Raw genomic sequence first — 57,671 nt, forward strand, 5'->3', positions numbered from 1 at the left:
CGTTCAATCTGAGCCATGATCAAACTCTTCAATTAAAGTTTTTTGAATCTTGCGATTCGGCTCAATGAATTCTGATTGCTTTATCAACCGAAGTTAACAAAGTCTTTTTGTACATATTTCTATGAACATTCATCGTTGCATTGAGTTTAAATTTTTTGATTGCTCTTCCTAAGAAGAAGCAATTTCGAATAACTCAATACCTGTGAATGTCCACACAGATTTCTTGTTTAAGTTGTTAAAGAGCGTTGATGTTAATTTTTCAAACATCGCCGTTGGACGCTAGGTCGTTGGCTTGGGCTGCGTATTCTACAGACCCTGTTGTCAGCGTCAAGTGTTTTTTCAAACTTTCTTTTCGCTGTTGATTTGATGATGAAACCGAAGTTTTTATCCTTTCAAATCAACCTAACTCGCTACTTTGCTTTCGCGCTGTGCCGTGTCAGTGGATGCGCATTATAGGGAGATTCTGAGGCAGTGCAAGGGCTTTTAATAATTTTTTTATCAAAACGGCATTGACGGGGTGTTTTTTGGACGAAACGCGCAAAAAAGTGACTATTACATCTCATTTTGCATCAATAAAGTTCGATAAAGCAATGTTAGCGGCGAGCGAATACGCCTCTAAAAATGAAAATACCTTCTTATATATGATTAAGAAGGTATAGTTTACTCTGAATAATGTGTTTTTTTAGTTTGTACTAAGTGATTTTGTCACTAGTTGGTTTATTTGCAGTAGATACTTTAGTTACGGGTTATTAACCCAGCTGGAATAAAAGGATTAGCAGTGAGTAAATCCCCTTATCTTTTGCGTCTTAATCTAATGCACTCTTATACACTCACCATAAATAGTAAATATAAGTTGGTTTTTACTTTTAGATAACATATTTTTGTTCTATCAAAGATACTTTTATATTTCAGCTTTAACCTTTGGATGCTTACATGAAACAATTACTTTTATTAGTTACCTGCCTGCTTATGTTCTCATCAAGTATTGCCGCGACTATTTATACCTGGACAGATAGTAGTGGTGTTGTCCATTACAGTCAGCAAGCACCAAAGGGAGTTGAGGCTCAGCGCATTACTAGTGATGATCTAGAACCTCAGAAAATTGGTACGGCAACTCCAAAACGAAAGGCCGTTGAAGTAGAGCCTGAGTCTGATTTAGCTCAATCGGCAAAATTAATTAAAGAGAAAGACGCTAAGCAAGCCGAATCAATCTGTGAGAGTGCTAAACACAGCATGGATTTACTTGGCTCATATAATCGGCTCACTAAAAAAGATCCTAAAACCGGTGAAGTTGTTGCTATGACAGAAGAGGATAAGCAAGCGGCTAGAACTGAGAATGAACAAAGAGTGAAGCTTTTTTGCAATTAACAACTCACTGCAGTGAAATTTAATCTAAATTTAAAAAAGGGAGCTAAATGCTCCCTTTCTTTATGTGCCTAGTAAAAGATGAAGTTACTGCACAAACACCAACTTGCCCTGCTCAACATTAGCTTGAATGACTTTACCCGGAATTAAATCCCCACGGAGTAGCTTTTGCGCTAAAGGGTTTTCCACTTCTTGCTGTAAAGCTCGCTTTAATGGCCTTGCACCATAAACTGGATCGAAACCTACTTCAGCAATTAACGATAGCGCTTCATCAGATACTTGCAGATCAAACTCTTTTTCAGCTAAACGTTTGCGTAGCAGTTCAAGCTGAATGCTGGCAATGTGTTTAATATTGCTAGCATCAAGTGGATGAAACACTACCGATTCATCTACCCGATTTAAAAACTCAGGTCTGAAATTCTGTATCACTACATCCATAACGCTTTGTTTCATTTCCTCATAAGTCACACGACCGAAACTTTCTTGAATACGATCTGATCCTAGATTCGAGGTCATAATAATCACAGTATTTTTAAAATCAACTGTACGACCTTGCCCATCGGTTAAGCGACCGTCATCTAACACTTGCAGTAAAATGTTAAATACGTCTGGATGGGCTTTCTCAACTTCATCTAATAAAATGACCGAATAAGGTTTGCGACGCACAGCTTCAGTTAAGTAGCCACCTTCTTCATAGCCTACATATCCTGGAGGGGCACCAACTAAGCGAGAAACCGTGTGCTTTTCCATAAACTCTGACATATCTATGCGCACTAAAGCCGACTCGGTATCAAATAAAAACTTAGCTAACGATTTACACAACTCTGTTTTACCAACACCTGTCGGGCCTAGAAACAAGAATGATCCTATGGGACGTTGGGGATCGGCAAGTCCTGCTCGGCTTCGACGAATAGCATTGGACACAGCATCAACGGCTTCATTCTGCCCAATCACTCGCTCATGCAGTGCATCTTCCATATGCAATAACTTCTCGCGCTCCCCTTCAAGCATTTTTGACACAGGAATACCGGTTGATTTTGATAACACTTCAGCAATTTCAACATCGGTGACTTTATTCCTAAGCAATGTCATGTCTTGCATCTCTGCTTGAGAGGCTAAATCTAATTGCTTCTCTAGCTCTGGGATACGACCATATTGTAGCTCAGACATACGGGTTAAATCCCCAGCCCTTCGAGCAACATCCATATCCATTCTGGCCTGTTCTAAATCGGCTTTGATATGCTGAGTACCGGCCAATGCGGCTTTTTCGGTATGCCAAATCTCATTAAGCTCTGATGCTCTCAATTCAACATCTTTTAGTTCAACCTGCAAATGATCTAAGCGTTTTCGACTTGCATCATCGGTTTCTTTGGCTAACGCTTGCTCTTCTAGCTTTAACTGGATAGCTCGGCGCTCTAATCTATCTAAAGATTCGGGTTTAGAATCAATCTGCATGCGAATGCTTGAAGCAGCTTCATCAATTAAATCGATGGCTTTATCAGGTAATTTACGATCCGAAATATATCGATGAGACATAGTTGCAGCGGCAACAATGGCTGGGTCGGTAATTTCAACATGGTGGTGAAGTTCATAGCGCTCTTTCAAACCACGTAAAATGGCAATTGTGTCTTCTACGCTAGGCTCGTCCACCAGCACTTTTTGAAAACGACGCTCAAGTGCGGCATCTTTCTCTATGTATTGGCGATACTCATCTAAGGTTGTGGCACCCACACAATGTAAATCACCACGGGCTAATGCGGGCTTTAACATGTTGCCAGCATCCATTGCGCCTTCACCTTTACCCGCGCCGACCATAGTATGTAATTCATCTATAAACAGAATCACTTGGCCTTCTTCTTGGGATAACTCATTCAGAACTGCTTTTAAGCGCTCTTCAAATTCGCCTCGATATTTAGCCCCTGCAATTAACGACCCCATGTCTAAAGACAATACCCGTTTGTTTTTAATACCTTCTGGGACTTCACCATTAACAATTCGTTGAGCAAGCCCTTCAACGATGGCAGTTTTACCGACACCAGGCTCACCAATTAATACTGGGTTATTTTTACTACGGCGCTGTAATACCTGAATCGTGCGGCGAATTTCATCGTCACGACCAATAACAGGGTCTAACTTGCCTTGTTCTGCCCGCTCGGTTAAGTCGACGGTGTACTTTTTCAACGCTTGGCGTTGATCTTCTGCATTAGGATCATCCACTTTTTGACCGCCGCGAATTTGTTGGATGGTATTTTCCATTAACTCTTTGGTGGCGCCAGCATCTTTAAGCGCTTTAGCTAACGCGTCATTACCTTCAAGTGCTGCAAGAATGAATAATTCAGATGAGATATATTTGTCTTTGCGTTTCTGAGCCAGCTTGTCACACAAATTAAGCAGGCGAATAAGGCCTTGCGACAACTGTACATCACCGCCAGTTCCATCAACTTGTGGTAAGCGCTCTAATTCTTGGCTTAAGGTTGAACGTAATGCACTGACACGCATGCCCGCTTGAGTCAGTAATGGATGAATTGAGCCAGAATCTTGATTAAGTAGAGCCATCATTAAATGGATAGGTTCAATAAATTGATGATCCCGTCCTAATGCTAATGATTGCGCATCAGAAATAGCAATTTGAAACTTATTCGTCATACGGTCGAGTCTCATATAACCTCCTACATCTAATACAAAAAGTAGATATCCGCTGGGATATGCTGTTATCTAAAATATGGGGGCATAGTAGTGAGATTTCAAGCTAACAAAGTATGATGAGGTATAAAAAGGTGGATTATTTTTTATACAAAATAACAAAAAGCGGTGAGATTAAGATTTTAGCCAAATCAATGAGGCCATACGGCCAGTGTCCTTATCTCGACGATAAGAAAAGTAGTCGTTGTTTAATACGGTACATTCATCAGCACTATAGACGGTTTCGATACCTAGCTGAAGTAAACGCACTTTTGCTAAACCAACCATATCAGCCAAATATTTATCAGTTGTATTCACTCTAGGGATGAAACAGTCTGCAATGGCCTTTTCAAGTTCAACATCAGTAGTATCAATAGCTGCGCTAGCCATAAATGCGCTGCGCACTTCTGCTCCTACTTCAAACTGACTGGGTCCAATACAGGGGCCTAGACAGGCAATTAACTCACATGCAGGTACTGAAAAATGCTTTACAGCCTGCTCAATAACCCCAGCACATAAACCGCGCCAGCCAGCATGCACAGCTGCAACCTGTCGACCTTGTTTATCGCACAGTAATACGGGTAAACAATCTGCCGTCATTACCGCACAAACTTGGCCATACCGGTCACTATAACTGCCATCGGCTAACGGAACACTAATGCTATTAATTAATTGAGATATAGACACCACCTCAACACCATGCACTTGCTCTAACCACAAAGGTTCGCAAGGTAACGCAAGTGAAGATAAAAGTAGACGCCGATTAGCCAATACCGTTTGAGGATTATCTCCTACATGTAATCCTAGGTTTAGACTGTCATAGGGGCCACAACTACTCCCACCATGACGGTCAGTAAACGCAATAGCGACATTTTTAGGTAAAGGCCAATTGGGTCTCAGCATTTATATATACACAATTATAAATACACTATTGGATTTAATTCGGTATCAATGCGCATTGCTTGAGTCAAAAGCAACATATCTTCAGGTATTGGCGCTTTCCAACTCATGATTTCACAGGTGATAGGGTGCGCAAGCTCTAAACGAATTGCGTGTAATGCTTGGCGTTTAAAGTTTTTCAATATATCAAAAAACTCTGGGCTAGCGGCTTTAGGCGGACGAGGACGACCACCATAAACAGGATCGCCAACCAACACATGACCAATATAATCCATGTGAACTCGAATTTGATGAGTACGACCTGATTCAAGACGTAAACGTAACCGAGTGTGGGCACGGAATTTTTCCGCAACACGATAATGCGTTACTGAAGGGCGACCACCATTAACTACCGCCATTTGTACGCGTTTAGTAGGATGACGATCGATAGGCTCATCTACAGTGCCACCCGCTGTCATAGTACCAATTACAATGGCTTCGTATTCACGCACAATTTCACGGGCTTGTAGCGCGGCAACTAAATGCGTTTGCGCTTCAACTGTTTTAGCAACAACCATCAAGCCAGTCGTATCTTTATCGAGGCGATGAATAATACCAGCACGTGGTACATGCTCAATATCAGGACAATGATGCAATAATGCATTCATCAAAGTACCATCGGCATTACCCGCACCTGGGTGCACGACAAGACCAGCAGGTTTATTGACCACTATGATGTGATCATCTTCATAAACAATGTTTAAAGCGATGTTCTGCGCTTGAGCGCGAACTTCTTCTTCAAGCTTGGCGTTGATTTCGATCAGTTGTGATTCAAAAATCTTTTCCCGCGGCTTGTCGACTATGATACCGTCTACGGTAACTGCACCGGATAAAATCCATTCTTTGATGCGTGTGCGCGAGTAATCAGGAAAAATAATCGCCAATGCTTGGTCAATTCTTTGTCCTGTTTGTGTTGCTGTTATCTCGCTTTTTAGATTAATCTCTTGTGTCATAGGAACCGTAACCCTTTTCTGGGGTCCAAAGTGAATGTAGTATCTGTTACAATCGGATGTTTTCTATTTTACCGTGAAATGGAAAAATTCTTAACCACAACTTATAAAAGAATTAAATTAAAGTATGTATAAATTAGCCAAAGGCGCCGCCCTAGTATTACTTTCAGTCGCTATTACCGCTTGTAGTAGCAGTCCCGAAGATGACGAGTTTGCCAATAAAGCCTCTCCTGACGTACTTTATTCTCAAGCTAGAACCTCAATGGAATTAGGAAACTATTCTAAAGCAGTTCGAACGCTAGAAGCTTTAGACTCGCGTTATCCTTTTGGCCCACATAAAACTCAAGTTCAATTAGATCTGATCTTTGCTTATTACAAAATGGATGATGTTGCTTCAGGTGTCGCCAATATCGACCGTTTTTTACGCCTGAATCCGACTCATCCTAATATTGATTACGTGTATTATATGCGTGGTTTAACAAATATGCAGGCAGATAGTTATTTATTTCACGATATGATGAATATTGACCGTACTGATCGTGATCCTCAAAACGCTCAAGATGCCTTTAAAGACTTCGATCGCTTGATAAAAAGTTACCCTGAAAGCAAGTATGCTGCTGACGCTCAAAAGCGTATGCAATACTTGAAAAACCGTTTAGCGCGCTATTCTATCAACGTTGCAAGATATTACATAAAAATGAATGCTTGGAGTGCTGCTGCAGTTCGCGCTCAAACCGTGTTAGAAAAATTCCCTGGTACACCAGAGGCTGAGTCTGCGCTTGAAATTATGGCTACCGCCTATGACGAACTTGGTCAAGACAAGTTAAAACAAAACACGTTAACTGTGATGAAAGCCAATTTTCCTAATAACGAATTAGTTAATTAATTATTACTCAATTAAGTCAAGTCATTTAAAACGGCCTCTTTATGAGGCTGTTTTTTTAACCATGTTGATAAGTTGATAAATAAATACGCCATAAAGATATCAGTAAAATGACTCATGATTAATGAATATTTTTACAGCACTGACCGCTGATTGATTAGTCTAAACGCTGCTTAATTCAGCATTGAAGTTGAAAAATAACTTTTTTTATAAAAAACGGTTGACTCAAACACTAGAAAACCTTAAATTGCACCCCGTTGCCCGAATAGCTCAGTCGGTAGAGCAGAGGATTGAAAATCCTCGTGTCCCTGGTTCGATTCCGGGTTCGGGCACCATATTTAAATTGGTGGCATCAAGCGACTAATAAAGTGATTAACAAAAAAGCCTCGCAATGCGATGCTTTTTTGTATGTGAAATTTATAACTTACTGAATCAAATTGCTTTGATTGGCTATTGCAAGCAAAGCATATAATCTAAAATACTTACATAGGTTCAATATACTCAACCATAAGCTGAACCGTTTGATTACCTCTAAACTCATTCACATCTAACTTATAAACTACTCGAGCCTGTTTAATCGTCGCGTCGGGCCAGGTTTGCATATCAACATTAAACGCAATGCCATCTAACATTAATTGACCGCACTCTGTTTCAAGTAATAACTTAAGATGTTTTTCACCCACAATACGTTGCTGCACAACATTGAAGCAACCATCAAATAGCGGCTCTTCAAATGATTGGCCCCAAGGGCCAGCATTACGCAGCATAAAGGCAGTATCTAAGGTCATGTTAGCGGCAGCTAATTCGCCATCTGACATTAACTCTCCAGTTAGCTGCTCATAATCTAAAATATCTCTAACGACATCATCAAAAGCTTGTTTAAATGTCTCTAGCGCGTCAGCTCTTAAAGACAAGCCTGCTGCCATTGCATGGCCACCAAACTTGATAATAATACCTGGATGTAATGAATTAATCCGCTCTAGTAAGTCCCGCATGTGCAGGCCTTTTATTGAGCGAGCAGAACCTTTAATTTCACCGTTACCCGCCAGCGCAAAAGCGATCACAGGTCTATGGTATCTATCTTTTATACGTGAAGCTAAAATGCCGATAACGCCTTGATGCCAGTCTGGTTGAAACAAAGCTAACCCCCAAGGCAGCGTCGCTTCATCCAGTGCTATAACTTGTAAGCTTTTCAAGGCTTCTTGCTGCATACCGGCTTCAATATAACGCCTATCTTGATTCAAGCCATCTAGCTCAGCCGCCATTCGTCTTGCAAGCATGATATCGTCACACAATAAGGTTTCGACACCTAACGCCATTTCATCAAGGCGACCGGCAGCATTTAGCCTTGGGCCAACCGCAAAACCAAAATCGGCAGCAACAATCTTACTCGGGTCACGCTTAGCAACTTCTAGCAATGCGGTAATACCTGGGCGGCAACGCCCTGCGCGTACACGTTGTAAGCCGGCTTGAACTAAAATACGATTGTTGGGGTCTAGCGACACCACGTCGGCTACAGTGCCTAGTGCGACTATATCAAGTAGTTCAGCTAAATTAGGTTCTATAATACCTTGCACCGCATACCAATTGCGGCTGCGAAGCTCTGCACGAATTGCTGTCATTAAATAAAAAGCGACCCCAACTCCTGCAATTGATTTACTGGCGAATTGGCAATCAGGTTGATTCGGATTAACAATGGCATCAGCTTCGGGTAAGATTTTGCCCGCAAGATGATGATCGGTCACGACCACTTGCATGCCGTAAGCTTTGGCAGCTTTTACGCCATCTATAGACGAGATACCATTATCAACCGTGATAAGTAGTTGCGCCTTTTTACTGTGGGCAACAGCGACAATTTCAGGACTCAAACCATAACCGTAGTCAAAACGATTAGGGATTAAATAATCCACTTGAGTCGCGCCCATCATTCTCAAAGCAAGTAAACAAACACAAGTAGACGTGGCGCCATCGGCATCAAAGTCACCCACGATTAATATTTGCTGCTGAGCATGCATCGCATCGGCTACTAATTTAGCGGCAACATCTAACCCTTTCATAGTATTAGGACGCAGTAATTTAGCTAACACTAGCTCACAATCATCTTGCCCCACACCGCGTCGAGCATATAACTGTCTCAATAAGGGAGGTAAAGTAGCGGGAAGATGTGAATCATCAACTTGAAGACGACGAGTGATTTTATGAGACAAAACAAACCCTAATGCAGTGACATGTGAAAAAAGCGATAAATAAAAAGGTGAGCTATTGCTCACCTTAGTCAGTTGACTATCGAGATTCTAAGGTTTTCAATAAGTCATTTGGAGGCTGATAACCTGGCACCATACTACCGTCTGCAAGTATCATCGCTGGCGTACCGTTAACGCCAAATGAACGTCCAAGATCAAATTGTTTGCTAATATCAATATCACACGATGCCGCTTTAATATTCTTACCTTCTTTAGCATCTGTCATTGCTTGCAATGGATCTTTAGCACACCATACAGCTTGCATTTCATCGGCGTTGGCAGAAGGTATACCTGCGCGAGGATAAGCTAAGTAACGGATCGTAATGCCTAAGTCATTATATTCACTCATTTGATTGTGCAGTTTACGGCAATAGCCGCAGTCTACATCAGTGAATACCGTGACCACATGCTTTTCATTTTTAGCTTTATAAACCAACATGTCTTTCTCAAGTGGTTTAAGCATATCTATGCGAGGCCCGGCTAAAGCAGCCTCAGTTAAGTTGTTCATGCGGTTATTTAGGTCATACATATTGCCATGGATCAATTTAGATCCATCTTCAGTAATATAGAGCACACCACGATCGGTTAACGCTTGCACAATACCCTTTATCGGCGATGCTTGAAGACTCATCACCTCAACACCTAACATGTCTGATATTTTTTGTTTTAACTCACTATTTTCAGTATCAGTTGTGGCTGCTGCATAGCTCATTACAGGAACAACTAAACTGGCGACAAGAATTAAGGCTTTAGATAACTTCATAATTATTCCTAATTTACACGGGATTAAATGACTAGACCCGACTTTGATTGCAAAACTTACAGATTTAGTACGATTAACGCAACTATGCTAAAAGCTTTTTAATGTAACGAAAGGCTACCCAATAGATTAACCTCGCGGATGATGCTGTTGATGAAGCTGCTGTAGGCGAGCTTTAGCAACATGAGTGTAAATTTGAGTCGTGGATAAATCACTGTGGCCTAAGAGTAATTGTACAACTCGTAAATCAGCGCCGTGATTCAGTAAATGAGTCGCAAAGGCATGGCGTAAAGTATGTGGTGATAAGTGTACCCTTATCCCTGCTCGCGCACTGTATAACTTAATGCGATGCCAGAAAGTTTGTCGAGTCATCATCTGCGCACGCCTCGACGGAAATAACACATCAGATTGCTTCATATGCAAAAGTGTTGGCCTAGCGGTTTTTAAATATAATTCGACTTCACTAATGGCTAATTCACCTAGCGGAACTAAACGCTCTTTACCGCCCTTACCCATCACCCTAACGACTCCTTGGCGCAAACTTATTTGCTCCATTGTTAAACTCACTAATTCGGTCACCCTCAGCCCTGTTGCATATAATAATTCAAGCATCGCTTTGTCACGGCATTCGATTGGATCATCGATATCGGGCTCGGATAGTAAAGCATCTACTTGCGCTTCAGATAATGCATCAGGCAATTTGCGTGGCAGTTTAGGTGACTCAATTAACGCTGTAGGATCGACATCAATCAACTTATTCACAATTAAATAACCGTAAAAGCGTCGTAAGCTACTCATCAATCTTGCGGTACTGGTTTTAGCATATTGTTGCTCAAATCGATATGCGAGATACGCTTTTAATAGCAATGAATCGGCATCAACAAGGCAAGACTTTTGACTTAATACAAAACGTTCGAAATGCGCTACATCAGTTCGATACGATGCTAACGTATTATCGCTTAAGCCTTTTGTTGACCATATATCGTCAATGAATTGTTCGATTAGGGGGTGCGGAGAGTATTGATTTGATTTCACGTAAGACTCTATTTAACACGCTAGATATGCTGGCTATAGGTTAGCATATCTAGCGGTCAAATATTAGCAATCCTTACTGATAAGCAATTAGCTGATAAGCATTTATGCCGCAGAGGTTGTTTGATCACTTTTAGGTAAAAACAAACATACCGCAGAAACGATGGCGGTTGGCAGTACCCAAGCCATGCCTTCTGCATGTAACGGTAAGAAATTAAACATCGACATATCAAAGCCACCGGTTTTTAATCCATCTAATACGCCAAAAGCTAGCGCAACGCTTAGAATTAATCGTTGTGACAACTCAGGTCGAGCAAATTGTGGCGTAATAAAAGTCACTAATACCAATGCAATGGCCACTGGATAAATCGTCATCAATACAGGAATACTAATTATAATTAATTGTGATAAACCCACGTTAGCAACAGTGGCACACACCACACTGAAAATAATCACAAAACGTTGGTATGATACTGACGGTAGAAGCTCATTGAAAAACTCAGAACACGCAGTTACCAGACCGATCGCGGTAGTCAAACACGCCAAACCAACGACTGTAGACAGCATAACAATACCTAACATGCCGAAGTTGTGGTCAACATAATTAGTTAAAATGACACCACCGTTTGATGCTCCCTTAGCTAAATCACCTGCTGAAGCACCTAGAAAGAATAGTGATATATACACAAATGCCAATCCAGATGCGGCAATAATGGCGGCGCGGATAAGATACTTGGTTTGATCTGCAACATTATTAACGCCTTTTTTACGCAGTAAATCGATAATAAGCATACCAAACATCAGTGATGCCAAGGTATCCATAGTGTTATAACCTTCAATAATCCCCTTTGATAAAGGACTTGCCAGATATTCCGCTGAAGGAGAGCCTACCGTTGAGCCTGAGATAAACATCACACTCATTGCTAAAGCAACCAACAAGGTCAGTAAAATAGGCGTAAGTACTTTGCCGACGTTATCCAAAAGTTTGCCAGGATAAAGTGACATAAACATCACAATCGTGAAAAACACTAAGGTAAATATCAGCTGGGCTATATTGATTGCTTGACCCGCTATCATCACCACCGCATCAGGGTCTGCTATAAACGGACGTGCGCCTATTTCAAAGGCGACCAAACTGGTTCGAGGCGCCGCAAATGCAGGCCCTATAATAATATAAATAGCAATTGCCAGTGCTGTAGCGGCAAACGGTGGCAAATAGGCCATAATTTTACCATTGGATTTAGCTACAGCAATCAATCCAATCAGTGGCATTCCCACCGCGGTTAATAAAAAGCCAACCATAGCCAGTGACATGTTCTCACCCGCTAAAAAACCCGCAAAAGGCGGGAATATAAGATTACCTGCACCCAAGAAGAATGCGAAAGCCATAAACCCTAGGCCAAAGGTATCGATGATCGATAATTTAGTTGTTTGCACGTTAACATCTCTTTTTGTTGTATTTGTTCTTTAACCAACTTAAGTGATCAAATTCATTTTAGCTACTGCTAATAATGAACACGTCACAGATCGTAAAATTATATTTACAGCCTAAGCTATCTAAATACATTAAATTTAGTGCGAAAAATAATCATTGTTGATCTGTTTATATAACCCTTAGTTAGTGTTTGAATGAATCAAGCCATTACAAGCGGTTTTACCTTGAAAGAGCAGCCTGAACTAATAGCAAAGATGCTAATAATACGCAATAGAGACTGAGTATATTCAGTTATTTAGATTTCAAGCCTGAAACAATTACCAAAAGCCCTAAACATAACTAGCACAGCCTTTAATAAGCGATAACATAAATTAACAAACCGATAATTAAGACCTTATATTTATATTATGGCCGCTACCACATTGACTGAGGGTTAAACACCAGTAGAAGTAATACTGCATGTTTAAAATAAGCCATCATCAATCAATTAACACGCTGGTATAATTTGTTATAATCAACCTTTAGTTCGCTCGCACTGTAGCCCTTAATGCCATTCACATTTAAACAATTTCATATCGATGATAGCCATTGCGGCATGAGTGTAAGCACTGACGGGGTGCTGTTAGGTGCTTGGGCGGGCTTAACTAACGCAACACGTATTATTGATATTGGCGCAGGAAGTGGCTTATTGAGCTTAATGGCTGCACAAAGAACATCGACACAAACTCACATTACTGCAATAGAGTTAGATACATCTGCAGCTCAAGATTGCTTCAATAATATCGCCCAAAGCCAATGGGCTAAAAAAATTGAATTGATACAATCCAGCATTCAAGATTTTTGCTTACATCAGCAAAAAATAGCCGCAAGCAGTCGCCAATACTTTGATCATATTATTTGCAACCCTCCCTACTTTACCAATGGCCCGCAAACTCAGGATCGTGCCCGCGCAACGGCAAGACACACTAATCAACTGGATTTTACAGACTTAGTACAATCCATTTACGCTTTATTAGCCAAAGATGGCGTGGCCAGTATCATTATTCCGGTTCAGAGTGAAGCGATGTTCAAACCAGCATTATCTGGCACTGGCTTAGAAATAACTCAACGTATTGAAGTCAGCAGCGTTACAGGAAAACCACCTAATCGGCTATTGCTGGCGATTAAACATCCTGCTTCCGAACAACAATATGTTACCGGCTCGATCGATATACGTGATAAACAAGGTCAGTATTCGGTAGCAATGACAGATTTATGCAAGGATTTTTACTTAAAACTTTAGCCTGTGTGATTCGTCAGCTATAATAGACGGCTACTTTTAAGCGAGACCCACGTGCATGTTATTTGAAGATTTCGATTTAGACCCAAGGTTATTAGATTCACTGAAAGCCATGGGCCACAAAAGCCCCACGACAGTTCAACAACAAGCTATTCCTATGGCGATGGAGCAACGGGATATTCTTGCGCGTGCGCCAACAGGGACAGGTAAAACAGCAAGTTTCTTATTGCCAGCCTTACAGCATCTGATTGATTTCCCTCGTCGTTTCGAAGGACAAGCCCGCATCATGGTGTTAACACCTACCCGTGAGCTAGCCAGTCAAATTCATCGTTATGCATGTCATCTCGCAACTGACTTAGATTTAGATATTGCCATTATTACTGGTGGCGTTCCTTATGGGCCGCAAGAAGAAGCCCTTGCAGGTAATATCGATATATTAATCGCCACACCAGGCCGATTGATGGAATACCTAGACAAAAGAAAATTCGATGCTACTGAGGTCGATATTCTAGTGATTGATGAAGCCGACCGCATGTTAGACATGGGATTCTCTTCAGTGGTGCAAGCCATTGCGATTGAAGCACAAGGTCGTAAACAAAACATGTTGTTCTCTGCCACTTTAGAAGGCAGCGGGGTTGAGCGTTTCGCACGTGATCTATTGAAAGATCCTGTCACCATAGATGTAGAAGCACCTCGCAGCGAAAAAGCTAAAATTCATCAGTGGGCGCATTTAGCTGACGATAAAGATCATAAATTTGCCCTACTGTGTAACATCTTAAGACAAGAGCAAGTTAAGCGAACAATCGTATTTGTTAAAACCCGTGAAGCGGTGGCTAGCCTTGAAGGATTATTATTAAAGGCCAATATACCTTGCGCGTTTATGCGTGGCGACATGGAACAAAAGAAACGTTTTCAAGCCCTAGGACGTTTTACAAAAGGTGAAGTCAATGTGCTATTGGCTACCGATGTGGCAGCCCGTGGTATTGACGTTGATGATATTACTCATGTAATTAACTTTGACATGCCACGTTCAGCTGACACTTATGTGCACCGTATTGGTCGCACAGGGCGCGCTGGCGCTAAAGGTACTGCTATTTCATTAATGGAAGCACATGATGTACGAATTGTCGGTAAAATTGAGCGCTACATTGAGCAAACGTTAAAACGCCGTGTCATTGAAGAGCTTCGTCCTAAACATAAAGAAGCTAAAGTGCCGGGTAAGAAAAAAGCTAATGCCAAGGACCCTAAAAAATTCTCTAAGAAGTCAAAAAAGAAAAAATAATTAATATTGGTAGGTAATCTGCTTACTGGAATATTTCAATATAAATAAAAAACGAACCTAAACAGGTTCGTTTTTTATTGCCTGTATTATATTTAGGTTGATATTTAAAAAATTCATCGCCCGCACATGCTAATTTATTTATCAAATCGCCCCAAGATGTTAACAACCGCAACATCCTGCTACAGCTAATTTACATAAACCAGTTTAGCTGAATCATAAAATCTGCTAATTTAGACAGATTACTGATAAGAATAAAAAAATGTACAAATATTGCCTAAAAACACCGCATATTGTGCAAAATACATTCATCAGCATCATTTCAGCATGGATACGCAAAAAGAATGAAAACTATTTTAAGAAGACTGACCCCCCTTTTTATCTTGATCGTGGCAATTGGATTTGCACAGCTACTAATGCAAACCCAGGAAGCTCCTGAACAAAAAGACGAAGCAGAAATTCTCACTATTATTGATGTGATGACAGTAAAGCAACAAACGGTTTCATTAAACCTACCTTCGTATGGTGTGGTTAATCCCAAATATAAAACTCAGCTCGTAACAGAAGTACAAGGGCGACTACAAAATATATCTGCCGAGTTTGTTGCGGGCGGCATAGTTAAAAAAGGCGATCAATTAGCGTTAATTGAACCTTCTGATTATGAAGCTGACTTGATGCAAGCAGAAGCCAATGTGGCACAGGCTACTGCAATGCTAAACGAAGAAATGGCCCGTGGCCAAGTGGCTAAAATAGAATTTAAAGATTTCGATAACGGCGTTGCCCCAGAATTAGGCTTACGTATCCCGCAGCTTAAAAAAGAACAAGCAAATGTAAAGTCGTCTAAAGCTGCACTGGCCCGTGCGCAACGTAATCTTGAACGTACCATTATTCGCGCACCGTTTGACGGCATTATTAAAGCACGTCATGTTGACCTAGGCCAATACGTCACGTTAGGCACTAATTTAGGCGAGCTATACGATACCAGTACCGCAGAGATTCGTTTACCGCTGACCAATAATGACTTGGCTTACTTAGAGTCAATTGACAACCCAGACACCGAAGTCACCTTAAGCGCTTCTCTAGCGGGTCAAAACATGACCTGGAATGGCAATATTATCCGCAGCGAAAATGTCATCGATGAACAAAATCGTATGGTTTATCTCGTTGCTGAAGTGATTGACCCTTATCTTATAAAGTCAAAAAATAATAAACAGTTACCATTGAAATACGGCAGCTTTGTCACCGCAGTCATTAAAGGCCGCAGCGTAAGCGGTATTGTGCAGCTTCCACGTCATGTATTACGTAATGACCAAGTCGCCATTGTCAGTGATGATAATATCATTGAGATGCGCAGTGTTAACCTAGTCAGAACCGACATTGACAGTGTCTATATTAAAGACAGCTTTACCGATGGAGAGCGCATCTCAATGACCAATGTCGCCAACCTATCTAATGGTCAAAAAGTAAAAATATTAGATGAGGACGATAAGTTAACCCCCACAGATGATGTATCTGATGATGAGCTAACCCCTGCAGGAGAGCTGTGATGCAGAGCCATTCAGGAATCATATCTTGGTTTGCTCGCAATAACGTTGCAGCAAACTTACTCATGCTAGTACTGATTATCGGTGGATTATTCAGTGCCGTAATAATTAATAAAGAAATTTTCCCCAGCTTTTCACTTAATCTTATCAATATTACTGTGGCCTACCCAGGTGCTGCCCCACAAGAAATTGAAGAAGGGATCAACATCAAAATTGAGGAAGCTATTCAAGACATTTCTGGGATTAAAAAAACCACCTCGGTGGCTAGCGATAGTATAGGGTCTGTCACCATTGAAGTTGAGGATGGTTTCGATGTTCAGCAAGTGCTTGATGAAGCTAAACTGCGTATTGATGCTATTGCCACCTTTCCTGATAACATTGAAAAGCCTAATATTTTTCAAATAAAGCCTGAAAACAATGTAATTTGGGTGTCGGTTTATGGCGATATGTCAGCCCATGACATGAAGGAGATGGCTAAATCAATTCGTGAAGACCTCACCGATTTACCCGGCGTAACACGGGCTAAGCTAACAGGTGTAAGAGATTACGAAATTGGCATTGAAGTGTCTGAAGATAAGCTACGCGAATATGGTTTAAGTTTTAGCCAAGTGGCGCAAGCGGTCCAAAATGCCTCTATTGATCTACCCGGCGGCTCTATTCGTGCTCAAGATGGTGACATATTATTGCGCACCAAAGGCCAAGCCTATACTGGCGAAGACTTTGCTAAAATTGTGGTATTAACCCGCACCGACGGCAGCCGTATTATGCTGCCTCAAGTGGCGAATATTAAAGATGGCTTTGAAGAAAGATTAGAATACACCCGTTTTAATGGCAAGCCAGCGGCAATTATTGAAGTCACCAGTATTGATGATCAAGACGCGTTAGCGATATCTACACAGGTAAAAGCCTACATAGCCGAGCGTCAAAGCACCCTGCCCGCTAATATACAAGTAGATACTTGGGGGGACTTAACTCACTATCTTCAAGGCCGCTTAAACATGATGTTATCTAACATGTTTTACGGTGCACTGTTGGTATTTATTATTCTTGCCCTGTTTCTTGACCTTAAATTAGCTTTTTGGGTGATGATGGGGTTACCTGTGTGCTTCTTAGGGGCAATGTTGTTAATGCCAGCGGTTGGCATGTCGATTAACATGTTGACCTTATTTGCTTTTATCTTGGTACTGGGGATTGTCGTCGATGATGCCATTGTGATCGGTGAAAGTGCCTACAGTGAAGTTGAAGAAAACGGTCATTCTTTACACAACGTGATAACAGGTGTGCACAAAGTTGCTATGCCTGCCACCTTTGGGGTACTGACCACCATTGCCGCTTTCACGCCAATGATTTTGGTATCAGGTCCGATGGGGATTATTTGGAAGTCTATCGGCATGATTGTTATTTTGTGTTTAGCCTTCTCACTCATTGAATCAAAATTCATCTTGCCAGCACATTTGGCACACATGAAAGTCAAAAAGAAAACCGCGCCGACTAATGTATTTTCGCGTTTTAAAGTTGGCTTAAATGACAAGCTACAATTCTTTATTCACCATAAATATCGACACTTTTTAGAAGCCTGCATTAGGCAACGCTACAATGTTGTTGCAGTCTTTGTCGGGGTATTAATTCTCTCTATCGCTTTGGTTGCTAGCGGGAAAGTGCGTTGGGTATTTTTTCCTGATATTCCATCTGACTTTATTCAAGTTCTACTAGAAATGGATGAAGGTAGCTCTGAACTCAATACCTTAGCCACGGTCCAGCAGGTAGAAGATGCTTTATATCGAATGAATGATGTTATGGAGCAAGAATATGGCACAGGTGTAGTTAAACACAGTTTTGTGTCGTTAAGCTCACGTACTTCAGCGTTTATTTTTACTGAGTTAACTAAAGGTGAAGACCGGGACGTTGATGGCGTATCTATTGCCGAAGAGTGGCGCAAACAGTTACCTGAATTACTGTCGGTTAAAAAACTCAATATTAATGCCAGCACTAATGAGACCGGTGGAGATTTATCCTTTAGATTAACCTCAACCGATTTAGATCAACTGGCCCTAGCCTCTAAAGAAATTAAAGATAAGCTGGCAACCTATGAAGGTGTATATGATATTTCAGACAACTTTTCGTCGGGCAGCCAGGAAATTCGTCTTAATATTCTGCCAGAAGCACAGGCACAGGGGTTAACTCTGTCTGACTTAGCGCGCCAAGTGCGTTACGGCTTTTATGGTTACGAAGCACAACGTATTTTGCGTAATAAAGAAGAAGTTAAAGTGATGATCCGCTACCCACTGGAGCAGCGACGCACCGTGGGGCATCTTGAAAATATGATGATCCGCACCAGTAACGGCCAAACGGTACCATTTTCAAGTGTAGCCGCAATAGAGTTAGGCGACTCTTATGCATCTATTACCCGTGTAGATGGTCGTCGTGCAATTACCATTAGCGCTAATGCAAATACCAACAAAGTAGAGCCTAGTAAAGTTGTTGATGAGGTACAGTCTGAATTTATTCCCTACTTATCAGCAAAATACCCCCATGTATCGGCCTCATTAGATGGCAGCAGTCTGGATGAGCAAAATGCCATGTTAGGCTTAATACAGGGCTTTTTCTTCGCCATGTTCACTATTTATGCCTTAATGGCTATTCCACTTAAATCATATACTCAACCTTTAATCATTATGTCAGTCATCCCCTTTGGGATGATTGGCGCGTTAGTCGGCCATTACATGCTGGGATTATCAATGAGTGTATTGAGTTTATGTGGCATCGTGGCGTTGGCTGGTGTGGTAGTCAATGATTCGTTAATCCTAGTGGATTTTGTGAATAAATCCCGCGAAGAAGGCAAGTCGATTATGCAATCAGCAATCGACTCAGGTTGTTATCGATTCAGAGCAATTATTCTTACCTCGTTAACCACCTTTGTTGGCCTTGTTCCAATTATTATGGAAAAAAGCTTACAAGCTAAAATTGTTATTCCTATGGCAACCTCATTAGCTTTTGGTATTTTGTTTTCCACCGTGGTGACGCTAATTTTAGTGCCCGTTCTGTATATTATTTTGGATGACATTAAACGTGGGCTGAAACGCTTTTATTTATGGTGGTGGCGACCTAAAACCACAGATGCGGATTATTATTAATCTGTAGCCAGTATCGATTATGAATCGTTATAGTTTTCAAACAAAAACAGCGCTTATTTAGCGCTGTTTTTGTTTGTCTAATCTGAGATCTGTCCAGCATTCATTTATTAATGCATGGGTTAACATAAAGCAACATTCACAACTTCAGCATGCAATGTCGCAAACTCAACCTACAGACCATACGACGACTCACAACACCTTGGTTTATGATATTCGCCAAAGTCGCTATATCAATTTAACCAGTCGTTGCACCTTACGTTGCAAATTTTGCCCGAAACATAATGGTAGTAAGCAAGTTGCTCAATATGATTTAACCTTAAGCAAAACCGTTACTGCTGACGATATATTGCCATTATTGGGACAGGTAGATAAGTTTGAAGAGTATGTGTTCTGCGGATATGGAGAACCGACACTGAATTTAGACGCCCTGCTGACGATAGCGAAAGAATTGCAAAGTCGTGGCGCCCAAGTCAGGCTTAATACCGACGGATTAGGTAACCTATTTCATCGTCGCAATATTTTACCTGAACTGGCCACGTGTATTGATGTGATGTCGATATCACTCAATGCAGACACAGAGCAGGCCTATGTTGAACATTGCCAACCCAAATTAACACACGCTTATAGTGCTGTGCGTGAGTTCATCACCTTAGCCCCACAATATATCCAATCAGTATCGGTCAGCGCAATAAACGGGCTAGCTGGTGTTGATATTGAGAAGTGCCGAACAATTGCGTTTGATGCTAATTGTCACTTTACCGAACGCCAACTTGATATCGTGGGTTAGCATGATTTAATTAACTAATTCATGCTAATATTAGCGTCCACTTCACTTTAGTGTAGTTTGGCTACTTATACAGACAAAGTTGGCGCAATGTTTAAAAGAAAAACAACAATTTCAGGTATTACATCCCTCATTGCTTCAGTCCAAGATATTCATTGGTCTCGCACCCAAATTTTATCACTTTTTAGTCAGGTTATTTTATTGCTGATTGGGCTGATTATTATCAGTAGTACCATCATTGATATGGGTGAGCGCAGACTACAGGAAGACTGGGCTGGCCAACGATATAGCGAATTACAAACAGTAGCCTCACTCGCCACTGACAAAATGGGTTTTTTACAATTTAGAACCCAAACATTTGCTAATGGAGAGTTGCTTCGTCAATACCTTTCTAGCCCGAATGAAGAACAAAAACAAAAACTTTTTCAAAGCTGGAACTCTCTAACACAAAACATTCCTGAATTACTTGGCTTGGCATTGTACGACCCGCAAGGAAAACTTAAATTTTCCACATCAAATAATTTAGAAAACTTAACCCTACCCCAAAAATTATTGAAAGGGAAAAGCACCATGGGAGGTGCTGAAATATACTCCTCTGATATGGCATTTACCCCGATTGATGGCAAACTCGAACCCTATATATATCAACTTGCATGGTTAGAAAACCTTGATCAATCTATCAATGGTTATCTAGTCACATTTAACTCTGTTACCCGATTATTAGATACCATAAAACCGGCTTTTTTTAATCCTAACTCGCCGTTATTGTTATTAGATAGTCAGAGTTTTTTATATGCTGGCGCAAATCAGCCTAGTCCATTAAATAATATGCCTGATACCTTAGGAGCAAGTTTAAAACAAACCAACCCTGAGCTGTGGCAATCTATGGCGATGAACAATTTCGGCCAATTTCATAGTAAAGACTCTACATTTGTTTACTTGAAGGTGGAGCTTACCGGGCAAAGTGAATCAAAAAAAGAATATTTCTTTTTATCTTATATTCGTCACCAGGATATCGCTGCACGTTTTGATCCCTGGAAAATGGTACTTATCGTTGCCAGCATTGTGATCGGGTTATTAGGCATAGGAGTAATTGTTTTTCGCCAGCGTTATTTAATGGAAAATAAGGCCAGAAATAATAGTATTCGCTTGTCGAATGGATTATTTAATACCGAGTTAAGTTACGCTATCGTCAATGATAGTGGCCGAATTCTGGGAATTAACAACAGTGCTGCAAACTCATTAAATTATCAACTAAATACCTTAACCGATCGCAGTTTACAGCGAGTGATCAATCTTTCTGACGACAAATTTGAAGCGCTGAAAACAATTTTACGTACCGACCAGTATTGGTCTGGCTGTGTCAGTTTAGAAGATGATAACCATCAGGTTAATATCCACATACACCGCCAAGCACTATCGCAAAAGGAACATTACTGGATTGTGGTATTTAATGACATCAGTGAATTAGTTGCTAGTCGTCAACAGGCTTTCCTCAATCAATTGCTCAGCGAAAACGCAATAGCAACCACATTAACTAACGCTGAGGGAAAAGTAATTAACTGCAACCATAGCTTTGATAATTTAATGCAGCTGCGCGGCGAACACCAGGTTGATATTAAGACACTGCTGGGCAGCGAAATTAGTGATATTTGGAGTAATATTCTTACCCAGGTGACCCTGCAAGGTGAGTGGCAAGGTCATGTAACGCCATTTGATCAAAGCCGTTTTATTGAAAACTTAAAAATTACCGTCATGGGCCATATGTCTCTTGAAGGGGATATTGAATACCTTATCTTTACTGTCGAAACCAATGCCACGGGTCCTGTGATCAATCACAATATGATCACCCCAAAAAGCAGTATGGTGATGCGGTTAGTTGATTTAGAAAACTACTTCAACAATACCAGTGAAAACATTAAAGCCAGCTCAAGCTTACTGGTCATGGATATCAATCCAGAAGGTATTTTTAGTAACATGGGCGACATCAGTCAGCTTGAAAAGCGCCAGCAAGATATTGAGGTTCAAATGTTGATAGACTTACCGGCAAACTATCAATTAGCTCACTGGCAATTGGGTAAGTTAGTGCTATTTTTACCGCACACTGATGCCACCCGAACCCATTTATTTGCTATTGAGATGCTTAAAAAGCTCGCAACAAAACACTTAGATGAAGGTATAAATATTGGTATCGCAGGCTATTGTGCTCCTCAAAGCCTTGAGCAATACCTCATCAATGCAGATGTGGCATTAAAGCGCGCTAAGCAATCAGGTGACCAAAATATTTGCCAAGCCTTTACCCGGACCTTTGATTATGAAAGCAAGTCACCTCTGGAATAAGCACACTATTCCTGTTCAATACTAAATGGATTCACATTGTCAGGTAATTTGCTTTCAGTTATTTCAATAATACTTGAGCGGTTCATGGTCACTTTAAAGCGAGCGTACTCAGGCGCTTCTTTGCCATCTTTGAGCACCGCAACTAAATTGAGTTGATAACGGCGCTCTACAGATGCATGACTCACCTTCCCCTCTGATTCATGGTAAATTTTTGCGTTGCCGCGCTCAAGGTATCTAGCAAAGGGAATTAAGCTGAAATTTACTTGCTCTTGAATTTGCGAATATCCTGCCTCAAAGGGTTTATTGGTGACTTTAGTCGCAATACGGTAGTGCAATGTTGTCGTGTCGACCTTATTTTGGCTATGACGTTGTTTCATAATTTCGGCGACATGTTTTGGAATATCTTGCGGGCGAATAAACTCCAACCAAACTAACTGCTTAGCAACGATTGCTTGCGTAGTGGTATCACGCAATATTCGACTCCAACGCGGTCGTCCGCGCTGAATAAGGCGCCACATGGCATTGCGAATATCTTCTTTAAATATCTCACGAAAACCATATATCACTGCCAAAGTCAGTAATAAGGTCATCGTTAGACCATTGAAGAATCCTTGAGCCTTAAAAATAAGCGCTGACACAACAAGCATAACTAACCCTGTGGCTAATCCAGTCACAAACTTCTTTAACCCGATCCCTAAAGGCTTTAATTCTTCTTTTAATACTACCCCTTGCTGAATAAGCCTACGAAGCAGTAACATTTTATTAGAAATACGATTCGCATCTTGCTTAGTTTGAGTCGAGTTATAACGCTTTTCTACTTCACGATATTGATTTTCGCTGCGACACAGTAAAATAACTTTCTCTGTAATGTCATTATATTCAGCACTACGAGGTCGAGATGCTAAAGTTTTGAGTAATTGTTGCTCACAAAACCAGGACAAATAATTATCGGCGTGCTCAAAGTATGACTTCCATTTTTCTTCACTGGGTTCATTACGGCGGAATTTTTTTAGTAACTGCGCGACGAGTTCGCACAAATCATTTAAGACGGGATAAAATTCATTTGCCTCTGACTTTTGACGTAACTCTTTAGCATCGGTTTCAATCGCAACAGCAAATTGATAAGCAAATAGATTAAGATATAAACGAAACTCTTCCAAAGTACGTTTATTCAAACTGGCAAAACGAGATTGGACTAGCGGTAAATGCAGCCCTTTGGAGTAATATGAGCGTCGGCCAACTATACCGCTATGATAATATTCCTCCTCATTTAAGGTATTACTACCGATCGACATTTCATTAGGTAAAAAAAAGTACAAATCAAAAGTTCGTTGAACGCCTGTGCCCATTTGATGGCTAAATTTAACCGAAAGCGCTTCTTCTTGTTTAACTTTTACCTTTGCCACTGATCCACTCTACTCGCATATTCGATGCTAATAATCTTACTATAGATTAGTTAAATTTCTTACAATCTTAATTTAATTTAATCAGTTACAACCAAGATTAAAGTGTAACAGTCTGAAAATTAAGTCACTAATTTGTTAGATACAATAATTTAAATTCCATCGTTTAAGTTGGATAGTTTACATACAATAAACCATCTTTTAAAAGATATTTGGGGTATAAATTAGCTATAAAGCTCAAATCTTCGCCATGATACTGACAAGAGGTGAAAAACTGAAATATAGATAAGCACACACAATGATGATCAATATTAGCATCAAAAAATATAACCTATAGGGCATGGTTTTATAGGGCAAACCTAATAAACTAGATGCACGAACTAAATTCCTTTTATACAGTACGGCTCCTTGTCCTGGAATGTATTCGAGTAAGCAAGCTTGGTCTTTACCTAAAAAATGGACTAATGATTCAATCGTTTTTGAGACACTTACGTGGGTCATAGACGATGATGCGAGCTGACTTATTGGAACGACCTGGCCTCGATGCAGAACTAGCTGTTCAAGCACCCAAAATTCTTGATCATTTAAAGGCCAGCTGAGGTCTCTTGAGGGATCAACGAATAATTTATTGGGCCGATCAAACCAACAACTCCCGATTTGCATGCCTTACTCTCGCTAGGTTCTAAAGGGTGATCTAGCCTCACATGTTAAGTGCTTACCTAGCATGTGAATGCCTTTACAACGTCGAAGTCATTCAACATTCTTTGCCATATTGTGCACCTAACTAGCGATTAAAATCGTGAACCTGAGCGCGAATCGAACATATTAAAGTAATAATATCGATTTTATAAAACGGGGATAGCAATGAAATCAAGAGAAATACTTTAAATTCAAGCTAGAATGCAAAAATATAGCTGGTAAATACCAGCTATATTGAGGTAAAAACACTCAAACAGAAAGATTAAAAGGCATATAACAAGGTCATATTAGTTTCTGTATCAGTGCTTTCTTTACCTTCAAGCGGATCGCTATTATAACGCACAATAACGGCGAACTTCATTGCTAGTGCGCCAACAATGTTTGCGGTTAATGATGTTTCTGAGCGCGCATCTAATTTTTCACCCCAGTCGGCAACAAAACGTTGTTGGAATTTAGATGAATCACTGATTTTAGTTTGATAATTTAACACGGCGTGAGCAACAACGCTGTCTTCAGAATCATAGCCTTCAGCCAGTGCCGTTTCTTCATCTAAACCTTGATAAATATAACCGGGACCAATTTCAGCTTGTAGAGATGTATCTGCAGTATCAATAAGGCGATGACCATAACCTGAAGAGGTTGTTGAGGTAAAATCATAACCAGTAAAAGGATCGACTTCATAATTGGTGTTGGCGAAAATATAGCTACGCTCATTAATTTGATAGTTACCTTGAGCACCGACAAAATAACGTTTTGCAGTGACATCACCGGTATCTTCTTTATAAAGCCCCTCGAATAAGTATTGGTTTTCCCAATTATCTAGCTCATGCTTCAAATCTAAACGTGCTTTAAAAGAAGATGTATCTGTGTTGCCTGTCGTTAAGGTTGCCCCTAATTCAGCTTCCCCACCAAATGTGTCATCACCTTCAACAAAATCAGCACCAGCTTGAGCTGTGAATGGTATTGCAAATGTTATTGCAGCAGCTAAAAGCATTTTTCTCATATTATTAGATCCTTTTCTGTACGTTAATCCTCTCAAAATCGGACGCATATTAACACTTTGATAATAAAATTGAAAAACTGACTGAACGGTATGCCTTACTAAATATTGATTAATCATGCTCTAGTACTAGACTTTTTGATTGCCAGCGTCCACTGCGCCAGCGCCATAACATGGCTAATCCACGCACCCACTCATCAACCGCCAAAGCGGCCCATATACCAACTAAGCCATACTCTAAATGAATACCGAGCCAATATGCCCCAGGAACCGCAATACACCACATAGAGAAAACACCAACAAAAAACGGAAATTTGGCATCACCACTGGCGCGTAATGCATTAATCACCACTAAATTAAATGTGCGTCCAGGCTCCATAAACAAGGTGAGAATAAATAACGGTGCCACTAATTGCAGCACATCGGTTTCATCGGTAAACAATGCCACAAGATCTTGGCCCCAAATAGCGGCTAATGCGGCCACTGAAGTGGTGACTATTAACCCCAACTTCAAAGCACGATACATTTGTTTTTCAGCAGCTTTAATAGCTTTAGCTCCCACTAAGTGACCGATAATGATTTCATTACCAATACCTATGGATAATCCAAACAACAAAATAAACATACAGATTTGAAAGTATAACGACTGTGCGGCTAATGCTTTATCGCCCATCAAACCAACAAATGAGGTCACCACTAAAAACTGCAACATCCAGGACAAATTCTCTCCCGCTGCGGGCAAACCAATGTGAAACACTTTTTTAAGCATTGTCCATTTTGGTTTAATAATTGAAGGGACATGCAGGCTAATTCCGGTATAACGTACAAAAAGAACCAACATGATGCATACACCGATAATACGCCCCGTGACAGTGCTAATTGCCACACCGGCCACGCCCATTTCAGGTAAGCCAAACCAGCCATAGAGTAGGAGTAAATTACCGACAAATGTGATGATATTAATCGCTAATGTTACCCACATAGCTTGCAAAGTATGACCATGGGCGCGCATTGCTCCAGCAATACACATCGCCATAGCTTCAGGAATTAAACATAAGCCGACAATTTGTAAATATAACTTACCGTCTGCAAGTAAGTGCTCGGGTAAATTCATTAAATAAAGAATAGAGCTGGCACCTGCAACAACGCCAAACGCCGCAACCACTCCCACACCTAGGTTAAAACCGATAGCCGAGTAAACAACATCACGGGCAGCAGCTTTATTTTTAGCACCAAGATATTGGGTTATCACCACACTTGCACCAATACTGACAAAGCTAAATAAGGTAATGGCTAGTTGAAACACCATATTGCCAACAGACAAGGCTGCAACACCTTGATACGAAACATGACTGATCATAAATGTGTTTAACGCTGCGGTTAAAAAGTGCAGTGCAAAATCAATAAATAATGGCCAGGTTAAGCTAAATAATGATAACGGTTTATCTGTCGCGGTTTGCATAATTGCGGTTTCACTAATGTTTGTGATTAATAATGAACAAGAGAGTAGGTCGATATTTAAATTCGACTCGGATTAACAGATTACAATTACAGTATGACGAAAATGCATCAACTAACAAAAAACTATAAATGCTATCAAACAAAAAGCCCGCCGAAACCTAAGTCTGACGGGCTTTAACGCGGCTATAAATTAGACTATTTTTGGGTCTAACTCGCCAGATTGATAAGCTTTATACATAGCCTGTAACGACTTAGGCTTAATTTTAGATGCCATACCAGCACAACCAAACGCTTCATAGCGCGTAGTACAAATGTCTGCCATAGCTTCCATTGATGCTTTTAAGAATTTACGTGGATCAAATTCTGCTGGATTTTCAGCTAAGAATTTACGAACTGCACCAGTAGATGCTAAACGCAAATCGGTATCAATATTCACTTTACGTACGCCATGCTTAATCCCTTCAACGATTTCCTCTAAAGGTACGCCGTAAGTTTCAGGGATCTGACCGCCATACTGATTGATAATCTTTAACCACTCTTGTGGTACTGAAGATGAACCATGCATTACTAGGTGAGTATTAGGAATACGGGCATGGATTTCTTTAATGCGATCTATTCGTAAAACATCACCTGTAGGCTTACGACTAAACTTGTAAGCACCATGGCTAGTACCAATTGCAATAGCCAATGCATCAACGTGAGTATCTGCAACAAAACGCGCAGCTTCTTCTGGGGTTGTTAGCATTTGGTCCATAGTCAGAATACCTGCAGCGCCGATACCATCTTCTTCGCCAGCTTCGCCTGTTTCTAAACTGCCTAAACAACCAATTTCGCCTTCAACAGACACACCACATGCGTGTGCGAAAGCAACAGTGCGACGAGTCACATCCACGTTATATTCATATGAAGCTGGTGTTTTACCATCGGCCATTAACGAGCCGTCCATCATAACTGACGACATACCTAATTGAATAGAACGCTGACAAATATCAGGGTCAGTACCATGGTCTTGGTGAATACACACTGGAATATCTGGATATTGCTCAAGCGCTGCAGCCATTAAATACTTTAAAAATTGTGGACGAGCATATTTACGCGCACCCGCAGAGGCTTGCACAATAACAGGGCTGTCTGTTGCTTCAGCCGCTTGCATAATTGCACGCATTTGCTCAAGGTTGTTTACGTTAAAAGCAGGTACGCCATAACCATGTTCAGCCGCATGGTCTAGCATTTGTCGTAGAGAGATAAGAGCCATTTTTGTTCTCCAATTATAGGGTGATTACTCACCTAGGTCGCTATTTTTTGGATGGATTTTTATATTCCTCAAGCTAACAATTGTTAGGTCTGTTAACTTAAGGAACGGTTTTTTATAATAATTATTATTTTTATCGCTTAACGCTTATTCTGCGCCGCGTTGTTCAAGCATTTCTACAGCAGGAAGCTTTTTGCCTTCTAAAAACTCTAAAAAAGCACCGCCGCCGGTCGAAATGTATGAAACTTTATCTGCAATATTGTATTTATCCACTGCCGCTAAGGTGTCACCACCGCCAGCAATAGAGAAGGCTTTTGAATTTGCAATGGCCTGGGCGATACGCTCAGTGCCTTTACCAAATTGGTCAAACTCAAATACGCCAACAGGACCATTCCACACAATCGTGCCAGCTTGTTCAATAATCTTTGCCAAAGCTTCTGCACTATCTGGACCGATATCAAAAATCATGTCGGTGTCACTCACATCGCTCACAGACTTTAGTGTCGCTTCAGCCGTTGGGCTGAATTGGCTGGCAACAACAACATCTGTAGGGACAGGAATGTCAGCACCGCGACTCTTGGCATTAGCGACTAAACGCTTAGCTTCATCAAGTAAGTCTGCCTCATATAATGATTTGCCAACATTATGACCCGCTGCAGCAATAAAGGTATTGGCAATGCCGCCGCCCACTACGAGTTGATCAACAATACCGGACAAGCTTTCTAGCACAGTTAACTTAGTAGAGACTTTAGAGCCACCAACAATGGCCACTAACGGACGTGCTGGGTTATCCATTGCTTTAGCTAAAGCATCTAACTCTTGGGCCAATAATGGGCCAGCACAAGCGATAGGAGCAAACAGACCAACACCATGGGTTGATGCCTGGGCGCGATGTGCGGTGCCAAAAGCATCCATAACGTACACATCACATAATGCTGCCATTTGCTTCGCGAGTGCTTGATCGTTTTTGCCTTCGCCAACGTTAAAACGCACGTTTTCAAATACAACCACTTCACCCGCTTTAGCGTCAACACCGTTAAGGTAGTCATCAGCTAAACGAACTGGGCAATCCAGTGCGTTAACTAAATAATCGACAACAGGTTGCATCGAAAACTCAGCATTAAATTCGCCTTCAGTTGGACGACCAAGGTGAGACATCACCATCACAGCAGCGCCTTTTTCAAGTGCCAGTTTGATTGTTGGTAATGCAGCACGCAAGCGTGCGTCACTTGTTACAACACCGTCTTTAACGGGTACGTTTAAATCTTCACGAATAAGCACGCGCTTATTTTGCAGATCTAAATCCACCATATTGATAATAGCCATAATTAGCCTTTCCTTATAAATGTAAAAATTAAAAAACAAATCTGTTGTTCACCGCCGATGCATGATCCACGGTTAAAAAATCATTCAAGCACTTTGATTTAGTTATTTAGTTATTTTTAACATAAATCATCAGGATTATTTTTTTGACTGCCTAGCTTGGATCATCGCCAAGCTTGTGTCGAGCATGCGATTAGCAAAACCCCACTCGTTGTCACACCATAAGAGTAATTTTACCAAATGCCCGGCGCTGACACGGGTTTGGGTGCCATCAACAATACTCGACCGCGGGTCATGGTTAAAATCACATGACACTAATGGCTCTTCTGTATATCCCAAAATACCATTAAAACTGCCATTTGAGGCCAAGGCTAACACCTGATTAATTTGGGCGATATCCACTTTCTTCTCAAGAGTAACGGAAAGGTCAATTGCAGTAACATTAATTGTCGGTACGCGTACCGATATAGCCTCAAACATATCTTTCATGTGGGGCAATATACGCTCAATACCGCGTGCTAACTTGGTATCCACTGGAATAATTGACTGACTGGCGGCGCGGGTGCGGCGTAAATCATCATGATATGCATCAATCACTTGCTGGTCATTCATCGCCGAATGGATCGTGGTAATTGCGCCACTTTTAACCGTAAAATGCCTATCTAACACATCGATAACCGGCACAATACAATTGGTTGTACAGGACGCATTGGACACGACTGTATGCTCAGGGCGCAGTAAATCATGATTCACCCCATAGACTATAGTGCCATCAACATCGGGAGAAGAAGGATGAGAAATAAGGACTTGTTTAGCACCTGCTTGAATATGCACTTCACATTCTTGACGATCATTTAAGCTACCCGTCGCTTCATAAACAATATCGATATCCAGTTCAGCCCAAGGTAGTTGACTTGGGTCAGACTGATTAAGCAATAGAATGGCATCATCACCAATAATAAGATGATTGTCTTTTAAGCTGACCTGATGTTTAAAACGACCATGGGTTGTATCGTATTGGGTAAGATGACGAATAGCGTCGGGTTTTGCGAGTTCGTTAATCGCAACTATTTGAATTTGGTCACGCTTCCCTGATTCATATAACGCCCTCAGAATGGAGCGACCAATACGACCATAACCATTTATTGCAACTCGAATCATTCCATTCCCAGCATAAAGAGAGAGATTATTAAGGCAGAAAAATAAAAAACGGCCAACACATAAAGTGTCGGCCGCCATATTATACACAATTAAGCACTTAACATATAAGCGCTAATTTGAGTCAATCGTGGATCATGTTTTTAAGCCAGTGCTTTGACTTTGCTAACCACATTATCAACGGTGAAGCCAAAGTGCTTCAATAAGTCGCCACCCGGTGCTGACTCGCCGAAGGTTGTCATGCCGACAACATCGCCATCAAAGCCAACATACTTATGCCAGAAATCAACGTGAGCCGCTTCAATTGCTACGCGTTTAGTCACAGAGCGAGGTAATACAGACTCTTTGTAAGCTGCATCTTGCTTGTCAAACACATTGGTCGACGGCATAGACACTACGCGTACTTTGATGCCATCGACAGTTAATGCTGCAGCAGAATCGACCGCTAACTGCACTTCTGAACCGGTAGCAATTAAGATAACGTCCGCAGCGCCTTCACAATCAAGCAGCACATAACCACCTTTAGCGACATTGGCTAATTGCTCAGCGCTACGCGCTTGAGCCTTAAGACCTTGACGGCTAAAAATTAAAGACGTTGGCGATTTGCGAGTTTCAATTGCAGACTTCCAAGATACCGCTGTTTCAGCAGCATCACATGGACGCCATACAGTCATGTTAGGTGTCATACGTAAGTTAGCTAATTGCTCAACAGGTTGGTGAGTAGGGCCATCTTCACCTTGACCTATTGAGTCATGGGTATAAACGAAAATGTTCTGGATACCCATTAACGCAGACATACGTACCGCATTACGTGCGTATTCCATAAACATCATGAAAGTTGCGCCGTAATTGATGAAGCCGCCGTGTAATGAGGCGCCATTCATAATGCCGCTCATACCAAACTCACGCACACCGTAATAGATGTAGTTACCGGCTGCATCGTCTTGAATGCCTTTTGAACCTGACCATAGCGTAAGGTTTGAACCCGCTAAGTCAGCACTGCCACCAAGTAACTCAGGTAACATAGCACCAAAGAAACCAATAGTATTTTGTGATGCTTTACGACTTGCAATGCCTTCAGCTTTATCTTGGCATTCTTGAATAAATGCTTGTGCTTTTGCTTCAAAGTCTGCCGGTAAATCACCTTTTAATACACGACGTTCAAACTCAGCCGCTAACGCTGGGTGAGCCACTTTGTATTCAGCAAATTTGTCATTCCATAATGACTCATTAGCCACACCTTTATGCTTAGCATCCCAACCAGCATAAACATCTGATGGAATGTCAAAAGGAGCATGTGGCCAGTTTAAGAATTCGCGAGCCGCTGCAATTTCTGCATCACCTAATGGTGCGCCGTGACAATCATGGCTACCCGATTTATTCGGTGAACCAAAACCAATAATTGTTTTACAACAGATCATTGTAGGCTTATCAGTTACAGACTTAGCTTGTTCAATTGCGGCGCGGATTGCATCAGGATTATGACCGTCAACATCAGCAATAACATGCCAACCGTATGCTTCAAAACGCTTAGGCGTATCGTCAGTAAACCAACCTTCAACGTGACCATCGATAGAAATACCGTTGTCATCCCAGAATGTAATTAGTTTACCTAAACCTAATGTGCCAGCTAATGAACAGGCTTCATGTGAAATGCCTTCCATTAAACAACCGTCGCCTAAGAAACAGTAAGTGAAGTGATCAACGATATCGTGGCCATCACGGTTAAACTGTGCTGCTAAGGTTTTTTCAGCAATCGCCATACCAACGGCATTACTGATACCTGCACCTAATGGACCCGTGGTGGTTTCAACACCAGGGGTATAACCATATTCAGGGTGACCAGGCGTTTTAGAGTGCAACTGACGGAAATTTTTAAGCTCTTCAATTGGAAGCTCATAACCCGAAAGATGTAATAGAGAGTAAATAAGCATTGAGCCATGGCCATTGGATAAAATAAAGCGATCACGGTCAGCCCAGTTAGGGTTGGTTGGATTATGCTTTAGGAAATCATTCCATAATACTTCAGCAATATCTGCCATACCCATTGGTGCGCCTGGGTGTCCAGAATTGGCTTTTTGAACGGCATCCATACTTAACGCACGAATTGCGTTTGCGAGTTCTTTACGAGATGACATGCTCTCTCCTGCTTGTTTAATGAGGTCTAGCGGGCAATTGTGGAGTCATATTTTCCCCTACTAGGCGGCGCGACGCAAATTAATATTTTTCGTGTGTATCAATTCAAACTTCAGATTGGCTAATAAAGCGCAATAATTGCTATAAACCTACCTAATTTAGCAGCTTAAATAGTGGCATTAAGCTTCCATCAAAGCGGACATTATTGGTTCAGGCAATTTATTTATTGGGTTTATATTGTCTAATTATGTATACAGTAACGTTAAAACCTCACGATTAAAATGTCACTTAAACCTTAAATTTCATCACGTTAATTACACAGAATAGCAAACAGCTTATCTTGCTGTTTAACATTTTCATAAAACATTGCACAATTCTACGCTTTAATTCGTATAGTGGGGTGTTATCAAAATCAATTTCGACTAGAATAGACGTCTAGACGTATATAAATTTATATTTTTTATCAGCAAACGATGAGATTTCCGACTATGGCAAAGCACTTGTTCACTTCTGAATCAGTTTCAGAAGGTCATCCAGATAAAATCGCCGATCAGATTTCTGATGCGGTATTAGACGCAATACTTGAGCAAGACCCAAAAGCTCGTGTTGCGTGTGAAACCTATGTCAAAACAGGCATGGTATTAGTGGGTGGCGAAGTGACCACTTCTGCTTGGGTTGATATCGAAGAAATTGCTCGTAAAACAGTGCGTGACATTGGTTATACTCATTCTGATATGGGTTTTGACGCTGATTCCTGTGCAGTTTTGAATGCAATTGGTAAGCAATCTCCTGATATTAACCAAGGTGTTGACCGAAGCGATCCTGCTGAGCAAGGTGCTGGCGACCAAGGATTAATGTTTGGTTATGCGAGTAACGAAACTGATGTGTTAATGCCTGCACCTATTACTTATGCGCACAAATTAGTTAAACGCCAATCAGAAGTACGTAAAGACGGCACCTTACCTTGGTTACGTCCTGATGCAAAAAGCCAAATTACCTTTGCTTATAACGATGGCAAAATTGTCGGTATTGATGCGGTTGTGTTATCAACCCAACATAAAGAAGAAGTTAAACAGGCTGATTTAATTGAAGCTGTGATGGAAACCATCATCAAACCAGTATTGCCTTCACACTGGTTAACTAAAGATACTAAATACTTTATTAACCCTACTGGTCGTTTTGTTATTGGTGGTCCTGTTGGCGATTGTGGTTTAACCGGTCGTAAAATCATCGTAGATACCTATGGCGGCATGGCTCGTCATGGTGGCGGCGCTTTTTCGGGTAAAGATCCTTCAAAAGTTGACCGTAGTGCGGCTTATGCTGCGCGTTATGTGGCTAAAAACATCGTCGCTGCTGGGTTAGCTGATCGCTGTGAGTTACAAGTGTCTTATGCAATTGGTGTTGCAGAGCCGACTTCAATTAGCATTGAAACATTTGGCACAGGTAAAGTATCAGAAGAGCTACTGATCAAGTTAGTGCGTCAACATTTCGAGTTACGTCCATATGGCTTAACTGCAATGTTAGATTTGGCTCGCCCTATCTACCAAAAGACTGCGGCTTATGGCCACTTTGGCCGCAGTGAGTTCCCGTGGGAAGCAACTGATAAAGCTGAAATTTTACGTGCTGATGCAGGTTTCTAACTAAAGACTGATTAGCGTGAATTAAAAAACCGCCATTTAGGCGGTTTTTTATTGTCTGTAATTTTAAACTGACGAACCGTTAAAATTAGACGCTAAAAAAGCTGGGTTCAACAGTGATCAAAATGGGCACTTTCTACACACATAAAACCGATTTGCTGCATAGTCATTACCGGTACCGTGATTGCATTCACGACCACAATATTATTGTCTTGTGCATCGGTGGGATCCATTAAGCTCAATCCCACTTCATATTGATTTATCTTGCCACAATCAATCCAGCAATAATCCATATCACGGCAGTTATCTGCACAGCCATTAACAATATCAACTTGATTATCGGTTAACCCTAACCACTTTACAGCATAACGCGGTGTTGATTGAACCGCGCCCTTGGTGATTAACATTATCTCAGCGGCTTGGTATTTATATTGATGTTGCGCTAGCACAGCGACAACTAATTTGGCGTTATCGAATGCACTCAAACGCAATCCAAGATAAGGCGCAAACAACTCATCAAATTTAGGCGGTATATTCAGCATTTTTATCTCAATAAATCACTCGAACTAACAAGTAAAAATCACGCTGTTGAAAACTAAAGAAATCGACAACTTGCATATCGGCATATTGAGTATGGGCACTGAAGGAACGGCTATTATCTTCAGCAATATAGGCAACTAAATATCTAACCTTGCTGCTCACCGCCTCGGCAATATGATTAACTAAGTGAGCAAAAATGCCTTGGCCACGATACTGTTCAGCTATCCATATTGGTCCATATTGACAACTATTGGTTTGAGTAAGCGCTAATTTAACACCATCACGTTCAATATCTAATTGCGGCAGCTTTTGAATTATTTTTTGGTACAGTGCTTGTTTAGCAAAGAAGTCCCATTTAGCAGCAATAACGTAACCGACAATCTGCTGGTTATCTAGCGCCAGCATGATCCAATGTTGATTGATTAATAAAGTCACTTGCGCAGCCGTTAAAGCCTGCCCTTGAAGACTGGGATCAAACTGGCCTAGCTCAGCATTAACATGGGTGCGTTCTAGCTCGACTAACTGCGAGACATCCGCGAGATTGGCTTTGCGATATAGAATCACTCTTTTTCCTGCGGCTTGTCGGATGGGGAATTTTCAGATTTAGGTGCTTCAGCTTTATCACTTTCAACTGACGGAGGCTTAGCTAAAGCAGTATCTTGTTTTTTAGCCCATTCGATGACTAATGCTACAGGATAGGGCGTCATCATTGTTAAACCTAGGCCAATAAGGCTCGCCACCATCAACATTCCCTGAGCACGCTGGCTAGATTCGGTAAAAATCAGTAAATAGCTGCCCGCAAATAACAGTAATGACCCTAAGTAATGAAGCCCTTTTAACCATTTAATCATATCGATTTCTCACTAATAGGCCGATGACGTGTTATCACTTTGACACAGTATCAAGTAGAATAGCTTCAATTGAAGCAATCCAGGCAAATACAGTAAACATGATAAAGCATTTTTTAGGCGCCGCAGCAGTTATTTTTTCATTAAGCGCATGCCAAAGTTATTCAGATATTGATAACACCACAACACTTGTTGGCCAGTGGCATATTGAATCCGTGCTGTCAGAACCAACTATTGATTACAGTCCTGCAAAATTAGTTTTTTCTGACAACGGTCAGTTAACAGGCAACACTAGTTGTAATCCATTTATGGGCCAATATTCACTTAAAAATGATTTGCTGACGCTTTCACCCGCGGGCTCAACCCGCAAAGCTTGTATCGAAGCACTCATGGTACAAGAACAAAGAGTGATGCAAGCACTACCTTTAGTTTATAGCGCCAAGCTTAATCAAAATAAGTTACGTTTAGTCAATAAAAGCGGCCAAACCATTATGGTGCTAAGCAAATTAAACAAATAGCTTAACCTTCCCAACTTGTGACTAAGTAAACTATTTACTACACTTCACACAGTGCTTTAAATTGAATTTATATTCACAAAAAATGGATTTTTCTTGACTCATGATTCATTTCTATTCAAAATGTAGCGTTTTTTTGAATAACAACTATAAGAAGAAAATACAATATGCCAACCAATAAAAATCAGGATGATCTGGTCAGAACATTTAAAGCAATCTTAAAAGAAGAACGCTTTGGCAGCCAAAGTGAAATCGTTAATGCGCTTCAGGCTGAAGGATTTGGCAATATTAACCAATCTAAAGTATCGCGAATGCTGAGCAAATTTGGCGCAGTAAGAACCCGTAATGCCAAACAAGAAATGGTTTATTGCTTACCTGCTGAATTAGGCGTGCCAACAGCAGGCAGCCCGCTGAAGAATTTGGTACTTGATGTTGACCATAACCAAGCAATGATAGTGGTACGTACCAGCCCTGGTGCCGCCCAGTTAATTGCACGGTTATTAGACTCAATAGGCAAACCTGAGGGTATTCTAGGCACTATTGCCGGTGACGATACTATCTTTATTAGCCCTTCAAGCATCAAAACAATTGATGATACGCTTGAAACGGTTAAGTCTCTGTTTAACTTCACTGAGTAACTGCTTAGTTATACTAAAAAGCAGCTGTTGGCTATCATTGAATCCCGAAATATCAATGCTTGCCACTAAATACCCAATAAAAAAGCAATGCTTTGGCATTGCTTTTTTATTGGGTATTTTTGTTAACAGCGACGGCTAATAATCATTATTAATGACAGCCGCTACTCATCTACCGTAGACATTACTCTTCTTCCCACTGGGTGAGAAAATCCAGTGAAGGTGCAAAAAAAGATGACCCGGTTAATGCTTTAGTAAACAGCATTAAATGGTCATGGTTACCATGCCCATCACCATAAATCATGCTACGTAGCATTTGCTCAAAGTTATCAGGTGTCTTGCAGCTAGAGATAAACATAAGTCCCTGCTCTTTAACTGAGCCGTATGGCATACTTTGACGTAAAATTTCCATAGTATTGCCATCAGCATCTTTTAAATTAACCCGTTTGGTATGGCTGGTTAACGGCTTATCGGCTGATTCATATTCAATATCATCTTGTTTAGTCCGGCCGAAAATATCTTCTTGCTTCTTAACAGGCAAACGTTGCCACTTACTTAAATTGTGAGCAAATTTCTGAACATGGATATAGCTACCTGACTTAAATTCAGGATCTTCCTCTGCCACCAAAGCCACCTGTTGACGATGACGACCTTTAGGATTTTCAGTACCATCAACAAAGCCAGTTAAATCTCGGCTATCCATAAAACGGAAACCGCGCTCCTCATCAACCAGCTCAACCAAATCTTCAAACATTTGGTTAATTTCATTGGCTACCAGGTGCAAAATATCGAAACGATCACAGCGAATATGAACAAATAAATCATATTCGATAGCCGGTGCATCACGATTCCCCTCATTCATTGCTGGGAAAGGTTTTAACAGTGCGGGGCGGGCCTGCGGATAATATGTATCCCAAAAATTAGCCCCAATACCAACAAAGCCATTAAAGGCACTATCAGCATATTGATCTGTTAGCTCATAGATATATTGCGCTACATTAGCAATCGAAGGACGCAGTTTATCTTCAACGCCGTCGTTGGCATTAAACATCAAATAAATACTATGTAAATTACCTTCAGCACATATCCCTAATTGCTCGCGCGGCATAACCTGATTATCCATATTGAAACAAACCACCTAGATTGTTATCGGAAAGAAAGACTTAAACTGAACGATTTAATTCAGTGTTCAATCAATTGAAACTCTTATAATCATCATAAAATAATTTTTCAATAACACAAATCAAAAAATAACCAAGGGGTGCGTTGGTGCAAATAAATTAACTTTTTGCCCTGGCGATAACTGTAACATTTGGCTTTTGACTTCCAAACAATGCTCTTCAACTTTGACCCAATAATGACAAACCGTTCCTAAAAACCTTCTATCTATGATAGTGGCGACGCCATTATCATCAGCAACCAGTTCAACTTGTTGCGGTCTAAGTAATAAGTGCCCTTGATAATCTACAGGATAATTTATAGCCGCACTACTTTGGAGTAAACCAATGGGTGATGATACTTGCTGACTATTTGTTACCTTTATTGGTAAATAATTTCCAGCACCTAAAAACTCAGCAACATAACGGTCTGTAGGGTAAGCATAAAGATCTTCAGCCAAACCGTGTTGAATAATAGCGCCCTGCTTAAATAAAGCTAATTTATCAGCAAATACAAATGCTTCATCTTTACTATGGGTGACAAATACAGCACTGACATTACGTTGCTTCAAAATGCTTCTTATTTCAAGCATCATCTCATTACGTACTTGAGCATCTATGTTAGAAAAAGGTTCATCAAGCAAGAGTAACTGGGGTTCATAGGCCAGCGCGCGTGCAATGGATACACGTTGTTGCTGCCCGCCTGACAACTCATGGGGGTAACGTTGACCTAAGCCGGTTAACTTAACGAGTTCAAGCATTTCATCTAGCCTGGCTTGTCGCGCTGCTTTGTTAAGGCCTTTCACCCCAAATAGAATGTTATCGGCCACATTGAGGTGAGGAAACAAGGCATAATCTTGAAAAATCATCCCTACCCCGCGCTGTTCACTAGGAATAAATATTCCATCACCGGTAAGGGTATTGCCATTGATTTGAATTGTGCCCTGACTAATCGGCTGCAAACCTGCAATAGCGCGAAGCAAGGTGGTTTTACCACAGCCACTGGGACCCAGCAAGGCGACTATTTCACCTTGTTGCAGGGTAAGATTAAGCCCATTTAAAATCACCTGTCCTTGGTAATCACTGGAGACATTTTCGATGGTGAGAGTCGACATATTAGCCAGTATGCTCCAATGAACGGTTAAGATAAATCAACGGAATAAGTCCAACAAATACAATTACAATAGCTGCAAGAGCGCCATGCTCGAGCTTTTCATCAGACACAAATTGGAAGACATAGGTCGCTAGATTTTCAAAGCCAATTGGCCTTAATAATAGCGCTGCAGGCAACTCTTTCATACTTTCAATGAATACCAGTAGCGCACCAGCCAATAAGCCCTTGCGCAATAGTGGCAAATGAACACGCATTAGTAGCTGTTTAGGCTTTTGGCCCATAGTAATACTGGCCATATCTAACGATGGTGATATGCGCTTATAACTACTCTCAAGGCTACCAATTGCTATCGCTAAAAAACGCACCGTGAATGCAAATACAAGCGCAAAAACACTACCCGTAAAAAACAAACCAGGGCCGCGAGCGCCAAACCAGTCATAAATATCATTAACCGCAAAATCTAAATAGGTCAAAGGCACTAGCACACCAATCGCTAAAACTGTGCCAGGTAAGGCGTAACCAGTGCTACTTAAGCGTGATGGTAGGGAGTCCGATTGCCTAGGACTCACTCGACGTACAAACATCAATATTAAAGCTAATAATAAACATATTAAGCTAACGAGTACCGCAATGTACAAACTATTCCAGCTATATTGCCAAAAACGATCATCCCAACTTTGGTCAAAATAATCGATGGCATAAGCGCTCAAAATTATAAAGGGTAGTAAAAATGCAAATAATAATAGTGCACTACAGTATGCCCAAGCTGCAAAAGATTTAATCCCTTTCAGTCGATATCTATCATTGTCACTCAGCGCTGATTGCTTTTGAAATAACTCTTGCTTGCGCCGGGCAAATCGCTCAACGCCAACCACAGTGAAAATCACTAATAACATAATCGCTGACAATTTGGCTGCCGCAGTTAAACTGCCATAGCCCAGCCAAGTGTCATATACCGCCGTGGTTAATGTTGGCACAGCAAAATAGCTTACGGTGGCGTAGTCGGCAGCGGTTTCCATTGCAACCAGTGCCACACCTACCGCCAACGCTGGACGCGACATAGGTAATGCGACCCGCCAAAAGCTGCGCCAAGGGTTAGAGCCCATAATCCGTGATGCATGTAATAAACTAGAAGACTGCTCCATAAAAGCAGTACGAGCCAATAAATAGATATAAGGGAACAGCACTAACGATAACATGATCGCTGCACCACCTAGACTTCGAATAGCAGGAAAATAGTAATCGTGTGGAGAACTCCACTGAAAAAAATCTCTTAGGACACGTTGTACAGGACCTGCATAGTCCAGCATATCAGTATAAACATAGGCGACTATATAGGCTGGCATAGCCAAAGGTAATAGCAATAACCATTGAAAATATCGACGCCCAGGAAACTCACAACGGGCAACAAACCATGCTGCAGGGACGGCAATGACTAGCGAGCCAATACCCACCAGCAGCATAAGCAATAAGCTATTAGCAATATAGGTTGGAAGTACGGTATCAAACAGATGCTTAAAAACGGCTTCATCTGGAAATGTGGCTTGCACTATTAATGCAATAAGCGGCAGTGTGATCACCGCCGCTATTAAGTAACCAGTAAGCGACCAGCTTCTGGATAAACCTAAAATCATAACAACTATCCAGTTAAATCAATACGGTGCAATCCTCGACACCGTATTGAGTGACAATGCAAAAACTGGCGTAATATCAATATTGATATTAAAGGTCGAATTTTACTTCATCAAGTAGCTTCACTGCAGCTTGATGATTTTCAGCCAATTTATAAATAGGAAGTGAATCTGCTTTAAATTCGCCCCATGATGCCACAAGTTTTGATGGCTTCACATCAGCTTTAACCGGATATTCCATGTTAACGTCCGCATAGGCTTGCTGAGCAACATTAGAGGTTAAAAACTCCATTAATTTTATTGCATTATCTTTGCTTGGCGCAAACTTAGCTAGCGCCATACCAGATACGTTGATGTGTGCACCTCTGTTAGCCTGATTAGGGAAGTTTATCTCAACGGCTTCAGCCCAGCTTTTTTGATTCTCGTCCATCATCATATTGCCATAGTAATAACTATTACCAATAGCAACATCACACATTCCCTCTTTAACCGCTAACACTTGGTCGCGATCATTACCCTGGGGTTTGCGCGCTAGGTTAGCTTTGACGCCTGAAAGCCAGGTTTTAGTTTCTGCTTCGCCATGATGTGCGATCATAGAGGCAACCAAAGCGACATTGTATGGGTGCTTACCACTACGAGTACAAATTTTACCTTTGTATTCCGGTTTAGCTAGGTCTTCATAATCGATATCAATCTTGCCGGTGCGCTCTTTTGAAGAATACACATTACGTACGCGCATAGTTAGTGCATACCAATCATTCGTAGGTGAACGATAAACCTCAGGAATATTGCTATTAATCACATCATTATTAACTGGAGAGACAAGATCTTTTTCAACTAATTCCATTAAACGAGAAAAGTCAGAGGTTAATACAACATCAACTGGAGACAAACGGCCTTCACGTTCAATCCGTTCTGCAATACCATCTTTAGCAAATACAACATTGACCTGAATACCAGTACTTTGAGTAAACTGCTCTAGGATAGGTTCAACCAAAAATGCTTGTCGATATGAATATACAGTTAACGCCTCATCCGCCATTGCAGAACTGGCTAAACATGCTAAACCTAAAATCGCAGTGCCTTGTACCATTTTCATTTCCACATTCTCCTTGGTTGATTTAAACTGCCAAAAGCAACTAACAATGATAATAGTTATCAATCGCGACAAGGGTAAATGATCAGCTCAAAAGGAGCAAGCGCATTTTATTAAATTTGTATTGATATTGACTTAGATCTCGCTCAGTACTGCAAGCATATAACACTGTGGCTTATTACCAGTACTTCTCTACTGTTATTTGCCCAGGAGCCCTTCTTAGGTTTTTAGTTAACCCTAATTCTAATAGTGCGGTTTGTGCATCAGAAATCATCCCAGGATTACCACAAATCATCACTTGAGAGTCTTCTGCATTAATCGTTAATGACGCTTTTTGTTGTAACAGACCATTATTAATCGCATCGGGAATGCGACACATTAACGCATCTTCGTAGGATTCACGGGTAACAATAGGAATAAAGTGAAATTGTTGAGAATATTTTGCTTGTAGCTGCTTAATAGATTCTAAATACGCTAAATCCGAGGCTAAGCGTACACCATAGACCAAAACAACTTTTTCAAATCGCTGCCAGGGCTCGTCAGTTAACAACATTGAAATAAAGGGACCAACAGCGGTGCCAGTAGAAATTAACCACAAATGCTTACCTTGCAGTGCACCATGGGGAATTTCATCTAGGGTCATGAATCCGGTCGCCTTGGGTGTCACTTCAATTGTGTCACCGGGGTTAAGTGATTGCAGATCGGGTGACAATTGACCATTTTCAACAGCTACAGCTAATATTTCGACATAATCGCTGCCTGGTGGGTTAACCACTGAATATGCCCGAGCAATACGTTTTTCATCTCGGATTTGGCTTAACTTAATAAACTGCCCTGCGATATAAGGTTCAACAGGCGCTTTAATCTTTAAGGAAAAAAGCTTTTCATTCCAATCAATTCGCTCAATTACTTCACCAGTTACCCACATAACACACCCTTATTCTTTTGCGTCTTTAGTAGAAGGTAACATGTCTAACTTAAACTTAGCTAATCCACTTTGAATATGCTCATAGGTGCTATCCACACCAGCGACAATATCGCCTTGAAGCACTTTCAAACCTGACAATATGGCTTTGGCTTGTCCAAAGCCGTCATCTATCGCCTTAGATATCTTATCCATAAAGCTATTAAGCTGAGTCTCGAAATCATCTTCGGGGTTTTGTTGCTGATATAAGCCAAAAAAACCTGTGGCAAATTGTACTATTCGATCTGCTGTGGCTGTAGGCGAGTAATCAACTTCAACCTCCATTGATTTGGAGGGTTTATTTTCACCCAAGACTAAATCAAGCTCAGCATCTATGGCATCAATGGCACTGCGATATAACAATGCCAGTGATTGATCTCCGGAAGATAACGTCACTTTCTCCTGTGCCGCCAGTATTTGCCCATTCATTAATCGCTTAGTTATTTGACTAACAGACATATTGGCTTGCTTAACCTCTGACTGCACACCCTGATTACTGACGTTATCAACAGCCTGTTTATCTTTCTCTGTATTTTTTGACAATGATGTAAACTGGGTCATATTTCTATTGGGTTTAATTTCCATGAAGCCTGCTCCATTTTTGAAATCTATATCTCTTTATCGACGAATAAAAATTAACCTAAAGTGATATTTTTAAAAATCACCCTTACACTCAACATTAGCATCAGATACTTTATTTAACGGCATAGATTAACGTTTCGATTACTGCATCGAATGAATATTGTTAAGCTTTAGACTATTCATTTAGTTGTTTTGACTAGTCATAAACTCGTTATTTCAGCTAGATTGATCTTATTCTTGATACTCAGTATAAGTTTCAACGGTAGTAGGTAATCTTCAACTATATTGACTAATCAATCTGTTGAGACAAATTTAACTCGCTTAATTTAAGGATAATACATGCAATTGCAACCGTGGATTTTATGGGGGATAGATCTGTTCGCAGGCCTGTTTCTAATGCTATTTTGGGCCGTTATCATTGGTGTAGTGTATATGTACATCGCTGATAAACTTCAGACAAAACAAGCTATTAGGCATAATTATCCCGTTATTGGTCGATTTCGTTATTTATTTGAGAAACAAGGTGAGTTTTTTAGACAATACTTTTTTGCTAACGACCGCGAAGAGTTACCTTTTAATCGCGCTGAACGCAGCTGGGTATATCGAGCAGCAAAAAACGTAGAGCGCACCATTGCTTTTGGCTCTACTCAGCCATTAGATAAACAGGGCAGTATTTTATTTCTCAACTCAGCATTTCCTATCAGTGATCACATTCATGTTGCACCAGCCACAGTAACGGTTGGCGAGCAATGTGATGTGCCCTATACCACAGACAAAATTTGCCACATTTCAGCCATGAGCTTTGGTGCATTATCAAGACCTGCAATAACCGCATTATCCCACGGTGCAGCAAAAGCAGGCTGCTGGTTAAATACTGGTGAAGGGGGATTAAGCCCACATCATCTTAAAGGTAATTGTGACTTAGTATTTCAAATTGGCACCGCAAAATATGGCGTACGTAATGCAGAAGGTCACCTTGATAACGAAAAATTGAAACAAGTAGCAGCTAACCCACAAGTTAAAATGTTTGAAATTAAACTCAGCCAAGGTGCTAAACCAGGTAAAGGCGGTATACTTCCAGGCCTAAAAGTCACTGAAGAAATAGCTAATATTAGGGGGATTCCCATTGGAGAGGACTCTATCAGCCCTAACGGTCATATTGAAATTACCTGCGTAGCAGATATTTTAGACATGGTTGCCCAAGTGAGAAATGCAACAGGGAAACCAACTGGTATCAAAGCGGTTATAGGCGATATCACCTGGATTGAAGATATGTGTGAAGAAATTGCTCTAAGGGGGTTTGAGCATGCACCAGACTTTTTCACCTTAGACAGCGCAGATGGTGGAACAGGTGCCGCGCCTCAAGCTCTAATGGACAATGTTGGCTTACCACTGCGAGAAAGCCTGCCAAGGTTAGTCGACTTACTTATTCAAAAAGGGCTACGTCAGCGGATAAAAATTATTGCGACTGGAAAGTTAGTCATGCCATCTTATGTTGCATGGGCACTCGCTACAGGTGCAGATTTTATCGCATCAGCCAGAGGTAACATGTTTGCGTTGGGCTGTATTCAATCACTACAATGCAATAAAGATACTTGTCCGACAGGTATCACCACCCACGATAAGCGATTGCAGCGAGGACTCGACCCCAAAGATAAATCGACTCGTGTAGCCAACTACAATCATTTCTTACATTATGATTTAACAATGATAGCTCACTCCTGCGGTGTTAACGATGCGAGACAATTGACGCGAAAACATGCACACATTGTAATTTCTAGTGGTGTTTCCGTTTCTCTAGATAAACATTATAAGCATCTGATTAATTAAGCTATTCGAATACAGTCCCAAAGTATTACTTTAAAGCTTTTTGATTATCAGTTAGACTAGAAGGTGATGCATAGATCACATTACAGAGGTAAAGTGTAAGATGCATCACCTATAGTGACTAGCTGATAGTGACTAGCTGATAGCGACTACCAGATAGTGACTAAAAGTCGATAAAAATGCTTTAAAGGATACAATCTTGAATTTAAAGAACGTTCAAACTGCAATGAAAGGAAAAACAGCAAGTTACAGCTGTAAAAATTGCGATCGTCTGACTGAAATTGAAGGCGAGATGGTGTGTTTTGAACAAGGTAAAATTATTAGGCTTGTTCCATTAACAGAGCCCGATACCTTAATAAAACTGGTTTGTATTGGTTGGCAAAAAAAATAGCTCTATTGATAACTCCTAAGCACTATTGGTAACTACTAAATATTTCAGCACTCACTCTCCAACTAAAGCCTTAAGTCGAGCTTCTCTAAATACAAACCTATATCAGCAAATCCTTATTTTCAGATTGCTTAATAATTTTCTTGTCCATTTCATTAATAGACTGCTTCGCTAATGTTACCCCACGTGTTGTCACTCTTAATCCTGCACACAATTCATTATAAACACGGTTAATTTCATCATCTGATAATTCACGCGCTTTTAACATAGCAACAATAGCAAACCAATCTGTACTCACTTGGTGTTGAGTACCTTCTAAGGCTGCGATTAAAAGAATATTCTGCATCAGCCACCTCCATATGTTATTAGCGTTTTAACACTAGCATTTTAACACTAGCATTTAAAAAAAAGCACTTGAGACATGCTGTCAAACCATCCAAATCTAGTGTGCGGCTTTTTAATAAACAAACCATAATCCTGGTAAATAGTTGAGTTAATTATACTCAAACACTATTAATAAACACTAGTTATACCTAGTTTCTTGCAACAGGTTAACAATTCAACTTAACCTCACTCGGGTTGTCAAATACGTTCAATTTGCTAAACCTAACACGTTTAACCTATTTCATAGCAAACTTGTTAATTGTTTTGAACACAAGGCACATTATCACCTAAATAGCTGGTTTTCCGTAAGTTAATACAACGCAAAAACAAATGTAAGCCAATGATTAATACCGTTTACATAATGGAAAGAGGCTGTTTAAGTTTGTTCATTCTGAATAGTCCATAAGTGTGCATACAAGCCTTTGTTGTTGATCAATTCCGCGTGGGTGCCTGTTTCAACTATTTGCCCTTTGCTTAATACGACTATCATATCAGCATCGATAATTGTTGATAAACGATGTGCTACCACTAGACTTGTATGTCCTTTAGCTGCATCACGTAGAGCGTTTAAAATGGCTTTTTCAGAGCGGCTATCCAAAGATGATGTTGCTTCATCGAATACTAAAAAGGGCGCAGATTTTAATACTGCGCGTGCAATAGAGACCCGTTGTTTTTCCCCACCAGATAACTTTAATCCACGCTCACCAACTTTGGTTTGCCATTGCTTAGGGAGCACATTAATAAACTCACTCAAATGAGCGAGTTCAGCGGCTTGCTCTATTTCAACTTGGGTTGCATTGGGTCTACCGTAGCGAATATTTTCAAATAAAGAATCATTAAATAACACTGTATCTTGGGGAACAATCGCAATAGCGCGCCTTAATGCTTGTTGAGTCATATCGCGAATATCAACATCATTTATGGTAATACGGCCATTATTAACATCGTAAAAGCGGAACAGTAATTTAATCAAGGTCGATTTACCGGCCCCACTGTCACCAACCACAGCCACTTTTTTACCTAAAGGAACTTCAAAACTAACATTATTTAATATTTGCCTTTCATCATATTGAAAACTGACATTCTCAAACTTAATCTTACCTAGCTCTGGGGGTTGATCACTGGCGTGCTCCCTATCAACTACGGTAGGTTGTTTATCCAAAATATCAAACATACGTTCAATATTGGCCAGTGCACCTCTGATCTCTCTGTAAACAAAGCCTAAAAAATTAAGTGGAATAAATAGCTGCATCATAAAGGCATTAATCAGTACAAAATCACCAATTGTCATGGTTTTTTCAGTCACCTCGACAGCAGCAAGCCACATCATGGCTGTCATCGCAATCGCTATAATCGACGCCTGTCCAGCATTTAGGGCAAATAATGATAAACGGTTGTTTCGCTTTGCCACTTCCCATTCAGAAAGAGCAGAGTCATAACGCGCGGCCTCATGGGCTTCATTATTGAAATATTTAACTGTTTCATAATTCAATAAACTATCAATAGCACGGGTGTTAGATAAAGAATCTGCCCTAGCGGCTTCTCGTACAAATTCAGTACGCCACTCAGTCGCCATAACCGAATAGCCAATATAAGCCACTACAGAAACAAGTGTTATTAACGCAAAGCTAATCCCATATTGGGAGAAAAAAATACCAATCACTAAGGTGATTTCCAGCAAGGTCGGTACAATATTAAATACCATAAAACGCATTAAAAAGCTTACACCGCTTGTACCGCGTTCAATATCCCTGGATAAACCACCGGTTCTACGATCTAAATGAAAATCTAAATCTAATCGATGCAAATGTTCAAATACAGCCAAACCTAATCGCCGCATGGCTCTTTCTGTTACTCGGCCGAAAAGCGTGTCACGAATTTCACCGATCACCACGTTGAGGAATCTGATTGCACCATATGCGAGCACTAATGCGATTGGAGCGGCGACAATGACATTTGCAGCTGAAGTATTACTATCAAGCGTATCGACTAACTCTTTTAAAATAAACGGTAAACCCACGCTGGCCAACTTCGCCACAACCAAGCAGGTCATAGCTAAAAAAATACGCCCCTTAAATTCTAATAAATAAGGCCAAAGCATACCTAATACTGTCCAATTAAGTTTCCCTACAGGTCCTTCAAAATAAGCGGATGGCCGCATAAATAGCTCCAATTAATCAAGGGCGATAAATATTGAGATAGAGACGATTTCCTCTGTGGGCATGGTAACACCGCACTCACAGCAATGATGTTAACAAATGCAAAATTCGTCATATAAGAATAATCTGCATAATTTAAAATATTCAGAAACAATCTCAAACGAAAGCAGCATGACACTATTAAATCGATTAAAGCAGTACTTTTAACCTACTAAATTAAATTAAAGCACTCCAAAAATACTAGTTAATTGAAAATAAATTGCCTTTTAGCGGTTTTTGACTCGAATAAGAGTTATTTCTAAGATCAGAATTTGTTACTCTTTAACCGTACTAGGTTACCCAAAAGAATTAGCACCATAAGCTAATGGCGTAATCGTTAATTGAATATGATTGGTAGGAAGCTTTATGCTAGACAGTGAGAATATAAAATACCCTCCACTACAGTTAATTCAAACATGGGTTTGGATGATGATAGAGTCAAATAACCCTGAATTACAAGACAAAGGGCGTAACAATCTCATTTTAGCATTTGGAACACTTGCCAAAGCAAATGAGTATTTGACACAAAGCATTAAAAAATAAGGCGCGTAAGGCGCCATATTTATTAAGCCTTAAATTAAATCCTCTTTTTAGCCTCTTCGTTTTATTACGCTGTTGCTAAGCGTGGCTAAAAGCGCTTCGGTATCTTGCCACCCTATACATGCGTCGGTGACACTTTGACCGTAACATGCAACTTTGCCATCAACGATATCCTGGCGTCCTTCAACTAGATGGCTTTCAACCATCACACCAAAAATACCATGATTACCTGCAGCAATCTGAGCTGCGACATCTTCAGCAACTAGCATCTGACGTTTATAATCCTTAGCACTATTGGCATGGCTAAAGTCGATCATAATATTGTCAGCTAATTGAGAAGAGATAAGTTGTGATTGGATTTTACTGACATCTTCTGCGCTGTAGTTAGGCTTTTTACCTCCGCGTAAAATGATATGACAATCAGGATTTCCTTTGGTAGATACAATAGCAGAATGACCAAACTTGGTAACAGATAAAAAATGATGCGGGGCATTAGCTGCTCCAATCGCATCTATGGCCACTTTTATGGTGCCATCAGTACCATTTTTAAAACCGACTGGGCATGACAATCCTGATGCCAGCTCACGATGAACTTGAGATTCTGTAGTACGTGCGCCAATAGCGCCCCAACACATCATATCAGCCACATATTGCGGGGTAATCATATCTAAATATTCACCAGCTGTGGGAATACCAAGATCATTTAAGTCAACCAGCAGTTTACGTGCAGTGCGCAGCCCATCATTTAATTTAAAGCTGTTATCCATAAAAGGATCATTAATGAGACCTTTCCAACCAACGGTTGTCCGTGGTTTTTCAAAATACACTCGCATAACCACTTCAAGGTCATCGGCATATTTTTCGCGCATAATAGCTAAACGTTGGCCGTATTCAAGTGCAGCTTTAGTGTCATGGATTGAACAGGGCCCTATCACCACGAGTAAGCGGTCATCTTTTCTAGCCAAGATATTATGAATACTATTGCGCGCAGTAAATACCGTTTCAGATGCATTTTCAGATGCCGGAAATCGCTCTAAAATGGCTATAGGAGGAAGTAACTCTTTGACTTCATTGATGCGCACATCATCATTTTGATAATACATATAATACAACTCCGGCTTGCAGGCTAAATTTCAATCGTTTTGCAAAAAATTGTCCCAAATGAATGGTATTTACATAAACATGACATTAAAATTTACCCACTATCCATCAACAAATCAATAAACTATTCAAATATAAAAATATTGTTTTTATACCATTGTTTATATTAAAGATATAATTTACTTCATCTCATTTTTAGATTTGTTAATCTCATCAAAAAATAACACCATAAAATATCTTCTGCAGGATCATAATGAGCTTGTTATACTCCAGTTACATCTGAATAATAGTTACTCAATAAACTTTACAGGTAACGATGCAGTTTTATAAGGTGAAATAATTTGAGATTACTAAGTCGCGCCCTTAAACCGCGCAGTAAACTAAGCCATTTGGGGTCATTAATCTGTCTGTGTACTCTCATGCAAATTTCTCCCACACTTTGCTCAACTGAATTGACCTATACTGGTGAAGACCTTACTGATGTTAGCTTGGCTGGTGTCGATGCGGCTGAACCTAGATCAAACAATATACCAATTACTTTTACAACCAGTAGCAGTATTGAACCTTACTTTTTTGTCGATCAAAAAGGCGGGCTACAATATCACTTATTAGCTTCAGCATTACAGATGAGCCACCTTAAGTTAGGGAGTATTACTTACGCAACTAACCTACGGGCATTGAGATTAGTAAAAACCAAACAAGTCGATTGTATTATTAATGCACCAGCTACTGATGATGGCTTATTTCTGACTCAAAGTTTAATCGAATATCAAAATAGCCTGTTTTATTTAACCAAGAACAAACTCAAAATCGACACCATTAGCGATCTCAAAAAATACTCTTTGATCAGTTTCCAAAATGCCAGTCAATATTTGGGGGATGAATTTATCGAAGTATCAAAACAACACCAAGATTATACTGAAATTGCTAGTCAACAAAGTCAGGTGCTAATGTTATTTGGCGAGCATACGCAAATGGTTATTTTAGAGCAGCGTATTTTTGATTATTACCGTCATAAAATTCAACACAAAATCAAACACCCTTACGAAGTTACTCAGGTAATCCTGTTCGACTCTGCTCCTCGCTATATTGCTTGTCATGATCAACAAACTGCCATTTTAGTTGATGAGGCAATAGCCCAACTAAAACAGAGTAACCTTTATCAGCAAATATTACTTGATGCAGAGCAAGGTACATATAACACTCAGTATGTTGAACACTAACATCCTGATCTAAAGCGACTCAATACAACTTGAGCACAGCTTTTTTATGCTCAAGTTATATTCTTACCAACTTTTCATTGCCTGCAGCTTATTTTGATATCGACGTTTATCATCGATATCCCCCGTTAATGCCAATGCTTTTTGCATATTCTTTTGCGCTAAACCTCGCTCACCCGTTGCCCAATAGGTCTTTGATAGACCGAAGTAGAACTCATGCCGATAATCTGCCTTTTCGAGTGCTCTTTTATACCAGACCACCGCCTCTTGGTAATGCTGCTCAAAATAGGCTTGCTGCGCCATATCATAATAATAAAATGGGTTGTTGATTCTCTGTAACTCTAAAATTTTATGTACAGCCGCCCATTCATCTAACCTATCTTGCTCACCCAGAATCAAGGCTAAATTAAATAAAGTCGTCATGTCTTGATTATCGACCGACAACGCAGCTTGATATGCTTGTTCAGCTTTTTTATCGTCGCCCTTATGTCGATATATCACTGCGAGTGTATTGATACTGGCTACAAACCTAGGATCCATTCTAATCGCTTGTTTAATCAAGGCATAAGCTAAGTCATACTGTTGCTCCACCAATGCTTCTGCGGCAATATTGTTGTAATACATTGCGGTCAAGGTTTGCTTATTGACTCGTTTTTGACCAAAACCACGTACTGCCCTTTCAGGTAGAAAATCAACTAATATCTTGCTGTCACGAAATGAAACAGTATTAGCATCAGTAGCGGCGACTAAGAATAAATTCACATGGCCATTTACAAGATAAAATCCGCCTCGCCTATCCCAAACAGGCTCAACATCAATATCTTGAAATTCTACAGGTATATTAAACACATCCGCTAATGCGGCTGATAATACCACCAGCGACATACAGTTGCCCTGCCGATTAATGGCCGTTTCACTGGCAGGGCGTGTGTAATGGTCTCGGTATTCAAAGCCGCCATTTTGCGCTCCAATATATTGGGCCAGCCACTGGTGAATAGGCATTTTTCGATGTTGAGTGGCATTGTCTCTTGAATAAACTTGCTTTATTTGGGCGACATAAGAAGAAGGTAAGCTATAAATTTGCTCAGGTGAGATGATCTCAGTTGTGGTAAATAGCTCGTCATGAAATAGTGATTCCACATCAATGGGCTCTACTGAAACAGACGTGGACTGACAGCCAGACAGTGGCCAAAAAAGTGCAAACATTACCAATATAGGTAACACTCTTTGCTTAAGTTGATGTAAGCCAGTAATAGGATTGACGTACTTTTGAAAGGTAATAGACCACATAACCCAACCCTCTTAATCGAAATACGAATAAGATAAGTTTAGTCAAGTAAACCCTTTTCAGCCAAAAAGACGTAAATTTAACAACGGGCATCCACCAGTTCAACTCAGATTAACAGAGTACTATTTAGGTTGTGCTGGATGCTTAGGCGGATCTATTTTAATAAATAACTCTTTATTTTGATAGTCATACGGACGATAAGCAAAGCCATTACAGCTAAAATATCGATACGGCAAAGCAAATGGAATACAGCCCACTGGCAGGGCCTGTAAAATTTCAATTTGCTGCTGCATTCTGAGCGCCTCTTGCCATTCGAACTCTTTAGCAATTTGATCGCGAACGGCAAAAGCATCAAATTGTTCAGATGACTTTCTTACTACAACTTGCCCTGCACTAAGTGAATAACTGACCATAGAACTTATCGCGATTACCGTAAAAGTCATAAAGTGATTGAAGGTATTCATAGGCCGTCTCAAATGATGTCATAAACAATAAATCTAGCACATAAAAAAACAGAGCCCTAAAGGACTCTGCTTAAATATTACGACGCTTGTAAAATTAGCTACCGTTTTTTACGCTAACAAACTCAGGATAAGCGTCAATACCACAGTCAGATGCATCCATACCGACATACTCTTCCTCTTCACTAACACGAATACCCATAGTCACTTTGAGAACAAACCAGACTAAAAGTGACGCTGTGAATACCCAGCCAAAGATAACTGCTGCACCGAATAACTGCGATCCAAAACTTGCATCAGCATTTGATAATGGCACTAGCATCAGCCCTAATAGACCTGCTACACCATGAACTGAGATTGCGCCCACTGGATCGTCAATTTTGATACGGTCAAAACCAATAATCGAGAAAATAACCACACCACCAGCAACTAAGCCAATGACACCAGCCATAACAAGTGAAGGCGATAATGGATCTGCCGTAATTGCCACAAGACCTGCTAAAGCACCGTTTAATATCATAGTTAAATCAGCTTTACCCCACACCACTTTACACACAATCAAGGCGGCTATAGCACCGAATGCAGCGGCGGAGTTAGTGTTAACGAAAACCTTAGCCACGGCTGACGCATTTTCAGCATCAGACACCAATAACTGTGAGCCACCGTTAAAGCCAAACCAGCCCATCCACAGAATAAACATACCTAAAGTAGCCATTGGTAAGTTAGATCCTGGAATTGGATTAACCTGGCCGTTAGCACCATATTTACCTTTACGAGCACCCAGTAATAATACACCTGCAACAGCCGCTGCTGCACCCGCCATGTGTACTATGCCACTGCCCGCAAAATCAACAAAACCAGCTTTTGATAAAAATCCACCGCCCCAAGTCCAATAGCCTTCAACAGGATAAATAATCGTCGTCATAAACACTGAAAATGCCAGGAAAGCCCATAACTTCATGCGCTCTGCAACCGCACCCGATACAATCGACATCGCGGTAGCAACAAACACAACTTGAAAGAAAAAGTCAGACTCTAGTGCGTGGTCAGCATCAGCAGCTTGCGAACCAATTAATGCTCCAAACGAAGGAATAATACCGCCTTCAGTATTGTCGACATACATGATGTTATATCCAACAAGTAAGTAGGTTACACAAGCGATTGCATATAAACATACGTTTTTAGTTAAAATTTCAGTGGTATTTTTTGAACGAACTAAGCCAGCTTCTAACATGGCAAATCCTGCTGCCATCCACATCACTAATGCACCAGAGATCAAAAAATAGAAGGTATCTAATGCAAAGCGTAACTCGCTAACAGTTAGTCCTAATTTTGCTAATTCTTCCATTATCATTGCCCCTTATAATGCTTCGTTATCAACTTCACCGGTACGAATACGCACGGCTTGTTCTAAATTAGTTACAAAAATCTTACCGTCACCAATTTTGCCGGTATGCGCTGCAGTGGTAATAGCCTCAATTAACATATCTAGGTTTTCTTCTTTAGTGGCTATTTCTAATTTTACTTTAGGTAAAAAATCCACTTGATATTCAGCACCACGATAAAGCTCAGTGTGACCTTTTTGACGACCAAAACCTTTCACCTCAGTAACTGTCATACCCTCAATGCCCATACCAGCTATTGCTTCACGGACATCATCCAATTTAAATGGTTTGATGATTGCGCTGACGAGTTTCATCCCGACCTCCAAAAATTAATAAAATATGAATTTGTTATATATTTGTTGATAAAACAGATTCAATCATCAGGCCAGTTTTTTAAGTTAATGTTTTAAATAGAAATAGAGTAAATTTTCAATAAAAATAGCGACAATTTAGCACCATAATGGTGCACTAAAAACTAGGCCGCTTAATATTGGTGCAGCTCTACGATGAAATGAGCGAAGAAAAGATTAGTGTTAGCCAAGTGATAAACCGCATAAAAAAAGCCCTCTTTCGAGGGCTTTACTAAAGCATTTAGCTAATTCAAGTTAACTCTTCAAAGTTGCCTCGAGTAAACTTACAACTTACTTATAAGTCGCTTCGCGTTTTTTTGCTTCTTCTTGCCATTTAGGCACTAGATTTTTCTTGAATGCTTCTTTTTCTGCATTCATTGTTTTCATGTCCATGCCTAATGCTGCTTGCGCTTTTGCTTTAGTCGACGTGTCAGGATAAGCAATGGGTTGCTTAACACCTTTAGCCGCCAATAGATGAGCAAGCTTAATACGTGCATTAGCCGCTTTATCAACCGCGGTGCCTAAAATACGTAACGCTTCATCAGCTGCGTGAGCCGCTACACCATGTGATGCAGTTGCATAGTCCCAACGCCACTGTGAATGACGGATATCCATAAGAATAGGCTTCATTTCAGCTTCAGTTGCACCCGCATCCCAAGCCGCTTTTGCTTCAAAGTGAGCTTTAACTAATTGTGCTTCAGCACTGGCTTTAAGTTCACCTACTTTTTGCTTGCGTTCATTAGTTAAATTAACCATGAACTCTTTGCTTTGGCTATGGCAGGTAGCACAGGTTTCATCAAAACGGTCAAACGGATTACCCACTTTGTGATCGGTAAACTTACCTTTACCATTTGCTTTAGCCACTTTAGGCATATGACAATCTGTACAGGTTACGTTGTTTTTTCCGTGCACACCTGCTTTCCAAGTTTCATAACCTGGATGCTGTGCTTTAAGCATAGGAGTTCGAGATACAGCATGGGTCCAATCAGAGAACTCCATATTGTCGTAGTAAACTTCCATTTGCTCAACAGTAGTTCCCATATCCCACGGGAACTTCACAAAACCTGGTTTATCCGCTGTTTTCTCGAAGTAGTACTCTACATGGCACTGCGCACAAACCATAGATTGCTTATCTTTACGTGATGCTTTATCAAAAGGTGTGCCAATTGCACCTAATGCACGATCGACATATGGACGAGAGATGCGTAATTTAGGCGATCCTTTTTCATGACAGTCACTACAACCGATTGTGTTAACAATTTCAGGTCCGCCTTTAGCCCATTTGCCCGCAAAATAGCCATCTTCGCCTTGCTCTTCGATTACACGGGGAACATCTGGACTTTTACAACTCCAACATGCCATCGGCATTGGGCCGTCTTCAGCATTTTTAGGGGCGCCAGTACGTAATGTGTTAGTGACGTCAGTGACCGCATAATGGTGACCGCGTGGCGCATTATAATCTTTTGCGAAACCGTAACCTGCCCATAAAACCACTAAGCTAGGTACTTCTTCCAACATATCAACAATTTCTTTACTTTCGCTAGTATCATGCCAAGACTGATACTGAGCAGAATACTTATCTTTATATACTTCACTGCGGGGTTCAGTCTTATCACTTGCTATTGCACCAGCAGCTAAAAAGCTGGTCGCAATGACTGCACTTAATACAGTATTTGTTATGTTCATCTTCATCACCTTCACTCCGTGTTACTTTATAATTAATTTATAACCACGATCTTTCCAAGGTCAAAATTAGCTATTTAAGCCTTAATTAAGAATACCCCTTTCGGGGTATAGAGATAGAAGTATGCGCCAGATCAATATGTGAACGTGTTGTATCTCACATTTTTTCAATTCTGTTAATGTATTAAAGCGCTAGCTAATGTAGAACTCTCTTTTTACCTGAGTTTCAGTGGTGTTTTAAGTAGATAAACATGTCACACTAATTCAGCTGAAAAACGTCATAAAATGGATCGAAAATGTTAAAACGCGGTAGTTTAACCTCTACGATACTGGGAGTAATGTTAGTGCTAATCTTACTTTCTTCAAGTTTAGCTGTGTACTCAATTATTAATTTATCATTCAGCATTGGTGATGCCCGAGCAATCAATGCCTCAGGTTCATTACGTATGCAAAGTTATCGACTATTGCTATCTGCCAACACAGAAAATGACCAAGTCAACGCCAAAATTGAAGAGTTTGAAAACACTCTCAACTCAAATGAACTGCAAAATTCCCTCGCATGGTACAGCCCAAAAACCTTATCAAAACAGTACTTACTAGTGATAGATAAATGGCAGTTAATGAGAACCTATGCAGAAACTGGTGAAACCAAGCTTTATAGTGAAGCGTTAACCGATTTTGTTGATACCGTCGATACTCTGGTATTAGAAATCGAACGTTTTTCCGCCGATAAATTGAGGTTACTGGTCCTGAGTCAAGTTATTGGGTTGACATTAATGTTAATCGTTGCCGCTATTGCCGTTATGTTTACCCGCAGGCGAGTGGTAAAACCGCTGCAATTATTAATGGATAGTGCAATTACTATTTCACAAGGTAATTTCGATGTCGATATGCCTAAAACGGATTACATAGAGCTAACGGCATTAAGTAATGCACTGAAAAAAACGGCCTCAGAATTATCAAATTTATATCAAGATCTTGAACAACAGGTATCTGATAAGACCTTAGCGCTAACACGTGCCAACAATGAACTCTATTTCTTATAT

47 protein-coding genes, 1 tRNA gene and 1 rRNA gene (2 of these 49 cut by a window edge) are annotated in these 57,671 nt (G+C 40.6%); 17 read left to right on the top strand and 32 right to left on the bottom strand.

Annotated elements, in window-relative coordinates; translation table 11 throughout:
• Window positions 1–35 (bottom strand): 16S ribosomal RNA (locus ACRWQL_RS06315); it reaches 1,510 nt to the left of the window's first position.
• Window positions 36–933: 898 nt separating this feature from the next.
• Here ACRWQL_RS06315 and ACRWQL_RS06320 point away from each other — a divergent pair.
• Complete coding sequence (locus tag ACRWQL_RS06320) at window positions 934–1,368, top strand: DUF4124 domain-containing protein (RefSeq protein ID WP_434952799.1); 435 nt, start codon at window positions 934–936, stop codon at window positions 1,366–1,368.
• A gap of 84 nt (window positions 1,369–1,452) precedes the next feature.
• On the opposite strand, the gene clpB is transcribed toward ACRWQL_RS06320, so the two are convergent.
• From clpB to rluD, 3 genes are all read right to left on the bottom strand, one after another.
• Window positions 1,453–4,026 (bottom strand): ATP-dependent chaperone ClpB, encoded by a 2,574-nt coding sequence (clpB, locus tag ACRWQL_RS06325; RefSeq protein ID WP_434952800.1) that lies wholly within the window; start codon window positions 4,024–4,026, stop codon window positions 1,453–1,455.
• A 156-nt stretch (window positions 4,027–4,182) separates the two neighbouring features.
• The gene (gene pgeF / locus ACRWQL_RS06330; protein ID WP_434952801.1) at window positions 4,183–4,950 is read right to left on the bottom strand and encodes a peptidoglycan editing factor PgeF; all 768 of its coding nucleotides are present in this window, start codon (window positions 4,948–4,950) and stop codon (window positions 4,183–4,185) included.
• Window positions 4,951–4,964: 14 nt separating this feature from the next.
• The gene (gene rluD, locus ACRWQL_RS06335) at window positions 4,965–5,939 is read right to left on the bottom strand and encodes a 23S rRNA pseudouridine(1911/1915/1917) synthase RluD (protein WP_226410921.1); all 975 of its coding nucleotides are present in this window, start codon (window positions 5,937–5,939) and stop codon (window positions 4,965–4,967) included.
• 124 nt (window positions 5,940–6,063) lie between these two features.
• On the opposite strand from rluD, the gene ACRWQL_RS06340 reads away from it, so the two are divergent.
• Both ACRWQL_RS06340 and ACRWQL_RS06345 read left to right on the top strand, forming a co-directional pair.
• The gene (locus ACRWQL_RS06340; RefSeq protein WP_434928403.1) at window positions 6,064–6,822 is read left to right on the top strand and encodes an outer membrane protein assembly factor BamD; all 759 of its coding nucleotides are present in this window, start codon (window positions 6,064–6,066) and stop codon (window positions 6,820–6,822) included.
• A gap of 256 nt (window positions 6,823–7,078) precedes the next feature.
• Window positions 7,079–7,154 (top strand) — tRNA-Phe (locus tag ACRWQL_RS06345).
• Window positions 7,155–7,301: 147 nt separating this feature from the next.
• Here the strand turns inward: ACRWQL_RS06345 and recJ are convergent.
• From recJ to brnQ, 4 genes are all read right to left on the bottom strand, one after another.
• Window positions 7,302–9,026, bottom strand: coding sequence for a single-stranded-DNA-specific exonuclease RecJ (gene recJ / locus ACRWQL_RS06350; RefSeq protein ID WP_434952802.1), 1,725 nt, complete (start codon window positions 9,024–9,026; stop codon window positions 7,302–7,304).
• Between the two features lie 76 nt (window positions 9,027–9,102).
• Complete coding sequence (gene dsbC / locus ACRWQL_RS06355) at window positions 9,103–9,825, bottom strand: bifunctional protein-disulfide isomerase/oxidoreductase DsbC (protein ID WP_226410924.1); 723 nt, start codon at window positions 9,823–9,825, stop codon at window positions 9,103–9,105.
• A 126-nt stretch (window positions 9,826–9,951) separates the two neighbouring features.
• Window positions 9,952–10,857, bottom strand: a complete 906-nt coding sequence (xerD, locus tag ACRWQL_RS06360) for a site-specific tyrosine recombinase XerD (protein WP_434940090.1) — start codon at window positions 10,855–10,857, stop codon at window positions 9,952–9,954.
• A gap of 102 nt (window positions 10,858–10,959) precedes the next feature.
• The gene (gene brnQ, locus ACRWQL_RS06365) at window positions 10,960–12,291 is read right to left on the bottom strand and encodes a branched-chain amino acid transport system II carrier protein (protein WP_226410926.1); all 1,332 of its coding nucleotides are present in this window, start codon (window positions 12,289–12,291) and stop codon (window positions 10,960–10,962) included.
• A 545-nt stretch (window positions 12,292–12,836) separates the two neighbouring features.
• Between brnQ and ACRWQL_RS06370 the strand changes: the two genes are divergently transcribed.
• The 6 genes from ACRWQL_RS06370 (at window position 12,837) to ACRWQL_RS06395 (ending at window position 22,649) form a co-directional block, all read left to right on the top strand.
• Window positions 12,837–13,571 (top strand): tRNA1(Val) (adenine(37)-N6)-methyltransferase, encoded by a 735-nt coding sequence (locus tag ACRWQL_RS06370; protein ID WP_434952803.1) that lies wholly within the window; start codon window positions 12,837–12,839, stop codon window positions 13,569–13,571.
• A 55-nt stretch (window positions 13,572–13,626) separates the two neighbouring features.
• Complete coding sequence (srmB, locus tag ACRWQL_RS06375) at window positions 13,627–14,850, top strand: ATP-dependent RNA helicase SrmB (RefSeq protein ID WP_226410928.1); 1,224 nt, start codon at window positions 13,627–13,629, stop codon at window positions 14,848–14,850.
• Window positions 14,851–15,191: 341 nt separating this feature from the next.
• The gene (locus ACRWQL_RS06380) at window positions 15,192–16,394 is read left to right on the top strand and encodes an efflux RND transporter periplasmic adaptor subunit (RefSeq protein ID WP_434952804.1); all 1,203 of its coding nucleotides are present in this window, start codon (window positions 15,192–15,194) and stop codon (window positions 16,392–16,394) included.
• Window positions 16,394–19,525, top strand: coding sequence for an efflux RND transporter permease subunit (locus ACRWQL_RS06385; RefSeq protein WP_434952805.1), 3,132 nt, complete (start codon window positions 16,394–16,396; stop codon window positions 19,523–19,525). Before ACRWQL_RS06380 ends, ACRWQL_RS06385 begins: the two co-directional genes overlap by 1 nt.
• 154 nt (window positions 19,526–19,679) lie before the next feature.
• Window positions 19,680–20,312 (top strand): TatD family nuclease-associated radical SAM protein, encoded by a 633-nt coding sequence (locus ACRWQL_RS06390; protein ID WP_434952806.1) that lies wholly within the window; start codon window positions 19,680–19,682, stop codon window positions 20,310–20,312.
• Between the two features lie 87 nt (window positions 20,313–20,399).
• Window positions 20,400–22,649: a PAS domain-containing protein gene (locus ACRWQL_RS06395; protein ID WP_434952807.1), complete on the top strand. Its 2,250-nt coding sequence runs from the start codon at window positions 20,400–20,402 to the stop codon at window positions 22,647–22,649.
• 5 nt (window positions 22,650–22,654) lie between these two features.
• On the opposite strand, the gene ACRWQL_RS06400 is transcribed toward ACRWQL_RS06395, so the two are convergent.
• From ACRWQL_RS06400 to tkt, 7 genes are all read right to left on the bottom strand, one after another.
• Window positions 22,655–24,055 (bottom strand): hypothetical protein, encoded by a 1,401-nt coding sequence (locus ACRWQL_RS06400; protein ID WP_434928395.1) that lies wholly within the window; start codon window positions 24,053–24,055, stop codon window positions 22,655–22,657.
• Between the two features lie 958 nt (window positions 24,056–25,013).
• Window positions 25,014–25,754, bottom strand: coding sequence for a DUF481 domain-containing protein (locus ACRWQL_RS06405; RefSeq protein ID WP_434928394.1), 741 nt, complete (start codon window positions 25,752–25,754; stop codon window positions 25,014–25,016).
• 109 nt (window positions 25,755–25,863) lie between these two features.
• Window positions 25,864–27,213 (bottom strand): MATE family efflux transporter, encoded by a 1,350-nt coding sequence (locus ACRWQL_RS06410; protein WP_434952808.1) that lies wholly within the window; start codon window positions 27,211–27,213, stop codon window positions 25,864–25,866.
• Window positions 27,214–27,402: 189 nt separating this feature from the next.
• Window positions 27,403–28,467: a class II fructose-bisphosphate aldolase gene (fba, locus tag ACRWQL_RS06415; RefSeq protein WP_226410935.1), complete on the bottom strand. Its 1,065-nt coding sequence runs from the start codon at window positions 28,465–28,467 to the stop codon at window positions 27,403–27,405.
• A gap of 144 nt (window positions 28,468–28,611) precedes the next feature.
• The gene (locus tag ACRWQL_RS06420) at window positions 28,612–29,790 is read right to left on the bottom strand and encodes a phosphoglycerate kinase (RefSeq protein ID WP_434928392.1); all 1,179 of its coding nucleotides are present in this window, start codon (window positions 29,788–29,790) and stop codon (window positions 28,612–28,614) included.
• A gap of 135 nt (window positions 29,791–29,925) precedes the next feature.
• Window positions 29,926–30,948, bottom strand: coding sequence for an erythrose-4-phosphate dehydrogenase (gene epd, locus ACRWQL_RS06425; protein ID WP_434928391.1), 1,023 nt, complete (start codon window positions 30,946–30,948; stop codon window positions 29,926–29,928).
• Between the two features lie 140 nt (window positions 30,949–31,088).
• Window positions 31,089–33,083 (bottom strand): transketolase, encoded by a 1,995-nt coding sequence (gene tkt / locus ACRWQL_RS06430; protein WP_434952809.1) that lies wholly within the window; start codon window positions 33,081–33,083, stop codon window positions 31,089–31,091.
• 486 nt (window positions 33,084–33,569) lie between these two features.
• Here tkt and metK point away from each other — a divergent pair, with 486 nt between their 5' ends.
• Entirely contained in the window at window positions 33,570–34,721 is a 1,152-nt protein-coding gene (gene metK / locus ACRWQL_RS06435; RefSeq protein WP_434952810.1) for a methionine adenosyltransferase, read from the top strand.
• Between the two features lie 107 nt (window positions 34,722–34,828).
• On the opposite strand, the gene ACRWQL_RS06440 is transcribed toward metK, so the two are convergent.
• The 3 genes from ACRWQL_RS06440 to ACRWQL_RS06450 are packed head-to-tail and all read right to left on the bottom strand — an operon-like array spanning window position 34,829 to window position 36,109.
• Window positions 34,829–35,260, bottom strand: a complete 432-nt coding sequence (locus tag ACRWQL_RS06440; protein WP_434952811.1) for a hypothetical protein — start codon at window positions 35,258–35,260, stop codon at window positions 34,829–34,831.
• Between the two features lie 7 nt (window positions 35,261–35,267).
• Window positions 35,268–35,822 carry a GNAT family N-acetyltransferase gene (locus tag ACRWQL_RS06445; RefSeq protein ID WP_434928387.1) on the bottom strand — a complete coding sequence of 185 codons (555 nt, stop codon included), beginning with the start codon at window positions 35,820–35,822 and terminating at the stop codon, window positions 35,268–35,270.
• Window positions 35,819–36,109, bottom strand: coding sequence for a hypothetical protein (locus ACRWQL_RS06450; protein ID WP_434940074.1), 291 nt, complete (start codon window positions 36,107–36,109; stop codon window positions 35,819–35,821). Before ACRWQL_RS06450 ends, ACRWQL_RS06445 begins: the two co-directional genes overlap by 4 nt.
• A 98-nt stretch (window positions 36,110–36,207) precedes the next feature.
• Here ACRWQL_RS06450 and ACRWQL_RS06455 point away from each other — a divergent pair, with 98 nt between their 5' ends.
• Together ACRWQL_RS06455 and argR are read left to right on the top strand one after the other, a co-directional pair.
• Window positions 36,208–36,624 carry an META domain-containing protein gene (locus tag ACRWQL_RS06455; protein WP_434928385.1) on the top strand — a complete coding sequence of 139 codons (417 nt, stop codon included), beginning with the start codon at window positions 36,208–36,210 and terminating at the stop codon, window positions 36,622–36,624.
• Between the two features lie 164 nt (window positions 36,625–36,788).
• Window positions 36,789–37,259 carry a transcriptional regulator ArgR gene (gene argR, locus ACRWQL_RS06460; RefSeq protein ID WP_226410943.1) on the top strand — a complete coding sequence of 157 codons (471 nt, stop codon included), beginning with the start codon at window positions 36,789–36,791 and terminating at the stop codon, window positions 37,257–37,259.
• Between the two features lie 181 nt (window positions 37,260–37,440).
• Here argR and ACRWQL_RS06465 read toward each other — a convergent pair whose 3' ends face one another.
• The 6 genes from ACRWQL_RS06465 to ACRWQL_RS06490 all read right to left on the bottom strand — a co-directional run bounded on the left by ACRWQL_RS06465 (window position 37,441) and on the right by ACRWQL_RS06490 (window position 43,803).
• Window positions 37,441–38,379: a Dyp-type peroxidase gene (locus tag ACRWQL_RS06465; protein ID WP_434928384.1), complete on the bottom strand. Its 939-nt coding sequence runs from the start codon at window positions 38,377–38,379 to the stop codon at window positions 37,441–37,443.
• A gap of 120 nt (window positions 38,380–38,499) precedes the next feature.
• Entirely contained in the window at window positions 38,500–39,528 is a 1,029-nt protein-coding gene (locus tag ACRWQL_RS06470; RefSeq protein WP_434952812.1) for an ABC transporter ATP-binding protein, read from the bottom strand.
• A 1-nt stretch (window position 39,529) separates the two neighbouring features.
• On the bottom strand, window positions 39,530–41,161 hold the full coding sequence (locus tag ACRWQL_RS06475; RefSeq protein WP_434952813.1) for an ABC transporter permease: 1,632 nt from the start codon (window positions 41,159–41,161) through the stop codon (window positions 39,530–39,532).
• Between the two features lie 88 nt (window positions 41,162–41,249).
• Entirely contained in the window at window positions 41,250–42,257 is a 1,008-nt protein-coding gene (locus ACRWQL_RS06480) for a Fe(3+) ABC transporter substrate-binding protein (RefSeq protein ID WP_434952814.1), read from the bottom strand.
• Between the two features lie 175 nt (window positions 42,258–42,432).
• A complete protein-coding gene (locus tag ACRWQL_RS06485; RefSeq protein ID WP_226410948.1) occupies window positions 42,433–43,182 on the bottom strand; it encodes a ferredoxin--NADP reductase in 750 nt (249 codons plus the stop codon).
• 9 nt (window positions 43,183–43,191) lie between these two features.
• The gene (locus tag ACRWQL_RS06490; protein WP_434952815.1) at window positions 43,192–43,803 is read right to left on the bottom strand and encodes a DUF5610 domain-containing protein; all 612 of its coding nucleotides are present in this window, start codon (window positions 43,801–43,803) and stop codon (window positions 43,192–43,194) included.
• Window positions 43,804–44,139: 336 nt separating this feature from the next.
• Here ACRWQL_RS06490 and ACRWQL_RS06495 point away from each other — a divergent pair, with 336 nt between their 5' ends.
• Both ACRWQL_RS06495 and ACRWQL_RS06500 read left to right on the top strand, forming a co-directional pair.
• Window positions 44,140–45,630, top strand: a complete 1,491-nt coding sequence (locus tag ACRWQL_RS06495) for an FMN-binding glutamate synthase family protein (protein ID WP_434940062.1) — start codon at window positions 44,140–44,142, stop codon at window positions 45,628–45,630.
• Between the two features lie 196 nt (window positions 45,631–45,826).
• Entirely contained in the window at window positions 45,827–46,018 is a 192-nt protein-coding gene (locus tag ACRWQL_RS06500; protein WP_434953469.1) for a hypothetical protein, read from the top strand.
• A gap of 97 nt (window positions 46,019–46,115) precedes the next feature.
• On the opposite strand, the gene ACRWQL_RS06505 is transcribed toward ACRWQL_RS06500, so the two are convergent.
• Window positions 46,116–46,361, bottom strand: coding sequence for a hypothetical protein (locus tag ACRWQL_RS06505; protein ID WP_226410952.1), 246 nt, complete (start codon window positions 46,359–46,361; stop codon window positions 46,116–46,118).
• Window positions 46,362–46,775: 414 nt separating this feature from the next.
• Window positions 46,776–48,560 carry an ABCB family ABC transporter ATP-binding protein/permease gene (locus tag ACRWQL_RS06510; RefSeq protein WP_434952816.1) on the bottom strand — a complete coding sequence of 595 codons (1,785 nt, stop codon included), beginning with the start codon at window positions 48,558–48,560 and terminating at the stop codon, window positions 46,776–46,778.
• A gap of 403 nt (window positions 48,561–48,963) precedes the next feature.
• Between ACRWQL_RS06510 and ACRWQL_RS06515 the strand changes: the two genes are divergently transcribed.
• Entirely contained in the window at window positions 48,964–49,140 is a 177-nt protein-coding gene (locus ACRWQL_RS06515; protein WP_434928376.1) for a hypothetical protein, read from the top strand.
• A gap of 47 nt (window positions 49,141–49,187) precedes the next feature.
• Here ACRWQL_RS06515 and aroG read toward each other — a convergent pair whose 3' ends face one another.
• Window positions 49,188–50,240 (bottom strand): 3-deoxy-7-phosphoheptulonate synthase AroG, encoded by a 1,053-nt coding sequence (gene aroG, locus ACRWQL_RS06520; RefSeq protein ID WP_434952817.1) that lies wholly within the window; start codon window positions 50,238–50,240, stop codon window positions 49,188–49,190.
• 417 nt (window positions 50,241–50,657) lie between these two features.
• Between aroG and ACRWQL_RS06525 the strand changes: the two genes are divergently transcribed.
• Window positions 50,658–51,461: a substrate-binding periplasmic protein gene (locus ACRWQL_RS06525; protein WP_434952818.1), complete on the top strand. Its 804-nt coding sequence runs from the start codon at window positions 50,658–50,660 to the stop codon at window positions 51,459–51,461.
• A 63-nt stretch (window positions 51,462–51,524) separates the two neighbouring features.
• Here ACRWQL_RS06525 and ACRWQL_RS06530 read toward each other — a convergent pair whose 3' ends face one another.
• From ACRWQL_RS06530 to nrfA, 5 genes are all read right to left on the bottom strand, one after another.
• Entirely contained in the window at window positions 51,525–52,748 is a 1,224-nt protein-coding gene (locus tag ACRWQL_RS06530; protein ID WP_434952819.1) for a tetratricopeptide repeat protein, read from the bottom strand.
• Window positions 52,749–52,868: 120 nt separating this feature from the next.
• Complete coding sequence (locus ACRWQL_RS06535) at window positions 52,869–53,189, bottom strand: hypothetical protein (RefSeq protein ID WP_434940599.1); 321 nt, start codon at window positions 53,187–53,189, stop codon at window positions 52,869–52,871.
• A gap of 115 nt (window positions 53,190–53,304) precedes the next feature.
• On the bottom strand, window positions 53,305–54,555 hold the full coding sequence (locus tag ACRWQL_RS06540) for an ammonium transporter (protein ID WP_434952820.1): 1,251 nt from the start codon (window positions 54,553–54,555) through the stop codon (window positions 53,305–53,307).
• A 12-nt stretch (window positions 54,556–54,567) separates the two neighbouring features.
• A complete protein-coding gene (locus ACRWQL_RS06545) occupies window positions 54,568–54,906 on the bottom strand; it encodes a P-II family nitrogen regulator (RefSeq protein ID WP_226410960.1) in 339 nt (112 codons plus the stop codon).
• Window positions 54,907–55,233: 327 nt separating this feature from the next.
• Window positions 55,234–56,628: an ammonia-forming nitrite reductase cytochrome c552 subunit gene (gene nrfA, locus ACRWQL_RS06550; protein ID WP_434952821.1), complete on the bottom strand. Its 1,395-nt coding sequence runs from the start codon at window positions 56,626–56,628 to the stop codon at window positions 55,234–55,236.
• Between the two features lie 293 nt (window positions 56,629–56,921).
• On the opposite strand from nrfA, the gene narQ reads away from it, so the two are divergent.
• A protein-coding gene (gene narQ / locus ACRWQL_RS06555) for a nitrate/nitrite two-component system sensor histidine kinase NarQ (protein WP_434928369.1) crosses the window boundary here: on the top strand, window positions 56,922–57,671 show its start. It continues 963 nt past the right edge of the window; 750 of the gene's 1,713 nt are visible here — the first part of the coding sequence; it begins with the start codon at window positions 56,922–56,924; the stop codon falls past the right edge of the window.

Origin of the sequence: Shewanella sp. HL-SH4, assembly GCF_051164845.1 — a bacterium.
Taxonomy (GTDB): Bacteria; Pseudomonadota; Gammaproteobacteria; order Enterobacterales; family Shewanellaceae; genus Shewanella; species Shewanella glacialimarina.

Coding starts and splice junctions, on each gene's coding strand:
- ACRWQL_RS06320 (WP_434952799.1), top strand. CDS start 934: ATGAAACAATTACTTTTATTAGTTACCTGCCTGCTTATGTTCTCATCA.
- clpB (WP_434952800.1), bottom strand. CDS start 4,026: ATGAGACTCGACCGTATGACGAATAAGTTTCAAATTGCTATTTCTGAT.
- pgeF (WP_434952801.1), bottom strand. CDS start 4,950: ATGCTGAGACCCAATTGGCCTTTACCTAAAAATGTCGCTATTGCGTTT.
- rluD (WP_226410921.1), bottom strand. CDS start 5,939: ATGACACAAGAGATTAATCTAAAAAGCGAGATAACAGCAACACAAACA.
- ACRWQL_RS06340 (WP_434928403.1), top strand. CDS start 6,064: ATGTATAAATTAGCCAAAGGCGCCGCCCTAGTATTACTTTCAGTCGCT.
- dsbC (WP_226410924.1), bottom strand. CDS start 9,825: ATGAAGTTATCTAAAGCCTTAATTCTTGTCGCCAGTTTAGTTGTTCCT.
- ACRWQL_RS06370 (WP_434952803.1), top strand. CDS start 12,837: ATGCCATTCACATTTAAACAATTTCATATCGATGATAGCCATTGCGGC.
- srmB (WP_226410928.1), top strand. CDS start 13,627: ATGTTATTTGAAGATTTCGATTTAGACCCAAGGTTATTAGATTCACTG.
- ACRWQL_RS06380 (WP_434952804.1), top strand. CDS start 15,192: ATGAAAACTATTTTAAGAAGACTGACCCCCCTTTTTATCTTGATCGTG.
- ACRWQL_RS06385 (WP_434952805.1), top strand. CDS start 16,394: ATGCAGAGCCATTCAGGAATCATATCTTGGTTTGCTCGCAATAACGTT.
- ACRWQL_RS06390 (WP_434952806.1), top strand. CDS start 19,680: ATGTCGCAAACTCAACCTACAGACCATACGACGACTCACAACACCTTG.
- ACRWQL_RS06395 (WP_434952807.1), top strand. CDS start 20,400: ATGTTTAAAAGAAAAACAACAATTTCAGGTATTACATCCCTCATTGCT.
- ACRWQL_RS06405 (WP_434928394.1), bottom strand. CDS start 25,754: ATGAGAAAAATGCTTTTAGCTGCTGCAATAACATTTGCAATACCATTC.
- ACRWQL_RS06410 (WP_434952808.1), bottom strand. CDS start 27,213: ATGCAAACCGCGACAGATAAACCGTTATCATTATTTAGCTTAACCTGG.
- fba (WP_226410935.1), bottom strand. CDS start 28,467: ATGGCTCTTATCTCTCTACGACAAATGCTAGACCATGCGGCTGAACAT.
- ACRWQL_RS06420 (WP_434928392.1), bottom strand. CDS start 29,790: ATGGCTATTATCAATATGGTGGATTTAGATCTGCAAAATAAGCGCGTG.
- epd (WP_434928391.1), bottom strand. CDS start 30,948: ATGATTCGAGTTGCAATAAATGGTTATGGTCGTATTGGTCGCTCCATT.
- tkt (WP_434952809.1), bottom strand. CDS start 33,083: ATGTCATCTCGTAAAGAACTCGCAAACGCAATTCGTGCGTTAAGTATG.
- metK (WP_434952810.1), top strand. CDS start 33,570: ATGGCAAAGCACTTGTTCACTTCTGAATCAGTTTCAGAAGGTCATCCA.
- ACRWQL_RS06440 (WP_434952811.1), bottom strand. CDS start 35,260: ATGCTGAATATACCGCCTAAATTTGATGAGTTGTTTGCGCCTTATCTT.
- ACRWQL_RS06450 (WP_434940074.1), bottom strand. CDS start 36,109: ATGATTAAATGGTTAAAAGGGCTTCATTACTTAGGGTCATTACTGTTA.
- ACRWQL_RS06455 (WP_434928385.1), top strand. CDS start 36,208: ATGATAAAGCATTTTTTAGGCGCCGCAGCAGTTATTTTTTCATTAAGC.
- argR (WP_226410943.1), top strand. CDS start 36,789: ATGCCAACCAATAAAAATCAGGATGATCTGGTCAGAACATTTAAAGCA.
- ACRWQL_RS06465 (WP_434928384.1), bottom strand. CDS start 38,379: ATGGATAATCAGGTTATGCCGCGCGAGCAATTAGGGATATGTGCTGAA.
- ACRWQL_RS06470 (WP_434952812.1), bottom strand. CDS start 39,528: ATGTCGACTCTCACCATCGAAAATGTCTCCAGTGATTACCAAGGACAG.
- ACRWQL_RS06475 (WP_434952813.1), bottom strand. CDS start 41,161: ATGATTTTAGGTTTATCCAGAAGCTGGTCGCTTACTGGTTACTTAATA.
- ACRWQL_RS06480 (WP_434952814.1), bottom strand. CDS start 42,257: ATGAAAATGGTACAAGGCACTGCGATTTTAGGTTTAGCATGTTTAGCC.
- ACRWQL_RS06485 (WP_226410948.1), bottom strand. CDS start 43,182: ATGTGGGTAACTGGTGAAGTAATTGAGCGAATTGATTGGAATGAAAAG.
- ACRWQL_RS06490 (WP_434952815.1), bottom strand. CDS start 43,803: ATGGAAATTAAACCCAATAGAAATATGACCCAGTTTACATCATTGTCA.
- ACRWQL_RS06495 (WP_434940062.1), top strand. CDS start 44,140: ATGCAATTGCAACCGTGGATTTTATGGGGGATAGATCTGTTCGCAGGC.
- ACRWQL_RS06505 (WP_226410952.1), bottom strand. CDS start 46,361: ATGCAGAATATTCTTTTAATCGCAGCCTTAGAAGGTACTCAACACCAA.
- ACRWQL_RS06510 (WP_434952816.1), bottom strand. CDS start 48,560: ATGCGGCCATCCGCTTATTTTGAAGGACCTGTAGGGAAACTTAATTGG.
- ACRWQL_RS06515 (WP_434928376.1), top strand. CDS start 48,964: ATGCTAGACAGTGAGAATATAAAATACCCTCCACTACAGTTAATTCAA.
- aroG (WP_434952817.1), bottom strand. CDS start 50,240: ATGTATTATCAAAATGATGATGTGCGCATCAATGAAGTCAAAGAGTTA.
- ACRWQL_RS06525 (WP_434952818.1), top strand. CDS start 50,658: ATGCAAATTTCTCCCACACTTTGCTCAACTGAATTGACCTATACTGGT.
- ACRWQL_RS06530 (WP_434952819.1), bottom strand. CDS start 52,748: ATGTGGTCTATTACCTTTCAAAAGTACGTCAATCCTATTACTGGCTTA.
- ACRWQL_RS06535 (WP_434940599.1), bottom strand. CDS start 53,189: ATGACTTTTACGGTAATCGCGATAAGTTCTATGGTCAGTTATTCACTT.
- ACRWQL_RS06540 (WP_434952820.1), bottom strand. CDS start 54,555: ATGGAAGAATTAGCAAAATTAGGACTAACTGTTAGCGAGTTACGCTTT.
- ACRWQL_RS06545 (WP_226410960.1), bottom strand. CDS start 54,906: ATGAAACTCGTCAGCGCAATCATCAAACCATTTAAATTGGATGATGTC.
- nrfA (WP_434952821.1), bottom strand. CDS start 56,628: ATGAACATAACAAATACTGTATTAAGTGCAGTCATTGCGACCAGCTTT.